This window comes from Dactylosporangium sp. McL0621 (genome assembly GCF_049995355.1).
Classification (GTDB): Bacteria; Actinomycetota; Actinomycetes; order Mycobacteriales; family Micromonosporaceae; genus Dactylosporangium.
Genome location: NZ_CP188259.1, coordinates 8,805,583 through 8,861,156, shown reverse-complemented (window position 1 = coordinate 8,861,156; position 55,574 = coordinate 8,805,583). Strand labels below are relative to the sequence as shown.

Below are 55,574 nucleotides of genomic sequence, written 5' to 3'. Positions count from 1 at the left end.
GGTCGAACGGCTTGACCGCACCGTCGGGCAGCTCGGCGCTGGTGGCCACGGTGCGCCAGGTGCCCGCGTTCGGGCGCAGCTGCGGCGGCGGCCCGGGGCGCTGGGTGAGCTCGTTCTGCACGGTGGCCCCGACGGCCGCGCCGGCCGCCGCGGTGGCCGCCGCCGCGGAGGTCCACAGCACCAGCCGGCGGCGGGTCGGCCGCGGGGCCGGCGCCGCCGGCGCGTCGTCGAGCTCGGCGGCGAGGCGCCGGCGCAGCCCGGTGACGAACTCCTCGCTCGGCGTCCCGCTGCCCGGCCGGGCGGCGCGCAGCGTGATCGCCGCGCGCAGCATCCCGGCGTCCTCCTCCTCGGCGCGGAAGGCGGTGGGCCGCTTCCCGGCCAGCAGGGCGTTGATGTACCGCCGCAGTCGCCGGGTGCTCATCTCGTCGTCCTCTCGTTGGCCGCCGCCTGCCGCAGCGCCCGGAACTGCAGCACCTTCGCGTTGGCGACGCTGATCCCCATCCGCGCGGCCGCCTCCTTGATCGGGCACGCCTCAAGGAACCGCAGCTCGAGAATGCGACGGTACCGATCCGGCAGCCCGGCGAGAATCCGGTCCGCCCGGGCCGTCGCCTCGTGGTTCTCCGGGGCGGCCACCAGCAGGTCGGCCACCTGCTCCGGGTCCAGCTCGGTGATCTCCCGGCCCAGGGTACGCATCCAGTGCCGGGCGAGCGCGGTGCGCGCGGTGGCCAGCAGGTACGCCCGCACCTCGCCGACGCTCGCCGAGGTGCGCAGCGGGCCGAGCGCCGCCAGGAACACCTCGGTCGTCAGGTCCTCGGCGTCCGGGCGGTTGCCGACCTTCGCGAACATCATCCGGTACACCCGGTGCACGTTGTCCCGGTAGATGGCCTCCCAGTCGGGGTACCGGTCGTCGGCGACCAGCCGCAGCCGCGGCGCCGGCCGCTCCTGCTCCGGCTGGTCCCGCGACGGCGGGTCCGCCGGCCGCCGGCGCCGGATCCAGGACGCTCGTCCCTCTGCCACTGCCGCACCACCCAGCTTCCGGCACACATCGTCGGATACGGATAGCGCTCCGGGTTACACCGGGCCGTGCTGTTGAAAGTTGCCAACCATCGGGGTTCAATAGGCGAAATATTTCGTCATCGACCCGTGTGGATGAAGGTGGCGCCATGTCCGTCCGTGCACCCCGCCTGCTCGCCGCGGCGGCCGCCCTTGCGCTCCTGACGGTCGTGCCGCTCGCCCCGGCGGCGCCGGCCGCCGCGGCGGCGGTTACCGGCTGCCCGGTCGATCCGGCCACGCCCAAGCACCAGATGCGCGCGATGTGGATCGCGAGCGTGGTCAACATCGACTGGCCCAGCGCGCCCGGCAGGAGCCAGGCCGAGCTGCAGGCCGAGTACGACGGCTGGCTGACGCTGGCCCGGTCGCTCAACTACAACGCGGTGATCGTGCAGGTCCGGCCGCACGCCGACGCGTTCTGGCCCTCGCCCTACGAGCCGTGGTCGCAGTATCTGACCGGCGTCGCCGGCCGGGACCCGGGCTGGGACCCCCTCGAGTACCTGGTCCGCCGCGCCCACGAGGAGAACCTCGAGTTCCACGCCTGGTTCAACCCGTACCGGGCCAGCATGCCGGCGCCGGGCGGGGCCGGGACCGACGTGGCGAAGCTGCCGGAGAACAGCCCGCTGCACGTGCACCCCGAGTGGGCGGTGCCGTATCCGGTGAACAACGCCGCCGGGCGGCTGTACCTCAACCCCGGCATACCCGAGGCCCGGCACTGGGTGGAGACGGCCGTCATGGACGCGGTCACGAAGTACGACATCGACGGCGTGCACTTCGACGACTACTTCTACCCGTACCCGGCCGCCGGGCAGGACTTCGGCGACGACGCGACCTTCGCGCAGTACGGCGGCGGCTTCGCGGGCAAGGCCGACTGGCGCCGCCACAACATCGACCTGCTCGTGCAGGAGATGGACGCCCGCGTGCACGCGGCCAAGCCCTGGGTGAAGTTCGGCGTCAGCCCGTTCGGCATCTGGCGCAACCGGGCGGCCGACCCGCTCGGCTCCGACACCAACGGCACGCAGTCCTACGACGCCAACTTCGCCGACACCCGCAAGTGGGTGAAGGAGGGCTGGATCGACTACATCGTGCCCCAGGTGTACTGGAACATCGGCTTCACCGTCGCGGACTACGCCAAGCTCGTGCCGTGGTGGGCCGACGTCGTCGCCGGGACCGGCGTGCAGCTCTACATCGGCCAGGCCGACTACAAGGTCGCGGCGGCCGGGCAGCCCGCGGCCTGGTTCGACCCGCGGGAGCTGTCGCAGCACCTCACGTTCAACCGGGACTACCCGCAGGTGCTCGGCGACGTACACTTCAGCGCCGTGCAGGTGCGGGCGAACCGGCTCGACGCCGAGACGATCCTCGCCGCCGAGCACCACAGCCGCCCGGCGTTCCCGCCGTCGTGGGGCCCGGCCAAGCCGTTGCTCTTCCCCGTCATCACCGCGGCCCGCCGTACCGATGCCGGAAACGCACTGCGCTGGCGCCCGACCGCGAGCGGCACCGGCCCGTTCGGCGCGGTGGTGTCCTACGGCGTCTACCGCTTCGACGGTGTCACCGCGCCCGCGGCCTGCGACCTGGCCGACGCCGCCCACCTGGTGGCCACGGTCCGCGGGACCGAGTGGACCGACGCGGCCGCCGAGCCCGGCCACCACTACACCTACGTGGTGACCGCGCTGGACCGGTTGTGGCACGAGAGCCCGGCCGGCCCGCCGCGCTGGGTGTGACGCCGTCAGTCGCCGGGACCTGCCCGCCCGGCCGGCGGCTGGACGGCAAGGCCCGGGCGGCGGACGAACGCCACGGCGCTGGGTTCGTCCGGGAGCGGTGACCCGAGGGGCCGGTGCCGTGGCACCGGCCCCCGGGCGGTGCGATCTCAGCCCGTGAAGGTGGCCGTGATCTGGGTGAACTGCCAGTTGTTCTGGGCGATGCCGGAGCAGTTGGACACGACGCCGCCGCCGGGGCAGGGGCGGTCCCGGTTCACCGACCAGAAGGCCAGGCGGGCCAGGTGGTTGTTCTGCGCGTAGTCGCGGATCTGCTGCCACTGCGCGGGCGAGGTGTTCTCCTGCTGGTCGGACAGGCCGTTCATGCCGGAGATGCCCATGTGCCGGTAGGCGGTGGCGTCGTCCCAGCCGAAGGCGGGCTTGAGCATGTTCTTGAGGCCCTCGGAGGCCGAGACCGTGCTCTGGTACATGTTGGCGCCGCCGCCGAAGTCGAACGGCATGATCGTGAAGATGTCGATGCCGGCGCCGGTCGAGGCGGCGCGGCTGATGAGCTGCTGCGCGTAGTAGCCGGGGCCCGTGGTCGCCGTGCCGAAGGTGACGATGACCTTCAGCGAGGGGTTGTTCTGCTTGACGATCTTCAGGGCGTCGACGATGCGGTTGCGGACCGTGTCGTTCTCGAACTCGTCGGTGTTCTCGATGTCGATGTCGATCGCCTTCAGGCCGTAGGCGTTGATCACGGTCTGGTAGGCGCCGGCCAGGGCCTGCGGGGTGGAGCAGTTCGGGCCGAGCTTGTTGCCCTGCCAGCCGCCGAACGACGGGATCACGTCGCCGCCGCCCGCGCGGATCTGGCTGATCGCGGTCGCGTCGGCGCTGCCGCTGAGCGGGCGGCTGCCGTCCCAGGCGGGGGTGCAGCCGCCGCTGGAGAGGACGAACGCCATCGTGAACCACTTGATGCCGGTGGCCGACTGGACCGTCTGCGGGTTCGGCGGGTCGCCCCAGCCCTCGTAGATGTAGGGCGCCGCGCCCATGGCGCCGGACGGGGGCGGGGTGGTGCCGCCGGTCGTGGTGCCGGTGGCGCTGTTCGACGCCCCCGACTCACCCTGGGCGTTGTACGCCTTCACCGTGTACGTGTGCGTCGTGCCGGCGGTGAGGCCGGAGACCGTGGTGCTCGTGGCGGTGACCGTGGCGCGCACGGTCGAGCCCTCGTACACCCGGTAGCCGGTCACGGTGCCGGTGGAGGCGTTCCACGCGAGCGCGATGCTGGTGTTGGCGGTGCTGGTGACCCGCAGGTTGCCCGGCGCGGACGGCACTCCGGACGGGGTGGTCGGCGGGGGCGTGGTCGGGCCGCCGCCACCGGTGCAGGTGCCGAGGTCCTTCCACAGCGCCGGCGTGGTGGACGGGGTCCAGCCGGCCCCCGGGTAGGCGGTGTGCGTCTGCAGGGCCTGGTACGTGTGGCCCTGGTAGGTGACCTGGGTGCCGACCGTGTAGGTGTTGCCCTCGGCCCAGGTCGGGGCGGTACAGGCGGCCTGGATGGCGGTCGTGGCGGCCTGGGCGTTGAGCATGGGCACGAGGATCATGCCCGTCACGATGGTCAGCGCCGCGCCCGCTGCCAGGGCCAATGTGCGACGACGAGATCTCATGGGACTCCTCACCATCGATGGATCGATGGTGAGGAAGGCTATCAGTTAACATTATTAATTGTAAGAGTCGACAACCTTAAAGGATCGCGGCCGACTCCCCGGGCAGGGTCAGCAGGCCGGACTGCAGCAGCACGGCGTCGTCGGTGGCGAACAGGACGCACTCCGAGCGCAGCGGGACCGTCCGGGGGTCCGCGGTCAGGTTCGCCGCCACGGTGTGCTCGCCGCGGCGGATGTGCAGGACCCCGTCGTCGTGGACCACGTGGACGCGGTCCAGGCGCGGGTCGGCCAGGCCGGGCAGCTTCTTGCGCAGCGCGATCAGCCGGCGGTACACCCCCAGCATCTCCTGGTCGAGGCCCGCCCAGTCGAGGTGGGAGCGCGCGAACGTGTCGGGGTCCTGCGGGTCGGGCACGTCGCCGGGCGGCCAGCCGTGCGCGGCGAACTCCTCGCGGCGGCCCTTGGCCACGGCCGCGGCCAGGTCCGGCTCCGGGTGGCTGGTGAAGAACTGCCACGGGGTGCGGGCCGCGAACTCCTCGCCCATGAACAGCATAGGGGTGAACGGCGAGGTCAGCAGCAGCGTGGCGCCGACGCGCAGCAGCCCGGGGGAGAGGGTCGCGGTGAGCCGGTCCCCGGTCGCCCGGTTGCCCACCTGGTCGTGGTTCTGCAGACAGACCACGAAGCGGTACCCCGGGATACGCTCCCGGTCCACCGCCCGCCCGTGCACCCGCCGGCGGAACGAGGACCAGGTGCCGGCGTGGAAGAACGCCGACTCCCACACCGTCCGGAAGCACTCGGGGCTGCCGAAGTCGCCGTAGTACCCCTGCCGCTCCCCGGTCAGCAGGGCGTGCAGCGAGTGGTGGACGTCGTCGTCCCACTGGGCGTGCAGCCCGTAGCCGCCGCCCTCCCGCGCGGTGATCAGGCGGGGGTCGTTGAGGTCGGACTCGGCGATGAGCGTCAGCGGGCGGCCGAGCTCGGCCGACAGGGCGTCGACCTCGGCCGCGAGCTCCTCCAGCAGGTGGGTGGCGCCGCGGTCGACGAGCGCGTGCACGGCGTCGAGGCGCAGCCCGTCGGCGTGGTAGTCGCGCAGCCACTGCACGGCGCTGTCGATGATGAACCGGCGGACCTCGCCGCTGTCGGCCTCGTCGAGGTTGAGCGAGCGGCCCCACGTGTTCGCGCCCGCGGACAGGTACGGGCCGAACTGCGGGGTGTACGCCCCGGACGGGCCGAAGTGGTTGTAGACGGCGTCGACGAGCACGCCGATCCCGGCCCGGTGGGCGGCGTCGACGAACCGCTTGAGCCCGTCGGGCCCGCCGTAGCTCTCCTGCACCGCGTACCAGCCGACGCCGTCGTACCCCCAGTTGTGCTCGCCGTTGAAGGCGTTCACCGGCAGCAGCTCGACCAGGTCGATGCCCAGCTCCTTGAGGTACGGCAGCCGCTCGATCGCCCCGTCGAAGGTCCCCGACGGCGTGAACGTGCCCACGTGCAGCTCGTAGATGACGCTCCCGGCCAGCTGCCGGCCGGTCCAGGCGCCGTCGCCCCAGTCGAACCGGCCGTGGTCGTAGACGCGGCTGCGCTCGTGCACCCCGGCGGGCTGCCGGCGCGAGCGCGGGTCGGGCAGTACCCGCTCGTCGTCGTCGAGCGCGAAGCCGTAGTCGGTGCCGTCGCCGGCGGAAGGGTCCTGCGCCGTCCACCACTGGCCGTCGGCGGTCATGGATATGGCGGCGGTACCGCTGTGCAGGGTGACGCGGCGCGCGGACGGCGCCCAGACGCGGAACTCCATGGCAGTCGTTCAGTCCTTCACCAGCAGCGCGACGGGGTAGGAGGCCAGCAGGCCGGCCAGGGCCGGGGAGGTGGCCCGGCGCCCGGTGAGGGCGTCGGTCCACTCGCCGGCCGGCAGCTCGAGCGCGGTGTCGTCCCAGCCGCCGGCGGCCTCGAGGCCGACCGGGAGCCGGGTCGCGACGCTCAGCGCCCCGCCCCGGTCGAACGCGACGACGTGCCCGGCGGCGGCGCCGGTGGCGGCGACCGGCCGGTAGCCGGTGAACAGCCCGGGCCGGTCGCGGCGCAGCCGCAGCGCGCGGCTGACGACGAGCAGCTTGGCCGCGCCGGAGACGTCGACCGGCGGCAGCGGGTGCCCGCCGGCCACGGCGGCGTCGAGCGCGGCGAGCAGGTCGAGACGCTCGGCGAAGTCGACCGGGCGGCGGTTGTCGGGGTCGACGAGGGAGTTCTCCCACAGTTCGGTGCCCTGGTACACGTCCGGGACGCCCGGCATCGTCAGCTGGACGAGCTTCTGGCCCAGCGCGTTGCTCCAGCCGTACGGGGTGATCCGGGACGCGAAGTCGTGCACCGAGTCGCGCAGGTCGCCGTCGGCGAGGACCCGGGCCAGGCTCGCCCCGACCGCGGCCTCGAAGGCCTCGTCCGGCTCGTCCCACGAGGTCGAGCGGTTCGCCTCGCGGGCGGCCTTCGTGAAGTACAGCCGCAGCCGTTCTTCCTCGATCGGCCAGGCGCCCACGATGGTCTGCCAGAAGAGGGCCTCGAACGACGGGTCGTCGAACGTCACGGCCCCGCGCCACGACCCGACGGCGGCGGCCCACTCGCCGGGCACCTCGCTGAGGACCGCGATGCGGGCCCGCACGTCCTCGCCGCGCTTGGTGTCGTGCGTCGACAGGGTGGTCATGGTGTCCGGCCACTCGCGGAGCCGGCGCTCCTGGGCCGCGTGGAACTCCGCGGGCCCGACGCCGGCGCGGCTCGGGTCGCCGCCGACCTCGTTGAGGGCGACGAGGCGGTTCCAGCGGTACATGGCCGTGTCCTCGACGCCCTTGGCCATCACGGCCCCGGTGAGCTGCTGGAAGCGCTGGGCCAGCTCGTCGTCCGGGTCGTGCAGCCGGGGGATCCGGATGTTCGTGCGCTGCTCGGCGGCTTCGAGGTGCTCGACGCCGTACGGCAGATATGTCCGGTACACCGCGAAGTTCGCGGCGAGTTCCGCCAGATCCGCCTTGTCGCCGCCGAGGCGGGCGAGGCGGTTGAGCTCGGCGCCGAACAGCCGCCTGGTCACGTCCCGCTTCTGCGCGAGGGCCTCGTCGGCCCAGGAGGATTCCGGCTCATCGGAAAAGCCGGGATCGATGAACAGCCCGCCCACCTCGGCCAGGGCCTCGTAGCCCGTGGTGCCGTCGACCGGCCAGGGCGGCAGCGGCTCGCCCCGCTCCAGGATCTTCTCGACCAGCAGCCAGGCGTCCGGCGCGTGCTCGCGCAGGCGGGTCAGGTACCCGCCCGGGTCGCGCAGGCCGTCGGGGTGGTCGACGCGGATGCCGTCGGCGAGCCCCTCGCGGACCCAGCGCAGGATCTCCGTGTGCGTGGCCGCGAACACGGCCGGGTCCTCGACCCGCAGCCCGGCCAGCTCGGTGACGGCGAAGAACCGGCGGTAGTTGAGCCGCTCGTTGCCCTCCCGCCAGTACACGAGCCGGTAGTGCTGCCGCTCGTGCACCTCCTGCGGGGTGCCGTCGCCGGTGCCCGCGGCGATCGGGAAGCGGTGCTCGTAGTACCGCAGCTCGCCTTCCTCGACCTTCAGGTCGTCCAGCGACGGCGACCCGAGCACGGGCACGACGAGCGGCCCGGCGTCCCAGTCGATGTCGAACCAGTCCGCGTACTCGCTGCCGCGCCCCTTGGCCAGCACGTCCCACCACATCGGGTTGGCCGCCGGCTGGAACAGGCCCATGTGGTTGGGCACGATGTCGACCACGAGCCCGAGGCCCTGCGCGCGCAGGGCCGCGACCAGCCGGTCGAGGGCCGCGGCCCCGCCGAGCTCGGGGTTCACGACGCGGGGGTCGACGACGTCGTACCCGTGCGGCGAGCCCGGCGTCGCGGCCAGCAGCGGCGCCGAGTAGAAGTGGCTCACGCCGAGCGCGCGCAGGTACCCGGCGAGCCCGGCCGCCGCGTCCAGCCCGAATTCCGGGCGCACCTGAACCCGGTAGGTCCCCGTGGGCGTGCTCATACCGTGCGGTCCAGCACGACGAGCGAGCGGTCCGGGACCGTGATCGTGCCGCCGGCGGTGTAGCTGACCCCGTCGCGGGCCGGGCCCGGCGCCGTCGCGATCACCAGCTCCCACTCCTTGCCGTACTCCTGCGGCGGTATGACGAACTCGATCGGTTCGTAGTGCGCGTTGAAGCACAGCAGGAACGAGTCGTCGACGTGGCGCTCCCCGTGCGAGCCGCGCTCGGTGATGCTCTCGCCGTTGACGAAGAGCATCAGCGCCTTGCCGAAGTGGTTGTCCCAGTCCTCCTCGGACATCGCCCGCCCGTCGGTGGCGAACCAGGCGACGTCCGCGATCGGGGTGCCCTCGGTGCGGGCGACCGGCCGGCCGGTGAAGAAGCGCCGGCGGCGGAACACCCGGTGCCGCTCGCGGAACAGCGCCAGGCCGCGCGTGAACGCCAGCAGCTGCTCGTCGACGTCGGTCCAGTCGATCCAGCTGATCTCGTTGTCCTGGCAGTACGCGTTGTTGTTGCCGCCCTGGGTGCGCCCGAGCTCGTCGCCCGCGCAGATCATCGGCACGCCCTGCGACAGCATCAGCGTGGTGAGGAAGTTGCGCCGCTGCTTGGCCCGCAGCGAGTTGATCGCCGGGTCGTCGCTGGGCCCCTCGGTGCCGCAGTTCCACGAGCGGTTGTGGCTCTCGCCGTCGCGGTTGTCCTCGGTGTTGGCCGCGTTGTGCTTGTCGTTGTACGAGACGAGGTCGTTGAGCGTGAAGCCGTCGTGGCAGGTGACGAAGTTGATGCTGGCGAAGGGCCGCCGCCCGTCGTCCTGGTAGAGGTCGGCCGAGCCGGTGATCCGCGAGGCGAACTCGCCGAGCGTCGCGGGCTCGCCGCGCCAGAAGTCGCGCACGGTGTCGCGGAAGCGGCCGTTCCACTCCGTCCACAGCGGCGGGAAGTTGCCGACCTGGTAGCCGCCCGGCCCGACGTCCCACGGCTCGGCGATCAGCTTCACCTGGTTGACCACCGGGTCCTGCTGCACGACCTCGAAGAAGGTCGACAGGCGGTCGACGTCGTAGAACTCGCGGGCCAGGGTCGAGGCGAGGTCGAAGCGGAACCCGTCGACGCGCATCTCCGTCACCCAGTACCGCAGCGAGTCCATGATGAGCTGCAGGGTGTGCGGGTTGCGCACGTTGAGGCTGTTGCCGGTACCCGTGTAGTCGGTGTAGTACCGGTTGTCCTCGTCCTCGAGCTTGTAGTAATGCCCGTTGTCGAGGCCCTTGAACGACAGCGTCGGCCCGAGGTGGTTGCCCTCGGCGGTGTGGTTGTAGACGACGTCGAGGATGACCTCGATGCCGGCCGCGTGCAGCGCCTTGACCATCCCGCGGAACTCCTGCACCTGCTGGCCGCGGTGCCGGCGGGCGTAGCCGTGGTACGGGGCGAAGAACCCGATCGTGTTGTAGCCCCAGTAGTTCGACAGCCCCAGCTCGACCAGGCGCTGGTCGTGCACGAAGTGGTGCACCGGCAGCAGCTCCAGCGCGGTGATACCCAGCCGCTTGAGGTGCTCGATGATGGCCGGGTGGCCGATGCCGGCGTACGTGCCGCGCAGCTCGTCGGGCACGTCCGGGTGGCGCATCGTCAGGCCGCGCACGTGGGCCTCGTAGACCACGGTGTGGTGGTACGGCACCCGCGGGGCGGAGTCGTTGCCCCAGTCGAAGTACGGGTTGACCACGACCGCCTTGGGCATGAACGGCGCCGAGTCGGTCTCCGACATCGACTCCGGGTCGTTGAAGTCGTACCCGTACACCGCCGGGTCCCACGCGATGTCGCCGTCGATCGCCTTCGCGTACGGGTCCAGCAGCAGCTTGTTCGGGTTGCAGCGCACCCCCCGGGCCGGGTCGTACGGCCCGTCGACCCGGAAGCCGTAGCGCTGCCCCGGCTCCACCCCCGGCAGGTAGGCGTGCCACACGAACGCGTCGACCTCGACCAGCTTGATGCGCTCCTCGGCGTTGTGATCGTCGAAGAGGCACAGCTCGACGGACCGGGCCACCTCGCTGAATATGGCGAAGTTCGTGCCCTGCCCGTCGTAGGTCGCGCCCAACGGGTACCGGTTGCCCGGCCAGACCTGCATACTCGCTCCTGGTTTATTGCTCGGCACCGCTGTTCAACGGCGCCCTCGTTGCCACAGTGTTACGTGCGCCGAAAGTTCACGCACGGGTACGCGCGAAGCTGGCTGCCATATGCCCCGTGGGCCCAATAATGAATCGTGCTCGGCGACACGTCGGATTTCCGACACGGTCGCGGGATGAATCTCCGGCAAATTCAGCCGTGGCGTGCGTTTGAAACAAGGGGGAACGGATCATAGTTGGGCACATGCCCCCCGGTTCGGTGATGACCTTCGGCCCGCATGCCTGTGCCACCCCGGCGGGATTCGAGGCGGAGTGGCTGGTCACCGACGGACTCGGGGGATACGCGACCGGCACCATCGCGGGTCTGCGCACCCGGCGGTACCACGCGCTCCTCGTCACCCCCGAACGCCGCGTCGCCCTCGCCGCCCTCGACCCGGTCCTGCGCCTGACCGGCGGGGCCGAGCACCGCCTCGCCGTGCACGAGTGGGGCTCCGGCGCGATCGACCCGTCGGGCCATCACCTCCTCGAGTCCTTCGAGCTCGTCGACGGCGTACCCCGGTGGCGCTGGCGGATCGGCGAGTACGTCCTCGAGCGCGAGGTCGCCATGGTGTACGGCCGCAACGCCGTCGCCGTCGTCCACCGCCTGGTCGCCGCCCCGCCCGGGGCGCGGGTCCGGCTCACGCTCAGCGCCCTGTGCACGTGGCGCGACGCCGACACCGAGCGCTGCTGCACCGGCGAGCCGCCGGCCGTCGCCGCCGCCGGCACCGGGTTCGCCGTCGAGGACGCCTACCGGGTCGACGGGCCCGGCTTCGTACCGGCCGGGGCGTGGTACCTCGACGCGTACTACCGCGAGGAGACCGCCCGCGGCCTCAACCCGGTGGAGGACCTCTGGGCCGCCGGGACGTTCGCGGCCGACCTGCGCGCCGGCGAGACCCTGACCGTCACCGCCCGCTCCGGCCTCGCCGACCCGGCCCCGCTGCCCGACGGCCCCGCCGTGGTCGAGGCGGCCCGCCGCCGCGCCCGCAAGCTCGTGCGCCAGGCCGGCGTGCGCACCGGCGCCGAGCGCCTGCTCACTCTCGCCGCCGACCAGTGCATCGTCGAGCGCGACGGGGTGCCCGACGTGATCGCCGGGTACCCGTGGTTCGGCAGCTACCTGCGCGACACCATGACCGCCTACGAGGGGCTGTTCCTGCACACCGGCCGCGCCGCCGAGGGCCGCCGGCTGCTGCGGTCCCACGCCGGCCTCGGCGCCCGCATGCGGGCCGAGGAGCTGGGCGAGGCCGACGGGCCGCTGTGGTACGTCCACGCCGTCGAACGGCACGTCACCCGCACCGGCGACGAGGAGCTCGCCGCGGAGCTGCTGCCGGCGGTGGAGGCGGTCGTCGCGGCGTACACCAAGGGCACCCGCGACGGCGTGACCGTCGACCCCCTCGACGGGCTGCTCGCCCTCGACGCCGAGCACGCCGGCCGGACCTGGATGAACACCCGGCTGCCGCGCGGCCCGGTGACCCCGCGCGACGGCAAGCCGGTCGAGCTCAACGCCTTGTGGGCCAACGCCCTCGGTGCCATCGCCGCGCTGCGGGAACGCTGCGGCCGCGACGCGTCGGTCGTGCACACCCGCCGCGACGCCGTGCGCGCCCAGTTCGTGAAGCGCTTCCGGGCCCCGGACGGCTGGCTGCACGACATCGTCGACGCCGGCCCCGCGCCGTACCCGAAGGGCGGCTCCGGCGTCCACGACGACTCGGTGCTGCGCCCCAACCAGCTGCTCGCCTTCAGCCTGCCGTACGCGCCCGGAGCCGACGAGCCGCGCCTGCGCGACGACGTGCTGCGCGCCGTGGGGGAGAGCCTGCTCACGCCGCTGGGACTACGCACGCTCGGGCCCGGGGAGTACGGGTACGTCGGGGCCCACCGGGGTGGTGTCGTCGCCCGGGACACGGCATATCACCAGGGAACGGTGTGGCCGTGGTGGCTCGGGCCGTACGTCGACGCGATGTGTGCCGCCGGCCGGCCGGTGGACGCGCTACCCGCCGCCATTGAGGGACATTTGGGTGAGTGCGGTCTCGGCTCGGTCAGCGAGATCGCGGAGGGTGACGCTCCGTACCGCCCGACCGGGGCGCCGTTCTCCGCCCGTTCGGTCGCGGCATTGCTGCACGCCCGCGCGGTGATCAGGCAAAACTGCAACTTGCAAGGTGCACGCCCGGCCGCTCCGGGAAAAGCAAAATTGACCCGCGAAGCCGGTCCGCGGAAGCGTCGGAACACGCTACGGTGACAGTCGGCGACGAGAGGTATCCGCTATGCGCGTATTGATGATCGCCTGGGACTTCCCTTCTAGTGACGGACGGACCGGTGCGCTCTCGGCCGCGCTGGCCGCCGCCGGCCACGATGTCACGGTCGTCGCGCGCCACCAGCCCGGCGCCCCGTCGGCCGCGGGCGCCGTCCGCGTGGTCCGCGCCGCCGCCGCCGGGCCGCTGACCGACGACTCCGAGCTCAACGACACAGGCCTCGTCGGTGCAGACGGCGCCGGCCTGCGCCACCTCGCCCACACCATGGCCGTCAACCACCTGCTGGCCGAGGCCGCCGTGCGCACCGCGCCCGAGGCCGGCTACGACGTGATCCACGCCCACGGCTGGCTCGTCACCCACGCCGCCGTCACGCTCAAGGAGCACTTCGGCATCCCGTTCGTCGCCTCCCTGCAGGCCACCGAGGCCGGTCGTCACCAGGGTTACCTCGAGGGTGAGCAGAGCCGGTCCGTGCACTCCGTCGAGTGGTGGCTGGGCTCCGAGGCCTGCCGGGTGATCGTGCCGACCGAGTACCTGCGCTGGGAGGTCCAGCACCTCTTCGACGTCCCCGCCGAGCGGGTCGACGTCGTGCCCAGCGGCATCGACCCCGGCATCTGGACCGCCGAGCCCCGCGCCGTGCTGCAGGCCCGGCTCCGGTTCGCCGGCGAGGGCCCGCTGCTCGTCTACGCCGGCCGCCTCATCGCCGAGAAGGGCGTGCAGGACCTGCTGGCCGCGATGCCCGCGATCCGCGAGCGCCACCCCGGCACCCGCGCGGTCGTGGTCGGCGACGGCTCCTACCGCGGCGCCCTGATCGAGGAGGCGCGCCGCCTCAAGCTGCACCGCGCCGTCTCCTTCCCCGGCACCCTGGACCAGCCGACCCTGGCCGCGGTCCTCGCCGCCGCGGACGCGTTCGTCATGCCCAGCCGCTACGAGCCGACCGGCACCGTCGCCCTGGAGGCCGCGGCCTCGGGCGCCGCCCTGGTCGTCGCCTCGACCGGCGGCCTCGCCGCGATCGTCGAGCACGGCGTCACCGGCATCCGCTTCCCGGCCGGCGACCCCGACGGGCTCGCCGACGCCGTCGGCGCCCTGCTGCAGGACCCGATGTTCGCCCAGACCCTCGCCACCCGCGCCCGCGCCATGGCCCGGGAGCGGCACTCGTGGCACGCGATCGCGGCCCGCACCGCGGCCGTCTACGGCGCGGCGGTCGACGAGGCCCCGGCCTTCGAGGCCCGCCGGCGCGCCACCGTCCTCGGCAGCGGCCTGCCCGTCGTCTTCGTCCCGCCCGGCAACCTCCTCGCCGACCCGCCGAGCGTGCCGGTGGGCGAGCGGCCGTCGAGCCTCGTCCGCGCGGCCGCCGAGGAGGCCGCCTGGCAGGCCGGCGCCGACGCGGCGCGGGCGGCGCTGGCCGCGGAGGGCCGGCGGTGGTCGGAGCCGGGGGCGCGTGAGGCGGCCGACCGTGACGCCGCCGCCCGGGCGGCCGCGGCGTCGTTCGACGTGCTGATGGCGGCGGTCGAGCGCCGCTGACGCCCAGCCCTGGCTAGGTGTGGGTGGCCAGCCATTCCTGCAGTGGCTGGCAGCCGCGCAGGAACGTCTCGACGTGCCCGCGGGCCTTGGCGGTGCCCAGCCACGGCTTCAGCGGGAACTGGTGCCAGGCGATGAGCCCCTTGTGGCGCAACAGCTCCGCCCGCGGGTGCTCCTTGTCGAAGCCGCGCGGCACCGTCTTGAGCTGCTCGTGCGACGTCACCGACCAGCCGCGCCCCTCCAGCTCCGCCACGATGGCGGCGAGCCGCAGCCCGCTGGCGTCGGCGGCGACGGCCTGGCGGTACCGGGCCAGCCGCGCCGGTTCCATCATGTACGCCCCGGCGCCGGCGGCCAGCCCCGCGGCCGTGAGCTGGAGGTAGCCGCCGCGCTCGAAGGAGGCGGCGCACGACGTCTTGTACGGGGACTTGTCGGCGCTGAAGCGCACGTCCCGGTACGGCCGGAAGATCTTCGCCGGTCCGAACTCCGGCTCGAGCTCCGCGAGCAGCTCGGTCATCGGGCCGCGCACCTGGTCGTCGTACGTGCTCTTGTGCGCGGTCCAGTATGTCTTGGAGTTGTCCGCCTCGAGGCCGTCGTAGAACTCGAGCGCCTCGGCGGGCCAGCCACGGAACGTCACGCCCTGGAGCTTACGACGAGACCACGAGGTGCCGGTTGGCGCGCAGGTACTCCACGATCCCGGGCGGCGCCGAGGCGGGGGAGCCGGCGGCGAAGGGCGGGCGCGGGTCGTACTCGATCGCGAGCTGGATCGCCTGCGCGACCTGGGGTCCGGCGATCCGCCCGGCGAGGGTGAGGGCCAGGTCGATGCCGGCGGAGACGCCGGCCGCGGTGGCGTACCTGCCGTCGATGACCACCCGTTCGGGCGAGGGCGTCGCACCGTACTCCCGCAGCTTGTCGGTGACGAGCCAGTGGGAGGTGGCGGCGCGCCCGCGCAGCAGCCCGGCGGCGGCGAGGATCAGCGAGCCGGTGCACACCGACGCCATCCACGTCGCGGTGCCGTCGACCGTGCGCAGCCACTCGTGCAGCTCCTCGTCGCCGACCTGGGCGGCGATGTCGGGGCCGCCGGGGACGACGACGAGGTCGGGGTCGGAGACCTCGGAGAAGTCGCACGTCACGCCCAGGCTGAGCCGGCCGGTGTCCGTCGTGACCGTGCCCCGGCCCGAGCCGGTGAACACGATCTCGGCGCCGGGCAGGCGGGACAGGACCTCGTAGGGTCCGACGATGTCCAGGGCGGTCATCCGGGGGTACAACACCAGTGCGGTTCGCATGTCAGAATCGCTCCCGATAGTCGGCCGGGCCGACGCCCAGCTCGCGGACGAAGGCGCGGCGCAGCGCCTCCGGTGTGCCGTATCCGCACTCCTTGGCCACCTCTTCGACGCCGTGGTGGCCCTCTTCGAGCAGCCGGCGGGCGGCCTCGAGGCGCACCCGGTCGACGTAGCGCCCCGGCGGCGTGCCGACCTCGGCCGCGAAGGCGCGGCTGAACTGGCGCGGCGACAGGTTGGCCCGGCGGGCGAGCGCGGGCACGGACAGGTCGGCGCCGGGGTGCTCGGCCGCGTACCGCTGGATCTCCCGCAGCGGGTCCCGCGCGGCGACCTGGGCCGCGAGCTGGACGCTGAACTGCCGCTGCCCGCCCGGCCGGCGCAGGAACATGACGAGGTGCCGGGCGATGCCGAGCGCGACGTCGCGGCCGAGGTCGGCCTCGACCAGGGCGAGGGCCAGGTCGATGCCGGCGGTGACCCCGGCCGAGGTCCAGATCGCCCCGTCGCGCACGAAGATCGGCTCCGCGTCGACGGTGACCTGCGGGAAGCGCCGCGCCAGCGACGCGCATTTGTCCCAGTGCGTGGTGGCCCGCCGCCCGTCGAGGAGCCCGGCCTCGGCCAGCAGGAACGCGCCGGTGCAGACCGACATCAGCCGCGGCGCGCGCGGGCCGTGCTCGCGCAGCCAGGCGACGAGCCGCGGGTCGTTCGTGCGGGTGCCGTCGCCGCCGGGCACGACGAGCAGGTCGGCGTTCTCGGCCGCGGCGAGTGTGACGTCGGGCAGCAGCCGCAGGCCGCTGGAGGTGCGCACGGGGAGTCCGTCGAGGCCGGCGATCCGGGTTTCGTACCGCCCACCCGCCGCGCTGGCCCCGGTGAAGACCTCGAGGGGGCCGGTGACGTCGAGGCTCTGGACCCCGTCGAAGACCACGATCACGACTTGCTGCGCCGCCGGCATGCTTTCGATCCTGGCGGTTCGTCCGGCACGTCAGCAACGACGTGCTTCCCACCTTTTCGGCCATGCCCCGGTTTTTGTCGTACCCCTGTTCTAAGTTGGAGGCATGTTCAGGGCACTGCTCCACCGTGGGGTCTCGGCCGCCGGCGCGTCGGCGTCGGCTCCGACCCGTTGGTGGGGGCGGTCGGCCCGCGCGTCAGCGGCGCGGCTCCGTTGGTGGGGCCGGTCAGCCCGCGCGTCGGCGGCGCGGTTCCGTGGGTGGGGCCGGTCGGCCCGCGCTTCGGCGGCGCGGCTTCGTTGGTGGGGCCGGTCAGCCGGCGCGGCGGCGGGCGCGGCGCATCGCCAGTTCGTCGCCGCCGGTGAACGCCTCGCCGGCGCTGCCGGTCGCGGGGGGCGCGGGCAGTTCCTCGCCGGTGGTCGCGGCCTCGGCCGGCAGGTGCGACAGGGTGCCCTCGATCTCCTTGAACGCCCCGGATATGGCGATGCCGAAGACGCCCTGCCCGCCCTGGAGGAGGTCGACGACCTCTTCGGGGGACCGGCACTCGTAGACGGTGGTCCCGTCGGAGATGAGGGTGATCCCGGCGAGGTCCCCGACTCCGCGCGAGCGCAGCGTGTCGATGGCCTTGCGGATGTTCTGCAGGGAGACCCCGGCGTCGAGGAGGCGCTTGACGACCTTGAGCACGACGATGTCGCGGAAGGAGTAGAGGCGCTGGCTGCCGGAGCCGCTCGCGTCGCGCACGGAGGGCACGACGAGCCCGGTGCGGGCCCAGTAGTCGAGCTGGCGGTAGCTGATGCCGGCGGCGTGGCAGGCGGTGGGCCCGCGGTATCCGACGTCGTCGGCGTCCGCGATCCCGGGCGTGCGGCCGTTTTCGAGGCCCGGGCCGGACCCGGTGCTGGAACCCGCCTCAAAGGCGTCCACGTCGCCTCCGATGCTGCTGCTGTGGTGGTGGCCCGGGTGGGCGGTGCCGGCGCCCGGGTGGGGACGGTGGTCGAGCTGCGGACCGGCGGCGTACGCGGGGCCGGCCGTGCGGTGATCCATGGTCGGGGTCACCTGGGCGTGCTCAGTGGCATGGCCGGGTATCCCGGGATCGGGCGGCTGTTGCATTGCGACCCACCTCCAGCGTCAACACCCGCAACCCTATAGCGCACCTTGAGGGTCTGCGGGGAGGTAACGCCGCGACACGCCGCGTGCCGGTGCGGGAAACCTTGCGCGCGTCCACCCGCGCCGGCGGCAAACCGTCGGTGACGGCACCCCGACGCTGCGGTTGACCCAGGCTCGACGCTACCTGTCCGGCCCCGGAAGACAAGCACCTTCACCGAACTGCGCAGCCGAATCCGCCCACGTCACACGGCCGTGTGCCCGTTTTGTTACCCGCGGCCGCCACCCCGCCGGCTCGGCCCACCCGCGCTCACCCCCGGACGGCGGCCGGCGCGCGCCCGGACCGGCACCGGGGAATCACCCGGCCGGTGGTTGAGGTGCTTCGCCCGCGCTCACCCGGGCCGGCGTACGTGGTTTCCGCATTCACCCGCGGCGTTCACCTGCACGCCCGGGCGCGTCGCGCCGGGATCACGGCTCAGGCCCTGTCCTGCCGATCATGCCGGCCTGCGCCGGGCCCAGACCCTCGCCCGGGCCGGCCCGGCGCGCTGCGCCAAGCCGGCCCGCCCGAGGCGCTGCGCGCGCCCCGCGAAGGCCGGGTCACAACCCCGGTAGCCAGTCCTCCGCGGGGCACACGCAGGCATGATCGGTAGCAGGACAGGGCCTGGCCGACCGCCTTCGCTTTCGGCTCGGCCGGTTTGGGTTCGGCCCGGCCGCTTCGCGTTTCAGTGACCGGTGGATGCGGTGCGCCGGCGGTGTTCGGCCGGGGCGGGCGGTGGTCTGCGCTGCCGGCGGGTCGACTGCCTGTCCGCGGGGTGGTTGCGGCGTGTCTGTGGCGTTCGGCCGGGGCCGGCGGGCCGGGCGGGTCGACGCCTGTCCGCGGGTGGATGCGGCGTGTGTGTGTTCGACCGGGGCCGGCGGGCTGGGCGGGTCGACGCCTGTCCGCGGGTGGATGCGGCGTGTGTGTGTTCGACCGGGGCCGGCGGGCCGGGCGGGTCGACGCCTGTCCGCGGGTGGTTGCGGCGTGTCTGTGGCGTTCGGCCGGGGCCGGCGGGCCGGGCGGGCCGACGCCTCGGTGGCCATCCGCAACGAGGTCGGCGCGGGCCCTGGATCTGGATGGCGTCCGCCCGCCGCTGGTCCGCTGTCTGCCTGCGTGTCGGTCGTGTGCGTGGCTCGCGGGATGCCGGCCTGCGAGCGCGCGAACGCGGCGGGCTCGGCCCGGGTCGACGATCCCGGCGGTCATCGGCCGGGTTGCCAATCCGTCCGCTCGGGCGCGGCGTTCTCGGCTTTCTGAAATCGCTGGGCGCCGCCGGAAAACGGTCCGGCCGATGTCAGCCGGCGAAATCCTCCGGGCGGACCTGCTCCAGGAACTCGCGGAACTTCTCGACCTCGTCCTCCTGCTCGTCGGGAATGACGATGGCGGCCTCGGTCAGGACCTGGTCGGCGCAGCGGATCGGGGCGCCCACGCGCAGGGCGAGCGCGATCGAGTCGCTGGGACGGGCGGAGACCCGGACGTTGTCGCCGATGACGAGCTCCGCGTAGAAGATGTTGTCGCGCATCTCCACGATCTCGACGGCGTGCAGCGGGGCCTTCAGGGCCGCGAGCATGTCGCGCATCAGATCGTGGGTCAGGGGTCGGGCCGGCTTCACGCCCTGCTGCTCGTAAGCGATCGCGGTGGCCTCTACCGCGCCGATCCAGATCGGCAGGTAACGGTCCCCGTCGACCTCCTTGAGCAACACGATGGGCTGATTGGTAGGCAGCTCCACGCGAACTCCGACCACATTCAGCTCTCGCACTGCCGCCTCCGTGTCGACTTGCCTCTCCCTGCACGTTACACGGACTCCACCGCAGTCGTGCCACCCGCGATGCCGGTGTGATGTGCCGAGTGGTGAAGATCGCCCAGGAACGGGGGCTGCGCGAAAGGTCCCGTTCACCCAGGTTTCTCCCGGAAGGGGGAGAACGTCCCTCCCGGGGAGGACGCCGTGGGACGTCCTGGGCCGTGGAGGAACGCCGTGAGGACGTCCCGGGCGGCAGAGAAGGCGGTGGGGACGTCCCGTTCGTGGCTGAGGAACGACGGAGACGGGAGCCGGCCTACTTGCCGAGGATCTCGCGCAGGCCCGCGCGCACCAGGGCGGCATGCACGCGCTGGGTCAGGGCCGCCAGCTCGTGGACCGTGTCCGCCGCCCGGGCGCGCCCCGCCGGGCCGTTCTGCCGGGTCAGCGGCGTGACGAGCTGGCTGAACAGGCCGATCTCGCGGTCCGCGGCGGCCCGGTACGCGCGCAGGTGCCTCGGCTCCACGCCGAACTCGGCCAGGCGTGCGGCGGCCGTGGCCACCTCGAGCGCGTCGGCGTCGTAGCCGGCGCCCGGGCGGGACTTGAGCAGGCCGTGGTCCTCCAGGGCCTGCAGCGCGGCGTCGGTGAGACCGGCCTTGTCGAGGAGCTCGGCGCGGGTGAGGCGGGTCTCCGCGGGTGCCTCGGCGGGTACCGAATCGGACACCTCGGTCAGGGGCTCGCGCATGGTCGCGAGGTGCTCGCGGATGACCCTCAGCGGCAGGTACTGGTCGCGCTGCGCGGTCAGCACGTAGCGCAGCCGGGCCACGTCCGTCCAGGTGTACTTGCGGTAGCCGGCCGGCGTGCGGCGCGGCTCGACGAGTCCCTCGGTCTCCAGGAAGCGCAGCTTGGAGATGGTGACGTCGGGGAAGTCGCCGCGCAGGTGCGCGAGGACCTCGCCGATGCTCATGAGACGCTCACCCCGGGTGATGTCCTCACCCGGGGTGGGGTTGTTCCAGGCGGCCGCCGACGCCGTCATCGCCTCAGCTCTCGTCGGGGCGCGGTCCTGCCACGAAGACGAGGCGGAACTTGCCGATCTGGACCTCGTCGCCATTGCTCAGCGTGGCCGCCTCGACCCGCTCGCGGTTGACGTAGGTGCCGTTGAGGCTGCCGACGTCGCGCACGGTGAAGGTGCCGCCCTCGCGGTGGAACTCGGCGTGGCGGCGCGAGACCGTCACGTCGTCGAGGAAGATGTCGCTGTCCGGGTGCCGGCCGCTCGTGGTCACGTCGTGGTCGAGCAGGAAGCGCGCGCCGGCGTTCGGGCCGCGGCGCACCGCCAGCAGGGCCGTGCCCGGCGGTAGTGAACCCGACATGCGGGTGGGCACCATGTCGTTGTCCGGCCCCTCGATGGCATCCTCAATGGCGCCAAGGTTGAGCGTGGACGTGACGTCGAGCGGGGGAAACTCGTCGTCTGGGCGCGTCATCGAACCACCTCACGGTCGTATGTCGGGATCAGCCGGATGCATCGGAAGCCGATTCACGCATACGGTTGACTGAGCGAGCCTAGTCACGCGCGAAATCACGGGTCAACCGGACGCGCGGCACGTGCGTACTACAAAAAACACGTGCGTCCTGAAAAATGAACGTTCAGCCGGCGGTGAGCGCCTCGTACGCCTTGGCGTCGAGCAGCCCGTCGACGGCCGCCGGGTCGGTGACCTTGAGCTCGACGAGCCAGCCCTCGCCGTATGGGTCGGAGTTGATGAGCTCCGGCGCGCCCTCCAGGGCGGGGTTGACCGCGACCACCTCACCGGCGACGGGCGCGTAGATCTCCGAGACGCTCTTGGTGGACTCGACCTCGCCGAGCGACCCGCCGGGCTCGAAGGCGGCCCCGACCTCGGGCAGCTGGACGAAGACGATGTCGCCCAGCGAGTCCTGCGCGTAGTGCGTGATGCCGACCTTGAAATTGCCCTCCCCGGCGGGGGCGAGCCATTCGTGTTCGGCGGTGTACCGCAGATCGTCGGGAATCACGTCAAGTCCTTCTTCGGTCGGCTGGCTATTGAGCGGGCTTGGCGTACTGCAGCGCACCGGCATTGTGCAACGCGTTGACGTGCACCGGGTCCATTTCGCGCACGGAAACCGTACCGCCGTGCTGGCGGACACTGTCCACGACCCCTCCCGGGATGTTCAGCGCCGTCCGCATGGTGTCCGGTCCTCCGATGACCGTGATCGTATACGGCGCGGTCACCGTCGTCCCGTCGACCACGAGGCGGCCCGCCTGCGGGGCGTCCACGAAGTACGTCGACGCCACGATGCGCACCGCGGGCCCGCCGGCCCCGGCGATCTGCAGGGCCTCGGCCCCGGCCCCGCGCAGCTCCTCGATGGCGTCGAGCACGGTTTCGGATTTTATTGCCTCGGTACCCGCCGTGAGGTCGATCTGCAAACCCGGCCCCTCGGCGGGGAGGGTCCCGGCCAGGATTCCGAGCTCGTCGGCGCGCTTGCGGGCCTCGGCCAGAGCAGCGTCGCGCCCCTGGGCGCCGGAGTCGAGCTGGCGCTGGGTGTCCTCGAGGTCGCCGATCTCGCCGCGGAGCCGGTCCTGCTGCGCATCGAGGTCGGAGAGGATGCGCACGAGGTCCTCGGGCCGGGCGGAGGACAGCTCGGCGTCGCTGCCGCCGGCCTTGAACTGCACCGCGACGGCGAAGCCGAGCAGGGCCAGCAGCACGGCGATGACGAGGTTGGCGGATCGGCCCACGGCTCAGGCCCGGAACAGGTGCCGGCGGATGGCCGCCACGTTGCCGAAGATCCGCACGCCGAGCACGACGACGACCCCGGTGGACAGCTGCCCGCCGACGCCGAGCTTGTCGCCCAGGTACACGATCAGCGCCGCGACCAGCACGTTGGACACGAACGACACGACGAACTGCTTGTCGTCGAAGATGCCGTCGAGCTTGGCCCGCAGCGCGCCGAAGACGGCGTCGAGGGCGGCGACGACGGCGATCGGCAGGTACGGCTGCAGCCCGAGCGGTACCGACGGCTCGAGGAAGACGCCGGCCGCAACCCCGATGGCCAGGGCGATCACGGCGATCATCGGGTGGGACCTCCAGAGGGAGAGGGTGTCCGGGCGTACTTCAACGGCGGCTCGCCGGAGCCGGCGAGCGTCAGGTTCGTGCGTTTCTTCACGCTGAACTGCATCCGATACTCCTCGACGTACCGCTTGAACCGCTTCGCCGTGCCCGAGGCGCCGAACGTGTCGGCGATGTCCGGCGGCCCGATCGCGGTGACCTCGTAGGGGCTGGTCACCGGCCGGAAGTCGACGAGGATGACGCCGCCCGCGGCCCGGATCGTGCCGGTCGCGGTGAGCCGCTGGCCGTTGACCGCGACCGCCTCCGCGCCGGCCTGCCACAGCCCGTTGGCGATGTCCTGCAGGTCGCGGTCGAGCACGACGCCGAGGTTCTCCTGGGTGGTGCGGCCGGTGACCGGGTCGACCTGCGGCGGCGCGTCGGCGATGCGGACCGCCACCCCGTCCCCGGTGACCTTGCCGGTGCCGGTGCCGGCGGCGAGGTCGCGCAGCCGGGCGGCGCTGTCGCCGTCGGCGAGGGCGTCGTCGCGGGCCCGGTCCACCTGGGCCCGCAGGTCGGCGGCGCGCCGCTGCAGGTCGTCGGCGGTCTGCTGGCGGGAGCGCACGTCGGCGACGAGGTCGTCGCGGGCCTTGGAGGTGCCCGGGGCGGCCTGCACCACCTGGTGGTACGCCACCGCGAACAGCAGCCCGATGGCCAGCATCGCCGCGGCCGTCAGCCACCGGCCCGACTTCGGCGGGGGCGCGTCCCCGCGGCGGGCGGCCGCGGCCGCGTACCCGGGGTCGAGCGGGTTGCGGAACAGCTCGCCGAGCAGGTCGTCGCGGCGCGGCGAGGTCACGACACGCCGGCGGCCGCGGCCCGCCCCGCGCGGACGTGCACCGTGGCCTGGATGGCGTAGAAGACGGCGGCGACCCAGTACAGGACAATGCCCCACCACAGCAGCGCCCACCCGCTGGGCTGCGCCCACGAGCGCGCGGAGTCGGAGAAGTGCGCGAGCAGCATCATTGGGAAGCCCATGAGCAGCACCGCGGTGGCGGTCTTGCCCACGTAGTGCACCGGCGGCGGGCCGTGGCCGAGGACCCGCAGCACCACCAGGACCAGCACCATCACGGCCTCGCGGGCCAGCAGCGCGATCGTGAACCACCAGGGCACGACGTCCTTGAACGTCAGCGCGAACAGGGTGGCGAGGATGTACAGCCGGTCGGCGAGCGGGTCCAGCAGCTCACCGAGGCGGCTGACCTGCTTCAGGCGGCGCGCCGCGAACCCGTCGACCCAGTCGCTGAGCCCGCCGATGACGAGCACGGCGACGGCCCAGCCGGTCGCGTCGGTGGCGAGGAACAGATACAGGAACAATGGCACGCCGAGCAGGCGCGTAAAACTGATGAGGTTCGGGACGGTGAGCACCGGCCCGAGACCCTGCCGGTCTGCCACGCCCGGAATGTTAACAGCCCGCACGGGTGACCTTGTGGAGGCGCTCGCGCCCCGGCCGGGTAGCGTCGCGCCCCATGAGGCGGACGATCGCCGTTGTTCTGGCATTGGTACTGCAGGGCTGCTCGCACTCCGCGACCCGGCCCCCGGCCCCGCCGCCTTCGGCGGAGGCGTCGGCCCTCCCGGCCGCCGAAGGCGCGCTCGGGGCCGCGCCGGCGTCCGCGTCCGCGTCGCCCGCCAAGGCCGGCCCGTGCACCATCTTCCCGGCCGACAACGTCTGGCACGCCGACGTCTCCAAGCTCCCGGTACACCGGGACTCGGCCTCCTGGGTCGCGAGCATCGGCGCCGCCGCGCACGCCCACCCCGACTTCGGCACCACGTTCGGCATCCCGGTGACGAGCGTCCCGGCGGGCCAGGCCGGGGTGAAGGTCACCTTCGAGTACGCCGGCGAGAGCGACCCCGGCCCCTACCCGATCCCGCGCAACGCCCGCGTCGAGGGCGGCGCCGGCGCCGGCGGCGACCGGCACGTGATCGTCCAGGACACCGCGGCCTGCAAGGCGTACGAGCTCTACAACGCCACCGCGCAGGGCGACGGCAGCTGGAAGGCGGGCTCCGGCGCGGTGTACGACCTGCGCGGCAACGCCCTGCGCAAGAGCGGCTGGACCTCGGCCGACGCCGCGGGCCTGCCGATCCTGCCCGGCCTGCCCCGGGCCGACGAGGCCGCCGCGGGGAGGATCGACCACGCGATCCGGTTCACGGCGCCGAAGACCCGCAAGGCCTTCGTCTGGCCGGCCCGCCACGCCGCGTCCGACGCCACCGACGCGGCCCTGCCGCCGATGGGCGCCCGGTTCCGGCTCAAGGCGTCGGTCGACATCTCGAAGTACCCGCCGCAGGCCCGGGCGGTGGCGCAGGCGCTGAAGACGTACGGCGCGATCCTGGCCGACAACGGCTCCCCGTGGTACTTCACCGGCACCGAGGACGCGAAGTGGAGCAACACCCAGCTCGACGCGCTCAAGGCGCTCAAGGGCTCCGACTTCGAGGCCGTCGACTCGTCGCTGCTGATGGTCGACCCCAACTCGGCCCGCTGCCGCCCGTGACGGGCTGAGTCCACCGTGTGACCCGCAAGGCTTCCTGCACCGCTCGGAGTCGCTCGCGGCCGCGCACCCACCTCGGCTGGGCGCCACCGCTCCAAGCCCCGACGGCGCCGACCGATGCCCGCGCCGCGGACATGACCGCCGTTAACCGATCGGACGCCGCCGTAAACGCGGTCCTTCTGCATGCTGCCCGCCGCCACAACGCGGCTGGCGTGTTCGCCCGGGTGTTCAGCCTGGGCGATGACACGGACGCGGTCGCCCGGAAGGCACGGGCTAGTGGATCAGGGCGATCGTGAAGTCGGCGCCCTGGGGGTGGTAGGCGTGGTCGATCCGCCAGCGGTCGGTCAGGGCGGCGGCGAAGCGGCCCAGGACCGACGGGTCGGCGTACAGCTCGTCCTCGGCCCGGGCGGCGTCCGGGCGCTGGGCGCTGAGGAAGTTCGCGGCCACGGCCCGCCAGGAAATGTCGTACGCCTGTTCTAAAGTGTCGAGGTAGTAGAGCGGGTCGTCCGGGTCGGCGAACTGGAAGATGCCGCTGGCGAACACGTAGTCGTGGCGGCCCGGGGGCGGGGCGCCCAGGGGCAGCCGGGAGACGTTGGGGACGCCGCGGGCGGCGGCGCGCTCCACCATGCGGGGGTCCAGGTCGACGCCGGTGTACTGGAACGGGAGGTTCATGCGGCGGAGGTGGAAGTACAGGTCGCCGGGGCCGCAGCCCCAGTCGAGCACGGTGCCGCCCGCGTAGCCGGCGGCGCGGGTGAGGGCCTCGAAGCGGACGCGCTGGAGTGCCTCGCTGCCCCAGCCGGCCACCCGCCACGGGGGGCCGTCCAGCCCGGCGTGGAAGGCGGCGATGCGGTGGGCGCGGTCCTGCGGGGGCTCAGTCATGGAACGGCCGCGCCCGGGCGAGGATCGCGTCGACGGTCTCGGGCGGCGACTGGTCGGACGTGTCCAGCCACAGGCCGATGCGCGGGGTGCGCTCGCGCAGCTCGGCGTCCAGGGACTCGACGGTCCAGCCGTGCTGGTCGTAGGCGGACTTCGGGCGGTCCGACTCGCGGTCCGGCTCGTGGGCGGGCGCGACGGTCCGGCCGTGCGGGTCGTAGGCGAACTTCGGGCGGTCCGACTCGCGGCCCGGATCGTGGGCCGGCGCGGCGGTCCAGCCGTGCGGGTCGTAGGCGGACTTCGCGCGGCCCGATTCGCGGGCCGCCACGGCGGAGGGGGTGGGGGCGAGCACGACGACGAACAGGGGGCGGGCCCGGATCGCGGCGACCATGGCCGGCAGGTGGGCCCCGAGGACCACGTCCTGCGCGACCACCGTGAAGCCGGCCTCGTGGTAGGGGTCGGCGGCGCCCGCGGTCAGGCGGTGGCGCAGGGCGAGCTGGGCGGCGGCCTCGGCGCTCGGGGCCGGCGTCATGTCGGCGCGGCCGTTGACGACCATGCGGCGGAAGGCGTCGCCGCGCAGGTGCACCGAGCGGGGGAGGCGCTCGGCCAGCGCCTGGGCGACCGTCGACTTGCCCGATGCCGGGATGCCCGTGATCAGGTACACGGCCGGGGCCGCCGTCATCGGGACAGCCGGGTGCGGATCAGCAGGTCGTTCAGGGCCGGGGCGGCCGACGGTGCCGCGGGGAGCTTCGACGCGTCCCGGGCCGCCTCCAGCTCCGCGGTCAGCCTCGCCACGTCCGCGGCCAGGCGGGCCGGGGACACCAGGGACTCGGGCAGGGCGTGGTGCTCGCCGGCCTTCTTGGCCTCGATGAGGTCCGGGACGTACGGCAGGGTGTTGAGCACCCGCAGGTCGGCCTCGACCTCGCCGGTGCGCATGAGGTGGATGCCGGTGTGCAGGACGCGCAGCGTGTAGAGGGCCGGCTTCAGCTCGCCCGTCTTCGAGTACAGCAGCCACTGGCCCGAGGCGAAGCCCAGGTAGTGGCGGGCGTGCTCCGGGGTCAGGCAGTGCGGGGCCAGGGCCTTGAGCTGCTCGTGCAGCGGCGACGTGCGCACGAGCAGCGGGGAGAGCAGCTGCTCGAGGACGTAGCCGTTCGGGCGCAGCAGCAGGCGGATGAACTTCGCCAGCTCCTGGCTCACCACGTCGAGCTCCATGCCCTCCCGCACGCCGCCCGACTCGACCGTGTCGGGGCCGGTCTCCAGGCCTACCACCTCGTCCAGCGGCAGGATGTGGCACGCGCGCAGGTCGAGGTCCGAGTCGACGGACGCGAAGCCGTACAGGTGGGCGCCGCTCACGGTGGCGAACGCGAGCGGGTAGGGGTGCTCGTCGGCCACCTCGCCGGCCCAGGCCGGGATGCCGTCCGGGATCGGGGGAGGAGCGGCCGGGGCGGGCTCCCGCGGTACCGCCGCCGGGGCCCGCAAGGCGAGCAGGAAGCGCTCCACGGCGGCGCGGTCCGGCTCCTCCGGCAGCTTCGACTCCGACTCCGCGTAGGCGAGGTCGGCGGACAGGGCGGCCGCCAGGGCCTGGAACTCCTCCCAGCTCAGCTCGCCCCGGCGGATCGCCAGGAGCTCGTCGCGCCGGGCGGACACGTCGACCAGGACCTCGCCGGTGCGCAGCACGTGGGCGCCCGCGCGCAGCAGGCGGGCCATGTGCATCGCCTGCTTCCAGCGCACCTCGCCGGTGCGAGCGCGGACCGACGTGAGCTTGTTGAGCTGGTCGCGGGCGTAGTCGCCGTAGGTGTGGGCCGCGCGGCGGGACAGGAACGCCGGGCGCAGGTCCAGCAGCGCCCGGCCGGCGTCGGTGACGTGCTCGACCAGGGGCGAGGACAGGCACTCCCACACCGTCGGGTTCGCGGCCAGGGCCAGGGTGCAGGCCCGCTCGACCTCCCACGAGAACTCCTCCGGCCGCGGGCCCTCCACGTGCGTGGGCGGCTTGTCGAGGGACCAGAAGGCGTCGGTGGGCGCCTGGAACACGCCCCGGCGGTCGGTGTCGGAGGCCGGGCCGTCGAGCCCGTACGCCCGGGAGCCGACGACCGCCGAGTAGATCGTGTGCTTCGCCACGATGGTCAAGTCCTGCACAGTTGGTAGGGTAGGCGTGCCGGCAATACCCGCGTGGGAGAGACCGCTGAGCACGTCAGCGGCGCCGAAGGGGCAAATCCTCCCCGGAACCTCTCAGGCAAAAGGACCGCTGCGGGTTGGCACCTCTGGAGTCTTCGACAGAGGGGGAGGAGCGCGTCCGCCCCTGCCCCGAGACCCAGAGAGTGCGCCCATGACCAGTTTTGCCGCGCGGCACATCGGCCCGAGCGCCGATGAGCAGGCCCGCATGCTCAAGACCGTCGGGTACGAGACGGTCGAGGACCTCATGACCGCCGCCATCCCGGGCTCGATCCGCTGGCACCAGCCGCTCGACCTGCCGCTCGCCGCGTCCGAGGCCGAGGTCCTGGCCGAGCTGCGGGCGCTCGCGGCGGCGAACCGGCCGCTCGTGTCGATGATCGGCCTCGGGTACTACGGCACGCACACGCCGCCGGTGATCCTGCGCAACGTGCTCGAGGACCCGTCGTGGTACACGGCCTACACGCCGTACCAGCCGGAGATCTCCCAGGGGCGGCTCGAGGCACTGCTGAACTTCCAGACGGTCGTCGCCGACCTGACCGGGCTGCCCGTCGCCGGGGCGTCGCTGCTCGACGAGGCGACCGCGGCCGCGGAGGGTATGACGCTCGCCCGGCGCTCCTCCAAGGTCAAATCTGAGGTGTACGTCGTCGACGCCGACGTGCTGCCGCAGACCCTCGCCGTCATCCGGACCCGCGCCGAACCGCTCGGCATCGAGGTGCGCGTGCTCGACCTGGCCGCCGAGGAGCTGCCCGAGGCGTTCTTCGGGCTGCACCTGCAGTACCCCGGCGCCTCCGGAGCCGTGCGCGACCACGAGGCCCTGATCGCGCTCGCCCACGAGCGGGGCGCGATCGTCACCGTCGCCGCCGACCTGCTCGCCCTGTGCGTGCTGCGCGAGCCCGGCGCGATCGGGGCCGACGTCGCCGTCGGCAGCGCCCAGCGCCTCGGCGTGCCGATGGGCTTCGGCGGCCCGCACGCCGGCTACATCTCGGTCCGCCAGGGCCTCGAGCGCACCCTGCCCGGCCGTCTGGTCGGCGTGTCCCGCGACGCCGCCGGCGCCCCCGCTTACCGCCTCGCGCTGCAGACCCGCGAGCAGCACATCCGCCGCGAGAAGGCGACCAGCAACATCTGCACCGCGCAGGTGCTGCTCGCCGTGACCTCCAGCATGTACGCCGTCTACCACGGCCCCGACGGGCTGCGTGAGATCGCGGCGCGGACCCACGACATGGCGGTGCGCCTCGCCGCGGGGCTGCGGGCGGGCGGGGTGGCCACCGAGCACGGGGCCTTCTTCGACACGGTGACCGCGGTGGTACCCGGCCAGGCCGGACCGATCGTCGAGGCGGCCGCGGCCCGCGGGATCAACCTGCGCCGCGTCGACGCCGACCGGGTCGGCATCGCCTGCGACGAGACCACGACCTTCGGGCACCTGCGCGACGTGCTCGCCGCCTTCGGCCTGTCCCACGTCGACGTCACCGAGCTCGACACGACCGACGCGGTCCCGGCCGGCCTGCGCCGGGCGTCGGCCTACCTCACGCACCCGGTGTTCGGCACGCACCGCTCCGAGACGGCGATGCTGCGGTACCTGCGCCGGCTCTCCGACAAGGACTACGCGCTCGACCGCGGCATGATCCCGCTGGGCTCCTGCACCATGAAGCTCAACGGGACCACCGAGATGGAGCCGATCACCTGGCCCGAGTTCGCCAACGTCCACCCGTTCGCGCCCGTCTCGCAGACCCAGGGGTACCGCCGGCTGATCGGCGACCTCGAGCGCTGGCTCGGCGAGGTCACCGGCTACGACGCGGTGAGCCTGCAGCCCAACGCCGGGTCGCAGGGCGAGCTCGCGGGGCTGCTGGCGATCCGGGCGTACCACCGCGACCGGGGCGACACCGGCCGCGACATGTGCCTGATCCCGTCCAGCGCGCACGGCACCAACGCGGCCAGCGCGGTCATGGCCGGCATGCGCGTCGCGGTCGTGGCCTGCGACGAGCTCGGCAACGTCGACCTCGCCGACCTGGACCGCAAGATCGAGCAGCACCGGGACCGCCTGGCCGCCATCATGGTCACGTACCCGTCGACGCACGGGGTGTACGAGACCGGCATCTCCGAGCTGTGCGGGAAGGTCCACGAGGCCGGCGGGCAGGTCTACGTCGACGGCGCGAACCTCAACGCGCTGCTCGGCTTCGCCAAGCCCGGCAAGTTCGGCGCCGACGTGTCGCACCTCAACCTGCACAAGACCTTCTGCATCCCGCACGGCGGCGGCGGCCCCGGCGTCGGCCCGGTCGCGGTCCGCGCCCACCTGGCCAAGTTCCTGCCCTCGCACCCGTTCCTGGGCGCCGACGCGCCGGTCGGCCCGGTGTCGGCGGCGCCGTTCGGCTCGGCCGGCATCCTGCCGATCCCGTGGGCGTACCTGCGGCTGATGGGCCCCGACGGCCTGGCGAAGGCGACGGCGGTCGCGGTGCTGGCGGCCAACTACGTGGCGGCCCGGCTGCGCGAGCACTACCCGGTGCTGTACAGCGGGGCGGAGCACCTCGTGGCGCACGAGTGCATCCTCGACCTGCGGGGGATCACGCGGGCCAGCGGCGTGACGGTCGCCGACGTGGCGAAGCGGCTCATCGACTACGGCTTCCACGCCCCGACGATGTCGTTCCCGGTGACCGGGACGCTCATGGTCGAGCCGACCGAGAGCGAGGACCTGGGGGAGCTGGACCGGTTCTGCGACGCGATGATCGCGATCAAGGGGGAGATCGACCGGGTGGCGGCGGGCGAATGGCCGGCCGGCGACAACCCGCTCGTGCACGCCCCGCACACGGCGGAGGTGGTCACGGCCGACGAGTGGTCGCACGCCTACTCGCGGTCGGTGGCGGCGTATCCGAGCGCCGCGGCGCGCGAGGCGAAGTACTGGCCGCCGGTGCGCAGGATCGACGACAGCTACGGCGACCGGAACCTCGTCTGCGCGTGTCCCCCGGCCTCCGCTTACGAAGAGTAATCTCCCCGTAGCTACGGACTGTTACCGCGGCGCGGCGCCCACGAGGGTGTGCGGCGCCCAGCCGCGGTGCGGCTCGATCACGGAGCAATCGGGCAGAAGCTCGCCGGTGTCCTCGAAGACGATCACGCCGTTGCAGAGGAGGCTCCAGCCCTGTTCGGGGTGGCTCGCGGCGACGCGGGCGGCTTCGCGGTCGATGTCTTCGGCGGTGGGACAGGAGGGCTGGTGCTGGCAGAGCATCGGGGGTCTCCGATTTGAGAGGTTCAGTTGAGGCCTGTGTGGTTCTTCACATGACCAGTGATGCACGCTACTACGGCCAACGACACTATTCCGAACATGTGACGGCACAACTTGGGGATAATCCACCCTTCGTATGAGCACACTAGGACCGGTTGTCCGGTACGCGCCCGGGACTGTGGATCTTCATCCGCCCGGGCTACCCGACGCGTGTCGGGGGCGCAACTGGGAGCGCTCCCGGGTTGAATGGTACGCGCGGGACGGTGGAGACCCACTTCAATTACTTACCGAGTTCGCCGCGTTGCACGGCGTAAATGTCGCCGACATTTCGGCGTCACCCACCGTCACCGATGCGTTCACCTGTGGGATTTCGGTCCTCCTGTCGCCACCCTCGGTAACACCCTCGCCGACACCCTCCGTGCCGGATCTTGTGGCGATCGCGTACTCCCACGGCCCGCGGCGCTCACCCCGGGCCGGGAGCGCGGCGCGATCTGTCGGCTTTCCGTCACCTGGCTCCGTGAACGTTCCACCGCCGGGTCGTCCGGGTTCGAGGGCCTTGGCCGGATTTGCGACTTCTTCCGGCGGGCGCGACTCGGCGACCGCCCCGCCTTCGGGGATCGGCCCCTGGGCGCCGAGCTGGACCGAGGCGGAGCACGCCGCCGCCGTCGACGGCGTCCGCGCGGCCATCGCCCGCGGCGACGTGTACGTCGTCAACCTCGTCGGCCACGCGAGCGCCCCGTTCCCCGGCGACCCGGGCCCGGCCCTGGCCCGCGTCGCCGCCCTGCCGGGCGCCCGCTACGGCGGAGTACTGCGCGGCGACCGCTGGTGGCTCGCCTCGGCCAGCCCGGAGACCCTGGTCGCGGTGGCCGGCGGCCGCGCGGTGACCCGCCCCATCAAGGGCACCCGCCCGGCCACGCCGGAGGGCCGGGCCGACCTGCTCGCCTCGGCCAAGGAACGCGCCGAGCACGTGATGATCGTCGACCTCGAACGCAACGACCTGGGCCGCGTCGCCGAGGTCGGCTCCGTGCGGGTCGACGAGCTGTTCGCCCTGCGCCGCTGGTCCGGGCTGTGGCAGGCCGAGTCGACGGTGAGCGCCCGGCCGGCAGCGGGCGTCGGCCTGGCCGAGCTGCTGGCCGCGGTCTGGCCGGGCGGCTCCGTGACGGGCGCGCCGAAGCGGGCCGCGATCGAGGTCGCGACGCGCCTGGAGCCGGTCGGCCGCGGCCCGAGCATGGGCGCCTGCGGCTGGATCGGCCACGGCGCGCCGGGCCCGGGGGCACCGTACGGCCGCGTCGAGATCGACCTCGGCCTCACGATCCGGACCGTGGCGGTCGCGGACGGTCGCGCGCACCTGTGGGCCGGCGGCGGCATCGTCTGGGACAGCGACCCGGCCGCCGAGGTCGCCGAGGCCGCGGCGAAGGCGGCCCCCATCAAACGGGCCCTTCGCGGTTCCTGAGCTCTTACGCCGCCGCCAGGGCCACGTCTTCGGCCGCGACCCGGCGGCGTGTCGAGCTTTACGCCGTGGCCAGGGCCACGTCTTCGGCCGCGGCCCGGCGGCGTGTCGAGCTTTACGCCGTGGCCAGGGCCACGTCTTCGGCCGCGGCCCGGCGGCGTGTCGAGCTTTACGCCGTGGCCAGGGCCACGTCTTCGGCCGCGACCCGGCGGCGTGTCGAGCTTTACGCCGTGGCCAGGGCCACGTCTTCGGCCGCGGCCCGGCGGCGTGTCGAGCTTTACGCCGTGGCCAGGGCCACGTCTTCGGCCGCGGCCCGGCGGCGTGTCGAGCTTTACGCCGTGGCCAGGGCCACGTCCTCGGCCGCGACCCTCCGGCGCGTCGTGCGGCGGTACCGGTAGACCTGGACGGCGCCGACGGTCCACAGCAGGTACTGCACCGCGAACGCCCACCGGAACGCGCCAAGCGACGGGTGCTCGGCCCCAGGCGCGGTCTGCACGTCCAGCAGCACCCCGATCGAGACGATGAGCACGATCGACGCCGCGAAGCTGCCCACGTTCACGATCCCGGTCGCCCCGCCGATGCGGTCGGCCGGGTTGAACGAGCGCGCGTAGTCGAAGCCGATCATCGAGCCGGGCCCGTTGATCGTCAGCACCAGCACGAGCACCGTCAGCAGCCACAGCGGCGCCCGCCCCGGCCACACCAGCACCGCGGTCCAGGCCAGCGCGGACGAGCCGACGATCGCCAGCACGAGGGTCGAGCGGTGGTACGGCAGCCGCCCGCAGAAGTGCCCGACCACCGGCCCGAGCACGATGCCGCCGACGGTGAGCAGGGACAGCAGGACCGCCGCGACGCCGGGGTCCAGGCCCTCGCCCTGGGTCAGGAACGGGTACCCCCACAGCAGCGCGAACACCGAACCCGAGAACCCGGTCACGAAGTGCGTCCACAGCCCCAGCCGCGTGCCCGGGTGCTCCCACGAGTGCTTCAGCCCCAGCTCGCGCCGCGGCGCCTCCCGCTCCTCGGCGCGCACCGGCTGGTCCCGCAGCGCGGTCACGACCAGCAGCACGGCCGCGGCCCCGAGCCCGGCCGCGCCGAGGAACGTCGCCGTCCAGCCGGCGTGGTGCAGCAGGAGCACCAGCGGTACCGCCGAGGAAAGCGCCCCCAGCTGGCCGACCATGCCGGTCAGCTGCACCATCAGCGGGTTGCGGCGCGGCGGGAACCACATCGCCACGATCCGCAGCACACTGATGAAGGTCATCGCATCACCGATGCCGATGAGCACCCGCGCCGCGATGGCCGTGCCGATGTCCCCGGCGAAGGCGAAGACGAGCTGCCCGGCGAGCATGAGCGCACCGCCGGCGGCGAGCAGGCGGCGGGAGCCGAACCGGTCCAGCAGCACGCCGACCGGGATCTGCATGCCCGCGTACACCGCCAGCTGGGCCACGGAGAGCATCGACAGCAGCGCAGTCCCGACGCCGAGACGCTGGGCGGCCTCGACCCCGGCGACGCCGAGCGAGGAGCGGTGGAAGACGGCAACGATGTACGCGAGGAGCCCGACGCTCCACATGAGGTAGCGGCGCATAACGCTGTCGACGCTATCGGTCCGCGGACGGAATCCGGGGTGACTGTGACGGCCCTCAACTGTGGGTTTGCAGACACCGCCTACGCTGTCGGGGTCTGCTTTGCCGTTTTGAGGACAGTCATGACCGAACTGACCGCCCTGACCGAGCGACCGATCGCGTGGGAGCACTCGGGCGACGGCGAGTTCCCGTACCACGCCGAGGTCGACGGCCGCACCCTGACCGTGCGGGTCAACGACTTCCCGGCGGAGCCGGTCTACACCCTCATCGTCGACGGCGCCGAGCTCGCCGACCTCGACGACTGGCCGCGGTCGTGGCGGCGGCCGCCGGTACCGAACCATCTGCTCGATCTGGTGGCCCGGCCCGTGACCACCGACCTGCTGGGCACGTGGGCCCGCCGCATCTGCGGCGTGACGACGGAGCACGCGGCGGAGGTGGCGGCGCTGCTGGGCCTGCCCGCCCCGACCCAGGACGACCTGGGCCGCCTCTTCGTCCAGCCGAGCCCGCCGGGCACCGCGTGGCTGCAGCTGTTCATGAACGACCGGGCTGGCCTGGCCACGGTGGAGATGCGCTTCGCGACGCCGTCACTGACGCGTGCGGACCTGGACTCGTGCTTCGGCCGCAGCGAGAACCTGCCGCGCGTCCACTGGGACTCCCCGCACGTGACCGCGCACCGCGTGACGACGCCGGACGCCCCGTTGTCGTGCACGCTGTTCGCGTACTTCCACGAGGACCCGACCCCGTCCTCGAGCACCTTCAAAATCTCCTTGCGCCGCGACCATCACTGAACGCGGTCGCGGGTGGCACGCAGCGCATCGGGGGCCAAGGTCGATTAGGCGGCGGGGCGTAGAATTAGGTTTGAATCGATGGACCGCCCGACCGACTCGTATGCCGTTCCGCAACTCCTGTCTCGACTCGCCTGAACGCATCGCCATCGACGGAACTCGCCGTCTTTCGGGGCGCGCGGGCGTCGGGCTGGTTGGACGCTCGGCCTCGGTTGGATCGCGCTCGTGGATTGTCTTGGATGTGCGGGCGGGGTCGGGGCCGTTCGCGGTGGAGTGGTGGACCGCCGGTGATCGCCACACCGGGATGCGGTGGTGTCGGGTCGCCTGTTGCGCGGAGGACGGCGCTGGGTCGCCTGCGGCGCGGGGCGCGGTCGGCCGGGTCGCCCGGGTTCGGGTTGTACGCGGTGCCGGGGTGGCACTGGGTCACCCCCCGGCGCGGGGCGCGGTGGGTCGGGTCGCCCGGGTTCGGGTTGTCCGCGGTTCCGAAGTAGTGCCGGATCACCTGCGGCGCGGTGCTGGGGTGGCGCCGGGTCACCCGAGGCGCTGGGGGCGGTGGTGCCGGGTCACCCGGGTCCGGGTTGCCGCGGTGCCGGGGTGGCGCTGGGTCACCGGCGGCGCGGCGCACGGTGGTGCCGGGTCGGCCGCCGTGCTCGGGACAGCGCTGGGCTCACCCGCGCGGCGTGCGATCCGGAGCTGTGGAGTCAGACGGTGTGAACCCGGCGCGGGGAGCAGCCCGAGTCCCACCGCACGTCGGACGGTTCGAAGCCATCCGCGCCGCAGGACGTGGCGGCGACGGATCACCCCGGCGCGCACGACGCGGCCAGCCTCGTCCCGGCACACCTTTTCGCGACCCGGGTGCGCTGGCGAAGATTTTGAGGGGGTTTGGGTGGAGCGAAGCTCCCCCAACGCGAGCGCAGCGAGCTAGGGAGACAGCCTGCGCCACAGGAATTCGAAGGCCAAGGACCATTTGAAGGCCATTTGGGAGTTGTCCGCTGCGCCGCCGTGGCCGCCCTCTATGTTTTCGTAGTACGTGACGTCCTTGGCGCGGTCTCGTAGCAGGGCCACCATTTTGCGCGCGTGGCCTGGGTGTACGCGGTCGTCTCGGGTTGACGTCGTTATCAGCGTCGGTGGGTACGGCACTGCGTCGCGTACGTTGTGGTACGGCGAGAACAGCGACAAGTATGCCCAGTCGTCGGGATTGTCCGGGTCGCCGTACTCGGCCATCCAGGACGCGCCGGCCAGGAGCAGGTGGTAGCGGCGCATGTCCAACAGGGGGACCGCGCACACGATCGCGCCGAACAGCTCCGGGTACCGGGTCAGCATCACGCCCATGAGCAGGCCGCCGTTCGAGCCGCCCTCGGCGCCCAGCTGTGCCCGCGTGGTGATGCCCCGCTCGACCAGGTCCGTCGCCACCGCGGCGAAGTCCTCGTAGGCGCGTGGGCGCTGCTCGCGCAGGGCGGCCCGGTGCCAGGCCGGGCCGTACTCGCCGCCGCCGCGGATGTTCGCCACCACGTAGGTGCCGCCCCGGGCCAGCCAGCCGCGGCCGATGATCGCGTTGTACGCCGGGACGCGCGACACCTCGAAGCCGCCGTAGCCGGACAGCAGGGTGGGGCCGGGGCCGGCGTCCGGGCGGCCGACCACGAAGTACGGGACCTGGGTGCCGTCGGCCGACGTGGCGAAGTACTGCCGGGTCTCGATGCCCTCGGCCGCGAAGTACGCCGGGCCCTGCTTGAGGATCGTGGGGGCCTGGGCCGAGCCGAGCACGCCGTGGCGCAGGGTCGGCGGGAGGGTGAAGCCCGAGGACAGCAGCAGGTACTGCTCGTCGGCGTCCGCGTTGGTCTGCCACACGTCGCTCTGGCCGAGGTCGTGGCCCAGGACGGAGCGCTGCCACTGGCCGCCGTCGAAGGTCAGCAGCTCCAGGCGGCTGCGCACGTCGGCCAGCAGTACCAGGATCAGGCCCGTCCGCGTCCACTCGGCGTAGCTCAGCGAGGTGTGCGGGTCGGGGCTGAACAGCGGCGTCAGGGTGCGCTCGCCGGCCAGGTAGGCGTCGAGGCGCGTCACCAGCAGCGTGCCCGCCGGGTGCGTCGCGCCCGCGACCGACCAGTCGGTGCGCACCCGCACGAGCAGCCACTCGCGGTGGATGTCGACCCCGGCGTCCTGCGGCACGTCCAGCTCGGTGAGCTCGCCGTCGATCAGGAGGTACCGCCGCGCGTTGAAAAAATCCGTCGCCTGCCGGATGAGCGCCCGGCGCCCGTCGACCGACGCGTCGGAGGTGGCCCGGACCGACACGTCGTCGGGGGAGCCCTCGAACACCACCGGGGCGTCGCCGACGGGCGTGCCGCGCCGCCACGCGCGCACCTGGCGCGGATAGCCCGACGACGTCATGGATCCGGGACCGGTGTCGGTACCGACGAACAGCGCGTCGGCGTCGATCCAGCTCACGCTGCTCTTCGCCTCGGGCAGCTCGAACCCGTCCTTGACGAACTCCAGCGAGTCGAGGTCGAACTCGCGCACTACCGACGCGTCGGCGCCGCCGCGCGACAGGGCGACCAGGCAGCGGTGCTCGCCGGCGAGCGGGCCGGTGCGCAGGTAGGTGGCGCCCTGCCAGACCCAGTTCTCGCCCTCGGCCTCGGCCAGCGCGTCCAGGTCGAGCACCGTCTGCCAGTCCGGGCGGTCGGTGCGGTACGACTCGAGGGTGGTGCGCCGCCACAGGCCGCGCTTGTTGGTGGCGTCCTTCCACAGGTTGTACACGCGCTCGCCGTGCCAGGCGATCATCGGGATGCGGTCGTCGGCGTCGAGCACCGCACGGATGCCCGCGTCGAGCTCGGTGAAGCGCTCACCGCCGGTCAGCGCGGCGACGGTCTCGGCGTTGCGCTGCCGTACCCAGGCCAGCGCCTCCGCGCCCTCGACGTCCTCGAGCCACAGGTACACATCGTCGTCTTCCGGCATCCGATCAGTCTGACCGAACCGCCACCGGTTCGCCCACCCGTTCCCGCGCCCGGAGGTTCTCGGCGAACGCGATCGCCGGCACGGCCTTGCCCCACAGCCAGCCCTGCGCGAGCGGTACCTTCAGCGCCGCCAGCACGTCGCGCTGGGCGTGGTCTCGACCCCCTCGGCGACCAAGGCGAGGTTGAGCGCGCTGCTCATCGCGACCACGGCCCGCACGATCTCCTCGTCCTCGAGGACGGCGCCGAGCCCGCCGACGAACGAGCGGTCGATCTTCACGCCGGTGACCGGGTGGCGGCGCAGGTACCCCAGCGCCGAGAAGCCGGTGCCGAAGTCGTCCACGGAGATGCGTACCCCGAGCTCGCGCAGGCGCAGCAGCAGCCGCTCGGTGACCTCGCCGCCCTCGACCATCACCGACTCGGTGATCATGGTGAAGCCGAGCTGGAACGGCAGGTCGAGCAGCGCCGGCCCGGTGACGCGGCCCTGGCGGTCGATGATGGCGTACCCGAGGTCGCCCGCGAAGATCGCCAGCATCATGGCGCCGAGGAACATGAACGACGGCTGGCGGATCGCGGTGGTGAACGCCAGGTTCACCCCGAGCAGGCCGATGACCACGTCGAGCAGCGGGTACAGCCCGGCCAGCACGCTCACGAGCAGCGGCCGGCCCGGGATCGCGGTCGCGGGCAGCACGAACAGCAGCGCGGAGGCGATCGCGGCGCCGATGCACCCGATCGACCCGTCGAGCAGGGCGTGGCGGTTGATGCCCCACCGGCTCAGGAACGTGGCCATGCCGGCGATCAGGCAGGCGAACCCGCACACGGCGAAGGCGTCGCCGAGCTGCGCGAGCGGGTACGGCCGGTCGGTCAGCAGGGCCCGGACGACCACGCCGACGAGGAAGAGCAGCGCGGCCGCGGTGAGCAGGCGCCAGGGCCGGCGGGGGCGCAGGTCGTGCAGGCGCGGGCCGAACGCCCAGGCCAGCGCGGACAGCCCGCCGACGAGCGGGAACGCCAGCCCGGGCCGGACATCGAAGGCCCACAGCGCGGTGGCCGCGGACCCGATCCCGAGCAGGCCGATCCACAGCCGGTCCCGCACCATGAGTCTTTGATCGGCGGTACCGGCGCGAAGCTGAGCTTAATTTATTGCGCGTTACGAAACCTTGCGGGTCACGCACTTTTTGCTACGCTGGGGGACATGGAACCGGGCGGCCTGCGCGAGCGCAAGAAGCAGGCGACGCGGCAGGCGCTGGCGCTGGCCGCGCTGCGCCTGAGCGTGGAGCGCGGCTTCGACGGCGTGCTCGTGGAGGACATCGCCGCCGAGGTCGGGGTGTCGCCGCGCACCTTCAACAACTACTTCTCGTCCAAGGCCGAGGCGATCTGTGGCCTGGCCGTGGACCGCGCCCACCGGGCCGGGGCGGCGCTGCGGGCCCGGCCCCCGGGCGAGCCGCTGCGCGCGGCGATCGAGGCGACGATGGTGGCCGAGTTCGCGGGCGGGGCGGTGCCGGAGCACGTGCCGGACCGCGTCTGGTTCGCCGGGCTGCGGATGGTGCTCGCGACGCCGGCGATGCAGGGCGAGTACCTGCGGGTGCGGGCGGCGATGCAGGAGGCGCTGTCGACGGCGATCGCGGACCGGCTGGGGCTGCCGCCGGCGTCGCTGCTGCCGGAGGTGGTGGGCGGCGCGGTGGCGGCCGCGTGCGATGCGGCGACGCATCGCTGGCTGCACGCGGATCCGCCGGTGCCCTTGCCGCCGCTGGTGGAGGAGGCCCTGCGCCACCTCGCGGAGTACTGATTCGCGGGGGTTTTCCACGAAAAGTCGGGCGCTCCGCGCCGCGACTTTTCGGACTTATGCCCTGCCGGGCGAAAAATGCGAAAAGTCCGATCACGAAGTGTCGGACTTTTCGTTCAGCGGTTCGGCACGCGGTCGGGCCGGCCCGCATAGGTCCGATCTAGGCCGTGGTGCCCGGCGGTCCGACGAGGGTCCGGCGGCTTGGTCGGGGCCTGCTGTTCGTCGGTCCGGCGGCAAGTGTCGGGGCTGTTGCTCGTCGGTCCGGCGCCAAGTGTCGGGGCTTGTTGCTCGTCGGTCGGCGGCAGGCATCGGGGCTTGTTGCTCGTCGGTCGGCGGCAGGAGTCGGGGCTTGTTGCTCGGCGGTCCTGCATACGGTCTGGCGGCGGTCTCCGGGCTTGCTGTTCGACAGGCCGGCGGACGTGTCGGGCGGCTTTCTGTTCAACGATCCTACGATCAAGGAGGACGGCATGACTCTGCACGTCGAGGTATCCGGGAGCGGACCGGCGCTCCTGCTCATCCCGGGCGGCGCCGGGGACGCGGCCACGTTCGGGCGGCTCGGGCCGGAGCTGTGCGGGGAGCGGACGATCGTGGCGTACGACCGGCGGGGGTTCAGCCGCAGCGGCGCACCGGCCCGCGAGCGGCGCTTCGACGTCGACGTCGACGACGCCGCCCGGCTCATCGATCTGCACGGCGGAGGGCGGGCCGACGTGTTCGGCAGCAGCTCCGGGGCGATCGTCGCGCTCGGGCTGGCCGAGCGGTTCCCGGGCAAGGTGCGGCGGGTCGTCGCGCACGAGCCGCCGCTGACCGTGATGGTCGGCGACGAGGCCGATCTGCGGGCCGGGTTCGACGACGTCGTCGCGGTGTTCCGGCGGTCGGGGGCCGGGGCCGGGATGCGCCGGTTCGGGGAGGTCACCGGGCTCGGGTACCGGGAGCCGCCGCGGGCCGCGTTGCCGCCCGCGGTGGCCGAGGTGCTGGACCGGATCGCCGGCAACGTGCCGTTCTGGATGGAGGAGGAGCTGCGGCAGTACACCGCGATCGTCCCCGGCCCCGCCGCCGTAGACGTGGTGGTGGCCGTCGGCGAGGCGTGGGAGCCGTTCCCGGCCCGGGCGGCCCGCGGGCTGGCCGCACGGCTGGGAACGGCGGCGGTGGTCTTCCCGGGCGGCCACGACGGCTACATCGAGCGGCCGGCCGAGTTCGCCGCCCGGCTCCTGGAGGTTCTGACCTAGTTTCCTAGGATGCGAAGCGGACGTGAGCTCGCTGGCAGTGCGGCAGCGAGGACGACGATCGCCGGCGGGGCCAGGCCTACCGCAACCGCACAGGCCGGGGTGGTCAGAGCACCGGACGGTCGCCGCCGCGCGCGAGCTGCCACACCGTCGCCGCCGCGGTCAGGGACGGGGTCAGGGCGGCCGTCCAGAGACGGGCCGCAGTCTGCACCAAAGACCAGAGGCGGGCCGTGGTCCGTACCCAAGGACCAGAGGCGGGCCGTGGTCCGTACCCAAGGACCAGAGGCGGGCCGCCGGAGTCGCCCCGGTCGCGCCGTCAGCCCAGGGTCGACAGGCGTTCGCCCAGGTCGGTGTGGCGGTAGTTCAGGCGGCGGCCCGCCCGCGCGGCCACGATCAGGCCCGCGTCCCGCAGCGCCGTCAGGTGGTGCGACGCCGTCGCCGGGGCCAGGCCCAGGCGCTCGGCCACGTCGCCGGTGCTCGCGGGCTCGGTCAGCAGGGTCAGCACCGCGGCCCGCGTCGAGCCCAGCAGGGCGGCCAGCGGCTCCGGCGGTGCGGCCGGGGCCGCGAACAGGGCGCCCAGCGCGCGCGGCGGGTACCACAGGGCGCGGCCCGCGACCGAGTCCATGATCCAGGCCTTGGTGCCGGTGAAGGCGGTCGGGAGCAGGAAGAGGGGGTGGCCGTCCAGGCTCCAGGACGGGTACTCGGTGTCCTTGAGGTAGTCCAGCTGCAGCGCGTCGGGGTTCCAGCGCATGCGCGGGTGCAGGTTCTCCAGCAGGCGGTGCGGGCCGGGGAAGGCGGCGGTGGTCGTGCGGTGGGCGATCTCGTTGTCGGCGGTCGCGCGCAGGCGGGGCCACAGGTCGGCGAGGGCCAGCCGGAAGTACCGCCGGATCTGGGTGATCAGCGGCGGCAGGAGGGCCGCGGGGTCGTCGAACGGGACGCCGCAGCCGGTGAGCTCGGCGGCTACGCGTTCGGGGTCGGTCGCGGCGATGGCCTCGAGCTCGGATTCGAGGGTGGGGCGGGCGGTGCGCGGTACCGGCGTCAGGAAGTCGGGGATGCCGCCCGCGGGTGTGGCGACGACGCGCCAGAAGACGTCGAGATCGTCGGTTCTGGTGCCCAGGCGGCTGCGCCAGCGGCTGTACGGCCAGGAGCCGTCGCGCACGGCGAGCGCGCTGGTCACGACCTCGGCCATCGGGGAGTGGGCGAAGCGCAGCCGGGTCAGGTCGTCGGGGGTGAGCTCGAGGCGCTTCACGCTGTCCATTCGAGCACGGTCGAACGGCTTCGGCCCAGGGTGGCGGCGGTCATAGCGTCGTGGCATGCGGTACACGAACCTGGGGCGCTCGGGACTGAAGGTGTCGCGGCTGGGCCTCGGCACCATGAACTTCGGCTGGCAGCTGGGTGAGGACGACAGCCACGCGATCCTCGACCGGGCGTTGGCCGAGGGCATCAACTTCGTCGACACGGCGGACATGTACGGGGCGCGTGACTACGAGGGGACCTCCGAGGCCTACATCGGCTCGTGGTTCGCGCGGACGGGGCGACGCGACGAGGTGGTGCTGGCGACGAAGGTGTACCAGCCGATGGGCGACGGCCCCAACGACCGGGGTTTGTCGGCGCGGCACATCGTGGCGGCGTGTGAGGCGTCGCTGCGGCGGCTGGGCACGGATCGCATCGACCTGTACCAGATGCACCACGTCGACCGGGGTACGCCGTGGGAGGAGATCTGGCAGGCGATGGACGTGCTGGTCGCGCAGGGGAAGGTGTTGTACGTCGGCAGCTCGAACTTCGCGGGCTGGCATCTGGCGGGCGCGCAGGCGGCGGCGATCCGGCGGCATTCGCTGGGGCTGGTGTCGGAGCAGCTGAAGTACAGCCTGATGACGCGGCATGTGGAGCTGGAGGTGGTGCCGGCGGCGCAGGCGCTGGGGATCGGGCTGCTGCCGTGGTCGCCGCTGGCGCAGGGGGTGCTGTCGGGGGCGCTGCGCAAGCACCGGGAGGGGGCGGCGGGGCGGACGACGAGCCACACGGCGGCGCGGGTGCTGGAGCACCGGGAGCTGCTGGAGCGGTACGAGGGGCTGTGTGACGATCTGGGGCTGCACCCGGCGGTGGTGGCGCTGGCGTGGCTGCTGGGGCGGCCGGGGGTGACGGCGCCGATCGTCGGGCCGCGTACGCCGGACCAGCTGGACCTGGCGCTGGTGGCGCTGGAGACGACGCTCGGCGATGACGCCGAGTCGCGGCTGAACGAGCTCTTCCCGCCGGTCGGCAACGGGGGACCAGGGCCGGAGGCTTGGGCCTGGTAGTTGTCATACCTTTGTTTTCGCAGCTCACCAGGGGTACGACCGGCTTTGGAAATCCTGTGGTACTAGGGGTGTGATCCGGCGCCGTGCTCGGCGAGCACGGCGTCGGACAGGACGGGCCAGACCTCGGCGGCCCAGGTGTCGAAGTCGCGGTCGGTGAGGCAGGCGAGGGCGAGGTTCGCGGCGGGGTCGACCCACAGGAACGTGCCGGTCTTGCCGAAGTGCCCGAAGGTGCGCTCGGAGTTGCCGGTGCCGGTCCAGTGCGGTGACTTGTGGTCGCGCAGCTCGAAGCCGAGGCCCCAGTCGTTGGGGTCCTGGCGGCCGAAGCCGGGCAGGACGCCGGTGACGCCGGGGTACTGCACGGTGACCGCCTCGGGCATGAGGTCGGCGGCGAGGGTCGGGTCGAGCAGTTCCTGGCCGAGCAGGGCGAGGTCGGACACGGGGCCGACGGCGCCGGCGGCGGGGGAGCCTTCGAGGCGGGTGCCGCCCATGCCGAGCGGCCGGAGCACGGATTCGGTCATGAGCTCGGCGAAGGTGCCGCCGGTGCGGGTGAGGACGAAGTCGGCGAGCAGTTCGAAGCCGCGGTTGGAGTAGATGCGTTTGCGGCCGGGCTGGGCGAGGATCTGGTGTTCGTCGAAGGCGACGCCGGAGGTGTGGGCGAGCAGGTGGCGGACGGTGGCGCCCTCGGGGCCGGCGGGCTCGTCGAGCAGGATGTCGCCGCGGTCGACGGCGACGAGGACGGTGAGGGCGGTGAGCAGTTTCGTCACCGATGCCCAGGGCAGGGCGGTGTCCGGGCCGTGGCGGTCGCGGATCCCTTCGGGGTCCACGACCGCCACGGCGGCGGTCGGTACGGGCCAGCTGGTCACCAGGTCGAGTGCGCTCACCCGTTGCAAACTACGGCAAAGCGTTGAGGAACGGGCGCTGGGCGTTCTGGAACTCCCAGTTGTAGTACCGGTCCCAGTTGATCGACCAGGTCATGAGGCCGCGGAACGCGGGTGAGGGGCCGCCGCGCAGGGTGTAGCCGCCGCAGCCGGTGCCGGAGACGAGGCAGGTGACGGCGGCCTGGACGACGGCGGGGGCGACGTAGCCGTTGCCGGCGCTGACGGCGGCGGGTACGCCGATGCCGATCTGGTCGGGGCGCAGGCCGGGGAAGGTCTGGCCGGTGTTGGCGACGGGGAAGCCGGCCTTGAGCATGTCGGTCATGGCGATGTGGAAGTCGGCCCCGCCCATCTGGTGGTACTGGTTGTCGAGGCCCCAGATCGGGCCGGAGTTGTAGTCCTGGACGTGCAGGATGGTCAGGAAGTCCCGCACGGCGTGGATGACGGGCAGGTAGGAGCCGGCGCGGTTGTCGCCGGCGCTGGTGCCGCCGTAGAACTGGTAGCCGAGCTGCACGAAGAACGTCTCGGGGGCCATGGTGAGCACGAACTTGGTGCCGTACTTGGCTTTGAGGGACTTCAGGGCGCTGATGAGGTTGACCACGACGGGGGTGGTCGGGTTGCGGAAGTCGCTGTCGCCGGCGTTGAGGTAGAGGGAGTGGCCCTCGAAGTCGATGTCGAGCCCGTCGAGGCCCCACCGGTCGATGATGGCGCTGACGGAGCTGACGAACGTGTCGCGGGCGGCGGTGCTGGTCAGCTGGACCTGGCCGTTCTGGCCGCCGATGGAGATGAGGACCTTCTTGCCCTGGGCCTGTTTGGCCTTGATGGCGGCGAGGAACTCGGCGTCGGACTCGACGCCTGCGCATTCGGCGGCGGAGCAGCGGTTGAAGCGGATGTCGCCGGAGGTGACGCTCGTGGGTTCGCCGAAGGCGAGGTCGATGACGTCCCAGGCGGCGGGGATGTCGGTCATGCGGATGTAGCCGGAGCCGTTGGCGAAGCTGGCGTGGTCGTAGCCGATGAGGGCGTGCCTGGGCAGGCCGGTGACCGGGGTGGTCGGGCTCGTGGACGGGCTCGTGGACGGGCTCCGGCTCGGGCTGGGGCTCGCCGACGGGCTCTTCGACGGCGACGACGAGGTGGGCGGCGTCGTCGTCGGCGGGGTGCCGGGGCCGTCGAGGGCGATGTCGTCGGCGTTGTAGGCGCCGGTGCCGTACCAGCCGTGCAGGTACACCTGGATCGAGGTCTGGCCGGCGGTCGTGGTGAACGGGACGGTGAGCTTGGTGTAGGCGGTGGCCGCGGGCGTCCACGTGGAGGCCCCGCCGGTCACGCCGATGTAGACGTAGCTGCCGCGGACCCAGCCGGAGAGGGTGTATGCGGTGTTCGGCTGGACGGTGACGGTCTGGGTGCACTGGGCGGTGTCGGACGTGGTGGCGTTGCCGTTGAGGGCGTACGTGCCGGTGTGCACGGGTGTGGTGACCGCGGCGGAGCCGGAGCCGGTGCAGGACCAGCCCGACAGGTTGCCGCTCTCGAAGCCGGGGTTGGACAGCAGGTTGGCCGCGTACGCGTTGGTGGCCACGAACAGTCCCGTGACCAGCAGGGTGGCGGCGCCGAGGATGAGCGCGGCGCGCTTCGTCGGCTTCATGGGCGACCTCCATCGACGGTGGTCGCCATTATTAGGTTTGTTAACTGTTCATGTCCAGCGTTCTTAACCCGGCCTTCATCATCGCGACCATCCGGGCCCGGGCCTGCGGGTCGGGGCCGGCCTGCTCCCGGGCGACGCAGCCGACGACGAGGGCCTTGACGTCGGCCAGGGTGACGTCGGCCCGGACCGTTCCGGCCCGCTGGGCGGCGTGCAGCAGGGCCGTCTCGGCCCCGTCGAGGTCGAGGCCGGTGCGGGCGGCCGCGGCGCCGACGTCGAACCCGGCCCCGGCGAGGGCCTCGGCGAGCCCGCGGTGCTCGGCGGCGACGGTGACGAGGTGCTCGAGGTAGGCGAGGAGGTCCAGCTGCCCGGCCCGGGCGACGAGGGCCTCGACCTGTTCCAGGACGATCGCCTCGTACAGCGCCTCCTTGGTCGGGAAGTGCCGGCTCACCGTGCCGGTGCCGACCCCGGCCCGGCGGGCGATCTCGGCCACCGGCACCGACAGCCCCTCGGCCGCGAACACCGCCTTGGCCGTGTCGAGCACCTTGCGCCGGTTGCGCACGCCGTCGGCCCGCATGGTCGCCTCCAGTTGTAAACGGGATGGTCGTCCCGTATATTCGGCAACCGGGACTTCCATCCCGATTCTAGGGGGCGGCGGCATGTGGAGCATCGGCGACATCGGCGAGCAGACCGGGCGGGTCGCGCTCGTGACCGGCGCGCGCGGCGGCATCGGGCTGGAGGTGGCGCGGGCGCTGGCCGGGCGCGGGGCCACGGTGGTGACGCCGGGCCGGGCCGAGCTCGACCTGGGCGACCTCGCCTCGGTGCGGGCGTTCGCCGGCGGCTTCCCGCACGAGCGGCTCGACCTGCTCGTCAACAACGCCGGGGTGATGATCCCGCCGTTCGGGCTGACCGCGGACGGCTTCGAGACCCAGATCGGGGTCAACCACCTCGGGCACTTCGCGCTCACCGGCCTGCTGCTGGACCGGCTCCTGGCGACGCCCGGGTCGCGGGTGGTGACGGTGAGCAGCAACGCCCACAAGCGCGGCGCGATCGACCTCGCCGACCTGCACTTCGCCGGCCGCCGGTACGTGCCGATGACCGGCTACGCCCAGTCGAAGCTCGCCAACCTGCTCTTCGCCGCCGGGCTGCAGCGGCGCCTGGCCGCGGCCGGCGCGCCGGTGCGGTCCGTCGCCGCGCACCCGGGCGCGGCCCGCACCGGGCTCATGCGGCACAGCCCGCTGCACTTCCGCATCGTGGTGCACCGGCGCACGAAGTGGCTGTTCTCCTGGCTGATCCAGGACCCGCTCCCGGCGGCGCTGCCGATCCTGCGGGCGGCCACCGACCCGGATCCCGCCTTCTACTACGGGCCGGGCGGCTGGGGCGAGTTCACCGGCCGGCCCGTGCCCGTGCGCCCGGCGCCGGCGGTCCCGGACCCGGCCGCGCAGGACGCGCTGTGGGCCGAGTCCGAGCGCCTGACCGGCGTCGTGTTCCCGGCACGCGTACCGGAGCCTCGTGGGCCGGCTGGTGCGTGAGGTGCCGGCACAGCCGGCCTCCTCACACGATCACCGCGCCTCACCCGCCTGATCGGCCTGTCCGGCCCGCCCCGGAGCCCCGTCGGCGGCCAGGCCGGCCCGGACCTGCGCCACCAGCGCGTCGGCGTCCCCGGCCGTGGCCCGCGGGTTGACCACGCACGCCCGCAGCGCGAACACGCCGTCCACCGTCGTGCCGGCCAGGAACGCGCCCCCGCCGAGCTGGACCGCGCGCAGCACCCGCCGGTTCAGCTCGTCCAGCTCCTCCCCGTCGGGGCCGCCGGGCGGCCGGCACCGGAAGCAGACCACGCTCAGCCCCCGGGCCAGCAGCTGCAGCTCCGGCGCCGCGGCCACGGCGGCGGCGATCCGGTCGGCGACGGCGAGGTCGTGCTCGATCAGCTCCCGGTAGCCGCGCACCCCCAGATGCTTGAGCAGCATCCAGACCTTCAGCGCCCGGAACGGCCGGGTCTGCTCGAACCCGTACTCGCTGAACCACACCGGCCCGCCGACCCCCGCCGGGTCGTCGTCGGTGCGCAGGTACGGCGGCACGAGACTGAACGCGTCCCGGGCCGGCGCCCCGTCGCGGAACAGCACCAGCCCGGCGTCCACCGGCGCGTACAGCCACTTGTGCGGGTCCAGGGCCACGCTGTCGGCCCGCCCGAGCGCGGCCCGCACCGCCGCGAACCGCGGCAGCAGCAGCACCGCCGGCCCGCCGTAGGCGGCGTCGACGTGCAGCCACACCCCGAACTCGGCGCACACGTCCCCGATCGCCGCGAGGTCGTCGACCGCCCCGGTGTTGACCGTCCCCGCGCTGGCCAGCACCGCCACCGGGACGTGCCCGGCCCGCACGTCCGCGGCGATCGCGTCGCGCAGCGCGGGCACCCGGATGCGGTGCCCGTCGTCGGACCCGACCACCCGCACGTTGCCGGACCCGATCCCGAGCAGCTCGGCGGCCTTGCGCGCCGACCCGTGCCCCTCGGTCCCCTGGTACACCACGAACCGCGCCGCCGCCGGCCCGCCGGCCCCGGCCTGCACGCCGTCCTCGCGCACCGGCCGCCCGGCCCGCAGCGCCGCCCGGTGCCGGGCCACGGCCAGGCCCGTCAGCGTCGCCGCCGACCCGCCCGACACCAGCAGCCCGTGCGCCGTCCCCGGCAGCCCGGCGAGCTCCGCGAACCATCGCACGACCTGCCGCTCCACGTGCACCGCGGCGTGGTTGCCGCCGGCCACGCTGGGGTTCATGGCCGCCACGAGCAGCTCGGCGAACACCCCGAGGGGGTGCGGCGGCGGGTTGACCCAGCCGTAGAAGCGGGGATGGCCGTTGCCGAACGGCCACGGCTCCACCCGCGCGGCGAACTCGCCGAGGACCGCATCGACCGGGGCCCCGTCCTGCGGTACCGCCTCCGTCTCGAACCCCCGCACCACCGTCTGCGGCACGGGCCGGAACACCGGCTCGTCCCGGAGGCCGGTCAGGTGCTCCACCACGAGGTCGACGACCTGGTGCCCGACCGTGCGCAGCTCCTCGGCCGTCCACTCGAACCGTGACTCGCCGCCGTTCATGACCGGCTCCCTACTGGCTAGGTTGGAACGATGAGAGTGGCTGTACTCGCCGATGTCCACGCCAACCTGCCCGCGCTCGAGGCGGTGCTGCACGACGTCGACGCGCGCGGCGTAGACCGGATCGTGCTGCTCGGCGACATCGCCGGCGGCCCGCTGCCGGCCGAGACCCTCGACCGCCTCGCCACCCTCGGCGAGCGGGCCGTGTGGGTCCACGGCAACGGCGAACGCGAGCTCGTCGACGCGTTCGACGGCAAGCCCGGCAAGGACCGTAACGCGGCCGACGCCGCCGTGTGCGCCGCCCTGATCGGGCAGGGCCACCGCGACCGCCTGGCCGGGCTGCCGATGACGGTCACGCTCGACGTCGACGGCCTCGGCCCGGTGCTGTTCTGCCACGCGACGCCGCGCCGCGACGACGAGTTCGTCCTCGTCGACTCGCCGGTCGCGCGGTGGCGGGCGGTCCTGGACGGGGTCGCGGAGGGGCTCGTCGTGTGCGGGCACACCCACATGCCGTTCGACCGGCTCGCCGGCGGGCGGCGGGTGGTGAACCCGGGCAGTGTCGGCATGAACTACGGGCCGGCCGGGGCGTACTGGGCGCTGCTCGGCGACGGCGCCGTGCAGCTGCGCCGCACCGCGTACGACGCGCGGGCGGCGGCCGCGCGGATCGAAGCCGGCCCGCACCCGCAGGCGGCCTGGTGGGCCGAGCAGTACGTGACGAAGCCGTACGGCGACGCCGACGCCCTGGAGGCCTTCACCGAGCTCGCCCGGGACTGAAGGTCGTCAGAGGGCCGCGCGCACGGCGGACTCCAGGGCGGGCGGGCAGGCGCCGCCGTGCAGATGGTCCAGGGCCAGCAGCGCCGCACCCGCCACCGGCGGCGAGGACAGCACGGTCACCGTGGCGCCGGGGGACAGGGCGTGCAGGCGGGCCAGCAGGTCGTCGTGCAGCATGGGCCGGCGGGCCGTCAGCACGCCGCCGCCCAGCACGATGGTGTACGGCTCGCGGAGCAGGCCCAGCCGGGTGGCCGAGACCCGGACCAGGGACTCGATCTCGTCGGCCAGGCGCCGCACGACCCGCGAGGCCAGGTCGTCGCCGGCGGCGGCCACCTCGAACACCACCTCGCAGAGCTCCTCCAGGCGGGCGGCCGGCAGCTCGCCCAGGTGCAGGGCGACCGCCACCGCCTCCACCGTCGGGCGGCCGAAGTGGGCGCGGACCGCCGGCTCCAGGGCGGTCGCCGGGCCGCGGCCGTCCTCGGCGCGCACGGCGTGGTACAGGGCCAGGGCGGCCAGGTGGTGCCCGCCGCCCCAGTCGCCGGAGAGCTGGCCCAGGGCCGGGAAGCGGGAGGTGGCGCCGTCGGCGCGGCGGCCCGCGGCGTTGATGCCCGCGCCGCAGACGACACCGACCGCGTCGGGGGTGGCCGAGCCGGCCCGCAGCAGCGCGAACAGGTCGTTGTCGACGGTCGTCGTCGCGGCCAGGGCCAGCGCCGACACCCCGGCGTTGAGGCGGTCGACCTCGACCGGGAGGTCGGCGCCGGCGGTGTAGACGGCCAGGTGGGAGAGCTCGATCGCGGCCGGCAGGGCGGCCTCGGCCCGGGCCCGGGCGACCAGCGCCGACAGCCCGGCCAGGGCGCCGTCGAAGGTCAGCACGTGCGGGGAGATCGTCGGGCCGGTGACCCGGGCCAGGACGCGGCCGTCGGAGTCGCCGACGACGACGTCGGTCTTGGAGTTGCCGCCGTCGGCCGCGGCGTAGAGGCGGGCGGTCATGCCGGCCGTCGTGCGAGCCACGGCAGGTGGGCGCGGTTCGCGGCCAGCAGGTCGCCGGTGAGGCGCTCGGCCTTGTCGTGCTGGCCGACCAGCGGGTGGGCCAGCAGCGCCCGGTACACGCGGTCCCGCCCGCCGTGCACGGCGGCCGCGACGGCCAGCTCCTCGTACGCCGAGACGCCGGCCACCAGGCCCGCCAGCGCCGGGTCCAGCGGGGGCGCCGGGACCGGGACGGCGCCGGCCGCGCCGACGCGGCAGGTCGCCTCGATGACGGCGTCGTCGGCCAGGAACGGCAGGAAGCCGCGGTTGCGCACGTTGACCGCGTGGTGGGCGCCGTCGTCGTGGTGCAGGGACGCGATCAGGCCCACCGCCGCCTCCGAGTAGAAGGCGCCGCCGCGCTGGCCCAGCAGGTCGGGCTTCACGGACAGGGCCGGGTCGGCGTACAGGCCCAGCAGCTCCCGCTCGATCTCGGCCACCCGCTCGCCCCGCGTCGGCTCGGTGCGCTCCTGCGCGACGACCTCGTCGTGGCAGTAGAAGTACCGCAGGTAGTACGACGGCACGCAGCCCAGGGCGCGCACCACCGCGGCCGGGATCTGCACGCCCGCGGCGATCTCGTCCAGCGACGCGTCCAGCAGGCCCGGGAGGCGGTCGACGCCGTCGACGTACGCGGCGCGCTCCCACGTCAGGTGGTTCAGGCCCACGTGGTCCAGGGTCACCGCCGACGGGTCCACGCCCAGGGCCGCGGCCCAGCGGCGCTGGAAGCCGATCGCCACGTTGCACAGGCCGGCCGCGCGGTGGCCGTCGTCGAGCAGGGCGCGGGTCACGATGCCGACCGGGTTGGTGAAGTTCACGATCCAGGCGCCCGGGTCGGCGCGGCGGGCGATGTCCAGCACCACGGGCACCGTGCGCAGGGCCTTCGCGAAGCCGCCGGCACCCGTGGTCTCCTGCCCGACGCAGTCGCAGGCCAGCGGGAACGTCTCGTCGCTGATGCGGGCCTGCTGCCCGCCCACGCGCAGCTGGATGACCACCGTCGCCGCGCCGGCCAGGGCGTCGTCCACATCGGACGTCCAGCGCAGCGTGGCCCGGGAGCCGTGGGCCTGCAGGATGCGCCGCGCGAACGCGCCCACGACGGCGAGGCGCTCGGCCGCCGGGTCGAGCAGCACGATCTCGGAGGCGAACGGGGCCAGGCGGGCGAAGCCGTCGACGAGCTCCGGGGTGTACGTGGACCCGCCACCCACAACGGCGATCTTCACGAGCCAGCCCTCCAGTCCTACTAATAGGAAGACTAACTAACCGTCTCGGCGGACCAATGTCAACGTCGCTCGCGCCACTGGGCGACGACGGCGTCGGCGTCCAGCGGGCGCAGCAGGGTCGGCGGGCCCTCGATCAGGCCGCGCCGGGCGCGCTCGATGCGCGCGTTGAGATCGGCGACCGCCCGCCGCAGCGACTCCTCGGTGCGGAACCGCCCCAGCTCCCCGGGCAGGTCCTCGACCTCGCGGCGCAGGCGCAGCGTCGGCGGGATGCCGCCGGGCAGGCTCTCGCGGCGGGCCAGGTCCCTGACCCACCAGTCCTCGTCGTAGAGCTCGCCGTGGTCGGGCAGCGGCCGGCCCGCGCCGGGCAGGTCGTCGAACTCGCCGCGCTCCTGCGCCTCGCGGATCTGCCGGTCGATGTGCGATTCATACCAGCTGGCCATTGCCCCCGAGTGTACCCGTGGCAGGATCTTGATCGATGGAGCAGTTCGAGCGGTACGGGTACCCGGCGCTGGCGATCCTGGTGTTGCTCGAGGGCGTGGGCATCCCGACGCCGGCCGTCACCGCCGTGGTCGCCCTGTCCGCCGCCGCGGCCGCGCACGGGTCGGGCGGCCTGACCGCGGTCGCCCTGGTCACCTTCCTGGCCGCGGTCGCCGGCGACAACCTCGGCTACCTGCTCGGCCGGCGCGCCGGGCGGCCCGCGGTGCTGCGCTTCGGCCGGCGCGTGCGGCTGACCGAGGAGCGCCTCGAGCGGGCCGAGCGCTTCATCGCCACGCGCGGCCGCAACATCATCGTGGTCGCGCGGTTCATCGACGGGCTGCGCCAGACCAACGGCATCATCGCCGGCGCCACCGCGCTGCCCTGGCGCCAGTACGCCCCGCGGGACGCGGCCGGCGGTCTGCTGTGGACGGTGCTGTGGGTCGGCGTCGGGGCCGTGGCGGGCGACAACATCGAGCAGCTGCGGCGGTACCAGGCGTGGATCCTCGGCGCCGCCGGGCTGGTCGCGCTCGGGATCCTGCTGCGGTACCTGTACCGCCGCCGCCGGCATTCATAAGTCCCGGATTCAGCTACGTTATGTCACCGCACGGGTGCATCGCGCGACCAGCGGCCCGAACTTCGGCATCGGCAACGGCAACCAGTCGTCGTTCACGTTCCAGGCCCTCGTCGGCTTCGCTTCGAGCTGCTGAACCGCCTGACGTAGCGGGGCACCGCCTGCCCCGCCGACGTGGAGCGTTGACCGATGCCCGCGGGAAGCAGCCCCTTCCCGCGGTACATCGGTCAACGCTCTCGGCATGTTCAGGCGATCGCGACGGCGCGGCCGGTGACCCGCACCCCCGACGCCGGGTCGGCGTCGAGCTCCACGAGCAGCCGGCTCGGGCGGCCCATGTCGTCGCCCTGGTGCACCGTCAGGGCGGCCGGCACCGCGACCAGGCCGAGCTCGCGCAGGTAGCCGCCGAACGCCCCGGCCGCCGCCCCCGTCGCCGGGTCCTCGTAGACCCCGCCGGGCGGGAACGGGTTGCGGGCGTGGAACACCGTCGCCGACTCCCGCCACACCACATCGACGGTCGTCCAGCCCTGCTCGGCCATGAGTGCGGCCAGCGCCGGCTCGTCGTAGCCGAGCCCGGCCAGCCGTTCGCGGCGGCGCAGGGCCACGACCGGATGCCAGGCACCGGCGAACGCGGCCCGCAGCGGCAGCTCCGGGTCGAGATCCTCCGAGGTGTACCGCAACGCCTCCAGCAGCCGCGCCCCGACCTCGGCCGGGATCGCGCGGGTCGCCGGGGCCACCGTGCGCAGGGTGGCGCGGCCGTCGCCGGTGTCGACCGCGATCTCGCCCACGGGCGCGGCGAGCCGGATCGGTCCCGGCCCGAAACGCTCGGCGTAGGCGACCGCGGACGCGATCGTCGCGTGGCCGCAGAACGGCACCTCGGCCCGCGGGCTGAAGTACCGCACGGCCGCCGCCCGCTCCCCGGCGGGCGTCAGGAACGCGGTCTCGGAGTAGCCGACCTCGGCCGCGATCCGCTGCATCTGCGCGTCGTCGAGGCCGGTGGCGTCGAGCACGACCCCGGCCGGGTTGCCGCCGGACGGGACGTCGGTGAACGCGGCGTACCGCAGGATCTCCATGCCTGCACCGTAGGCCGGGGTCGGCCCGGCCGCGGATGCCAATCGGCCGGCGGTGGCATGACGCCCCCGCCGGCCGGCCGGTGTGCTCTACGCGAGGACCTACTTGTCGGCCACGCCGAGCTGGCCCTCGCCGCTGTGGAGCTCGGTGCCCTCGGCGAACGCGCCGTCGAAACGCTGCTGCAGCGCGTCGAGCTCGCCGAACTCCGCCTGGTGCGAGTCCTGGGCGCCCTCGGCCGCGAACACGTGGTCGTCGACCGACGCGTCGTGCGAGTAGTTGGTGAAGTCGTCCGACTCGGCGTGCACGACGCCCGGCTGGTCGAACTCCTGGTGGTGGCCCTGCGCGAAGTCGGTCGACGTGTCCTGGTGGTGGTCGTTCTCGTACACGCCGAACTGGCTGTGCGCGTCGTTCTCCGAGCCGTGGGCCTGGTGCAGCTGGTCGAGGGCGTCGTGCTCCTGACCCGCCTCATAGTGGCCGAAGTCGACGTCGCTCCCGCCGTCGTAGCCGGTGTCGTCGCTCATGGAGATTTCCCCCTCGTTGCTGTCAGACTGCGATAGGACCGACGCTACGGACTGTCGCACGTTCCGGAATCCCCCGAACGTGCCACGGGTCACATCCTGTCAGCCGTCCGGTGGGGGGACAGTCGGCCTCACGTGCTGGTATTCATGTCCGGCAGTCTCCGGGCCGGTGCCGCCCGGGCGAACACACCGTGTGCGCCAGGTGACGGCCCGCCGCGCCCGAAACACGTTCGCCGCCCCGGCCGGGCTCTGCGAGGATCGGCCCATGGTGCAGGCATCGGGGGTACGCATCGGCTGGGACGACCTGCCCGGCGGCGTCCGCGCGGCCGTCGAGGACATCCTCGGCGAGCCCGTCGCGGCGGCCGTGTCACAGGCCGGCGGCTTCTCACCCGGCACCGCCGACCGGGTCGTCACCCCGAGCGGGCGCCGCGCCTTCGTCAAGGCCGTCGGCACCCCCCTCAACCCCGACAGCCCGGCCATGCACCGCGCCGAGGCCCGGGCCGTCGCCGCGCTCCCGCCGGGCCTGCCGATGCCCGCGCTGCTGGGCGTCCACGACGACGGCGACTGGGTCGCGCTCGTCTTCGCCGACGTCAACGGCCGCCACCCGCACACCCCGTGGCGGGCCCACGAGGCCGAGGCCGTCCTCGTGGCGCTGCGAGCCTTGGCGGTACCGGTCCGGGGCCTGCCGAGCCTGCAGGCGGAGACGACCGGGGACTTCGCCGGGTGGCGCAACCTCGCCGCCGACCCGACCCCCGCCCTCGACCCGTGGGCCGCCGCGCGCCTCGCCGAGCTCGCCGCCCTCGCCGAACGCGGCCACCGGGCCCTCGCCGGCGACGCCCTCGTGCACGGCGACCTGCGCGCCGACAACCTGCTCATCCGCCCCGACGGCGGCGTGGTCGTCGTCGACTGGCCGTTCGCCTGCGCCGGGCCGCCCTGGTTCGACGCGCTCAGCCTCGTGCTCAACGTCCGGCTCTTCGGCGGGCACCTGCCCGACGACGTCATCGACGGCGACCCGGACGACATCACCGGGTGCGTGGCCGGGCTGGCC

The 55,574-nt window shown here is 73.4% G+C and carries 50 protein-coding genes, 1 pseudogene and 1 riboswitch (2 of these 52 only partly in view); of the genes and pseudogenes, 14 read left to right on the top strand and 37 right to left on the bottom strand.

Annotated features, from left to right (window positions below; all coding sequences use genetic code 11):
- Both ACPPVO_RS42020 and ACPPVO_RS42015 read right to left on the bottom strand, forming a co-directional pair.
- A protein-coding gene (locus tag ACPPVO_RS42020) for a ubiquinol-cytochrome c reductase iron-sulfur subunit (protein WP_426504154.1) crosses the window boundary here: on the bottom strand, positions 1 to 421 show its 5' portion. 251 nt of this gene lie to the left of the window's left edge; only the first 421 of its 672 coding nucleotides appear in the window; its start codon is at positions 419 to 421; its stop codon lies beyond the left edge, outside the window.
- On the bottom strand, positions 418 to 1,017 hold the full coding sequence (locus ACPPVO_RS42015) for an RNA polymerase sigma factor (RefSeq protein ID WP_426504153.1): 600 nt from the start codon (positions 1,015 to 1,017) through the stop codon (positions 418 to 420). The genes ACPPVO_RS42020 and ACPPVO_RS42015 overlap by 4 nt, the downstream gene beginning before the upstream one ends.
- 146 nt (positions 1,018 to 1,163) lie before the next feature.
- Here ACPPVO_RS42015 and ACPPVO_RS42010 point away from each other — a divergent pair, with 146 nt between their 5' ends.
- Entirely contained in the window at positions 1,164 to 2,771 is a 1,608-nt protein-coding gene (locus ACPPVO_RS42010) for a glycoside hydrolase family 10 protein (protein WP_426504152.1), read from the top strand.
- Between the two features lie 146 nt (positions 2,772 to 2,917).
- Here ACPPVO_RS42010 and ACPPVO_RS42005 read toward each other — a convergent pair whose 3' ends face one another.
- From ACPPVO_RS42005 to glgX, 4 genes are all read right to left on the bottom strand, one after another.
- Positions 2,918 to 4,405 carry a carbohydrate-binding protein gene (locus tag ACPPVO_RS42005; RefSeq protein WP_426504151.1) on the bottom strand — a complete coding sequence of 496 codons (1,488 nt, stop codon included), beginning with the start codon at positions 4,403 to 4,405 and terminating at the stop codon, positions 2,918 to 2,920.
- 76 nt (positions 4,406 to 4,481) lie between these two features.
- Positions 4,482 to 6,182, bottom strand: coding sequence for a malto-oligosyltrehalose trehalohydrolase (gene treZ / locus ACPPVO_RS42000; protein ID WP_426504150.1), 1,701 nt, complete (start codon positions 6,180 to 6,182; stop codon positions 4,482 to 4,484).
- 9 nt (positions 6,183 to 6,191) lie between these two features.
- Entirely contained in the window at positions 6,192 to 8,390 is a 2,199-nt protein-coding gene (gene treY / locus ACPPVO_RS41995; protein WP_426504149.1) for a malto-oligosyltrehalose synthase, read from the bottom strand.
- Complete coding sequence (gene glgX / locus ACPPVO_RS41990; protein ID WP_426504148.1) at positions 8,387 to 10,492, bottom strand: glycogen debranching protein GlgX; 2,106 nt, start codon at positions 10,490 to 10,492, stop codon at positions 8,387 to 8,389. The genes treY and glgX overlap by 4 nt, the downstream gene beginning before the upstream one ends.
- A gap of 242 nt (positions 10,493 to 10,734) precedes the next feature.
- On the opposite strand from glgX, the gene ACPPVO_RS41985 reads away from it, so the two are divergent.
- Positions 10,735 to 12,759: an amylo-alpha-1,6-glucosidase gene (locus ACPPVO_RS41985; RefSeq protein WP_426504147.1), complete on the top strand. Its 2,025-nt coding sequence runs from the start codon at positions 10,735 to 10,737 to the stop codon at positions 12,757 to 12,759.
- A gap of 25 nt (positions 12,760 to 12,784) precedes the next feature.
- The gene (locus tag ACPPVO_RS41980) at positions 12,785 to 14,293 is read left to right on the top strand and encodes a glycosyltransferase family 4 protein (RefSeq protein ID WP_426504146.1); all 1,509 of its coding nucleotides are present in this window, start codon (positions 12,785 to 12,787) and stop codon (positions 14,291 to 14,293) included.
- Between the two features lie 13 nt (positions 14,294 to 14,306).
- Here the strand turns inward: ACPPVO_RS41980 and ACPPVO_RS41975 are convergent, their stop codons facing one another.
- The 12 genes from ACPPVO_RS41975 to ACPPVO_RS41920 all read right to left on the bottom strand — a co-directional run bounded on the left by ACPPVO_RS41975 (position 14,307) and on the right by ACPPVO_RS41920 (position 23,883).
- Positions 14,307 to 14,924 carry a DUF2461 domain-containing protein gene (locus ACPPVO_RS41975; RefSeq protein WP_426504145.1) on the bottom strand — a complete coding sequence of 206 codons (618 nt, stop codon included), beginning with the start codon at positions 14,922 to 14,924 and terminating at the stop codon, positions 14,307 to 14,309.
- 10 nt (positions 14,925 to 14,934) lie between these two features.
- Positions 14,935 to 15,573, bottom strand: a complete 639-nt coding sequence (locus ACPPVO_RS41970) for a DJ-1/PfpI family protein (protein ID WP_426504144.1) — start codon at positions 15,571 to 15,573, stop codon at positions 14,935 to 14,937.
- 1 nt (position 15,574) lies between these two features.
- Positions 15,575 to 16,516, bottom strand: coding sequence for a GlxA family transcriptional regulator (locus tag ACPPVO_RS41965; RefSeq protein ID WP_426504143.1), 942 nt, complete (start codon positions 16,514 to 16,516; stop codon positions 15,575 to 15,577).
- A 307-nt stretch (positions 16,517 to 16,823) separates the two neighbouring features.
- Positions 16,824 to 17,552 (bottom strand): MerR family transcriptional regulator, encoded by a 729-nt coding sequence (locus tag ACPPVO_RS41960; protein WP_426504142.1) that lies wholly within the window; start codon positions 17,550 to 17,552, stop codon positions 16,824 to 16,826.
- A gap of 1,388 nt (positions 17,553 to 18,940) precedes the next feature.
- Positions 18,941 to 19,405: a bifunctional nuclease family protein gene (locus ACPPVO_RS41955; protein WP_223093836.1), complete on the bottom strand. Its 465-nt coding sequence runs from the start codon at positions 19,403 to 19,405 to the stop codon at positions 18,941 to 18,943.
- A gap of 295 nt (positions 19,406 to 19,700) precedes the next feature.
- On the bottom strand, positions 19,701 to 20,348 hold the full coding sequence (locus tag ACPPVO_RS41950) for a MerR family transcriptional regulator (RefSeq protein ID WP_426514789.1): 648 nt from the start codon (positions 20,346 to 20,348) through the stop codon (positions 19,701 to 19,703).
- Between the two features lie 73 nt (positions 20,349 to 20,421).
- Positions 20,422 to 20,862 (bottom strand): oxoglutarate dehydrogenase inhibitor Odhl, encoded by a 441-nt coding sequence (odhI, locus tag ACPPVO_RS41945; protein WP_350613525.1) that lies wholly within the window; start codon positions 20,860 to 20,862, stop codon positions 20,422 to 20,424.
- Positions 20,863 to 21,025: 163 nt separating this feature from the next.
- Positions 21,026 to 21,406 carry a glycine cleavage system protein GcvH gene (gene gcvH / locus ACPPVO_RS41940; protein ID WP_426504141.1) on the bottom strand — a complete coding sequence of 127 codons (381 nt, stop codon included), beginning with the start codon at positions 21,404 to 21,406 and terminating at the stop codon, positions 21,026 to 21,028.
- Between the two features lie 25 nt (positions 21,407 to 21,431).
- Complete coding sequence (locus ACPPVO_RS41935; protein WP_426504140.1) at positions 21,432 to 22,127, bottom strand: DUF881 domain-containing protein; 696 nt, start codon at positions 22,125 to 22,127, stop codon at positions 21,432 to 21,434.
- A 3-nt stretch (positions 22,128 to 22,130) separates the two neighbouring features.
- A complete protein-coding gene (locus tag ACPPVO_RS41930; RefSeq protein ID WP_350613529.1) occupies positions 22,131 to 22,463 on the bottom strand; it encodes a small basic family protein in 333 nt (110 codons plus the stop codon).
- Positions 22,460 to 23,290, bottom strand: coding sequence for a DUF881 domain-containing protein (locus ACPPVO_RS41925; protein WP_360388282.1), 831 nt, complete (start codon positions 23,288 to 23,290; stop codon positions 22,460 to 22,462). The genes ACPPVO_RS41930 and ACPPVO_RS41925 overlap by 4 nt, the downstream gene beginning before the upstream one ends.
- Complete coding sequence (locus ACPPVO_RS41920) at positions 23,287 to 23,883, bottom strand: CDP-alcohol phosphatidyltransferase family protein (protein WP_426504139.1); 597 nt, start codon at positions 23,881 to 23,883, stop codon at positions 23,287 to 23,289. Before ACPPVO_RS41920 ends, ACPPVO_RS41925 begins: the two co-directional genes overlap by 4 nt.
- A gap of 74 nt (positions 23,884 to 23,957) precedes the next feature.
- On the opposite strand from ACPPVO_RS41920, the gene ACPPVO_RS41915 reads away from it, so the two are divergent.
- A complete protein-coding gene (locus tag ACPPVO_RS41915; RefSeq protein ID WP_426504138.1) occupies positions 23,958 to 24,977 on the top strand; it encodes a hypothetical protein in 1,020 nt (339 codons plus the stop codon).
- Positions 24,978 to 25,247: 270 nt separating this feature from the next.
- Here the strand turns inward: ACPPVO_RS41915 and ACPPVO_RS41910 are convergent, their stop codons facing one another.
- The 4 genes and pseudogenes from ACPPVO_RS41910 to ACPPVO_RS41895 form a co-directional block, all read right to left on the bottom strand.
- Positions 25,248 to 25,853, bottom strand: coding sequence for a class I SAM-dependent methyltransferase (locus ACPPVO_RS41910; protein ID WP_426504137.1), 606 nt, complete (start codon positions 25,851 to 25,853; stop codon positions 25,248 to 25,250).
- Complete coding sequence (locus ACPPVO_RS41905) at positions 25,846 to 26,529, bottom strand: AAA family ATPase (protein ID WP_426504136.1); 684 nt, start codon at positions 26,527 to 26,529, stop codon at positions 25,846 to 25,848. Before ACPPVO_RS41905 ends, ACPPVO_RS41910 begins: the two co-directional genes overlap by 8 nt.
- On the bottom strand, positions 26,526 to 27,272 hold the full coding sequence (locus tag ACPPVO_RS41900) for a nucleotidyltransferase domain-containing protein (RefSeq protein ID WP_426514788.1): 747 nt from the start codon (positions 27,270 to 27,272) through the stop codon (positions 26,526 to 26,528). The genes ACPPVO_RS41905 and ACPPVO_RS41900 overlap by 4 nt, the downstream gene beginning before the upstream one ends.
- A 48-nt stretch (positions 27,273 to 27,320) precedes the next feature.
- Positions 27,321 to 27,974, bottom strand: a pseudogene (locus tag ACPPVO_RS41895) (nucleotidyltransferase domain-containing protein); the annotation flags it as partial.
- A gap of 34 nt (positions 27,975 to 28,008) precedes the next feature.
- Positions 28,009 to 28,102, top strand: a riboswitch (glycine riboswitch).
- Between the two features lie 71 nt (positions 28,103 to 28,173).
- On the opposite strand from ACPPVO_RS41895, the gene gcvP reads away from it, so the two are divergent.
- Positions 28,174 to 30,999: an aminomethyl-transferring glycine dehydrogenase gene (gene gcvP / locus ACPPVO_RS41890; protein ID WP_426504135.1), complete on the top strand. Its 2,826-nt coding sequence runs from the start codon at positions 28,174 to 28,176 to the stop codon at positions 30,997 to 30,999.
- Between the two features lie 21 nt (positions 31,000 to 31,020).
- On the opposite strand, the gene ACPPVO_RS41885 is transcribed toward gcvP, so the two are convergent.
- Entirely contained in the window at positions 31,021 to 31,236 is a 216-nt protein-coding gene (locus ACPPVO_RS41885) for a DUF5999 family protein (protein WP_360388301.1), read from the bottom strand.
- Positions 31,237 to 31,369: 133 nt separating this feature from the next.
- On the opposite strand from ACPPVO_RS41885, the gene ACPPVO_RS41880 reads away from it, so the two are divergent.
- Positions 31,370 to 32,686 (top strand): chorismate-binding protein, encoded by a 1,317-nt coding sequence (locus ACPPVO_RS41880; RefSeq protein ID WP_426504134.1) that lies wholly within the window; start codon positions 31,370 to 31,372, stop codon positions 32,684 to 32,686.
- Between the two features lie 328 nt (positions 32,687 to 33,014).
- On the opposite strand, the gene ACPPVO_RS41875 is transcribed toward ACPPVO_RS41880, so the two are convergent.
- Entirely contained in the window at positions 33,015 to 34,262 is a 1,248-nt protein-coding gene (locus tag ACPPVO_RS41875; RefSeq protein ID WP_426504133.1) for an MFS transporter, read from the bottom strand.
- Between the two features lie 120 nt (positions 34,263 to 34,382).
- Between ACPPVO_RS41875 and ACPPVO_RS41870 the strand changes: the two genes are divergently transcribed.
- Positions 34,383 to 35,048 carry a hypothetical protein gene (locus ACPPVO_RS41870; protein WP_426504132.1) on the top strand — a complete coding sequence of 222 codons (666 nt, stop codon included), beginning with the start codon at positions 34,383 to 34,385 and terminating at the stop codon, positions 35,046 to 35,048.
- 918 nt (positions 35,049 to 35,966) lie between these two features.
- Here ACPPVO_RS41870 and ACPPVO_RS41865 read toward each other — a convergent pair.
- The 3 genes from ACPPVO_RS41865 to ACPPVO_RS41855 are packed head-to-tail and all read right to left on the bottom strand — an operon-like array spanning position 35,967 to position 39,086.
- On the bottom strand, positions 35,967 to 37,994 hold the full coding sequence (locus tag ACPPVO_RS41865) for a prolyl oligopeptidase family serine peptidase (RefSeq protein ID WP_426504131.1): 2,028 nt from the start codon (positions 37,992 to 37,994) through the stop codon (positions 35,967 to 35,969).
- Positions 37,995 to 37,998: 4 nt separating this feature from the next.
- The gene (locus tag ACPPVO_RS41860) at positions 37,999 to 38,130 is read right to left on the bottom strand and encodes a hypothetical protein (RefSeq protein WP_426504130.1); all 132 of its coding nucleotides are present in this window, start codon (positions 38,128 to 38,130) and stop codon (positions 37,999 to 38,001) included.
- Entirely contained in the window at positions 38,115 to 39,086 is a 972-nt protein-coding gene (locus ACPPVO_RS41855; RefSeq protein WP_426504129.1) for an EAL domain-containing protein, read from the bottom strand. The genes ACPPVO_RS41860 and ACPPVO_RS41855 overlap by 16 nt, the downstream gene beginning before the upstream one ends.
- A 96-nt stretch (positions 39,087 to 39,182) precedes the next feature.
- Here ACPPVO_RS41855 and ACPPVO_RS41850 point away from each other — a divergent pair, with 96 nt between their 5' ends.
- Entirely contained in the window at positions 39,183 to 39,776 is a 594-nt protein-coding gene (locus ACPPVO_RS41850) for a TetR family transcriptional regulator (RefSeq protein ID WP_426504128.1), read from the top strand.
- A gap of 464 nt (positions 39,777 to 40,240) precedes the next feature.
- Positions 40,241 to 40,999: an alpha/beta fold hydrolase gene (locus ACPPVO_RS41845; RefSeq protein ID WP_426504127.1), complete on the top strand. Its 759-nt coding sequence runs from the start codon at positions 40,241 to 40,243 to the stop codon at positions 40,997 to 40,999.
- A 313-nt stretch (positions 41,000 to 41,312) separates the two neighbouring features.
- Here the strand turns inward: ACPPVO_RS41845 and ACPPVO_RS41840 are convergent, their stop codons facing one another.
- Complete coding sequence (locus tag ACPPVO_RS41840) at positions 41,313 to 42,254, bottom strand: ArsR/SmtB family transcription factor (RefSeq protein WP_426504126.1); 942 nt, start codon at positions 42,252 to 42,254, stop codon at positions 41,313 to 41,315.
- Between the two features lie 55 nt (positions 42,255 to 42,309).
- On the opposite strand from ACPPVO_RS41840, the gene ACPPVO_RS41835 reads away from it, so the two are divergent.
- Positions 42,310 to 43,290: an aldo/keto reductase gene (locus ACPPVO_RS41835; protein ID WP_426504125.1), complete on the top strand. Its 981-nt coding sequence runs from the start codon at positions 42,310 to 42,312 to the stop codon at positions 43,288 to 43,290.
- A gap of 62 nt (positions 43,291 to 43,352) precedes the next feature.
- Here ACPPVO_RS41835 and ACPPVO_RS41830 read toward each other — a convergent pair whose 3' ends face one another.
- The 3 genes from ACPPVO_RS41830 to ACPPVO_RS41820 are packed head-to-tail and all read right to left on the bottom strand — an operon-like array spanning position 43,353 to position 46,375.
- The gene (locus tag ACPPVO_RS41830; protein ID WP_426504124.1) at positions 43,353 to 44,171 is read right to left on the bottom strand and encodes a serine hydrolase domain-containing protein; all 819 of its coding nucleotides are present in this window, start codon (positions 44,169 to 44,171) and stop codon (positions 43,353 to 43,355) included.
- A gap of 10 nt (positions 44,172 to 44,181) precedes the next feature.
- On the bottom strand, positions 44,182 to 45,801 hold the full coding sequence (locus ACPPVO_RS41825; RefSeq protein ID WP_426504123.1) for a chitinase: 1,620 nt from the start codon (positions 45,799 to 45,801) through the stop codon (positions 44,182 to 44,184).
- 40 nt (positions 45,802 to 45,841) lie between these two features.
- A complete protein-coding gene (locus ACPPVO_RS41820) occupies positions 45,842 to 46,375 on the bottom strand; it encodes a helix-turn-helix domain-containing protein (protein WP_360388335.1) in 534 nt (177 codons plus the stop codon).
- A gap of 82 nt (positions 46,376 to 46,457) precedes the next feature.
- Between ACPPVO_RS41820 and ACPPVO_RS41815 the strand changes: the two genes are divergently transcribed.
- Positions 46,458 to 47,330, top strand: coding sequence for an SDR family NAD(P)-dependent oxidoreductase (locus ACPPVO_RS41815; protein WP_426504121.1), 873 nt, complete (start codon positions 46,458 to 46,460; stop codon positions 47,328 to 47,330).
- 30 nt (positions 47,331 to 47,360) lie between these two features.
- On the opposite strand, the gene ACPPVO_RS41810 is transcribed toward ACPPVO_RS41815, so the two are convergent.
- Complete coding sequence (locus tag ACPPVO_RS41810; RefSeq protein WP_426504120.1) at positions 47,361 to 48,884, bottom strand: pyridoxal phosphate-dependent decarboxylase family protein; 1,524 nt, start codon at positions 48,882 to 48,884, stop codon at positions 47,361 to 47,363.
- 30 nt (positions 48,885 to 48,914) lie between these two features.
- Between ACPPVO_RS41810 and ACPPVO_RS41805 the strand changes: the two genes are divergently transcribed.
- The gene (locus tag ACPPVO_RS41805) at positions 48,915 to 49,655 is read left to right on the top strand and encodes a metallophosphoesterase family protein (RefSeq protein ID WP_426504119.1); all 741 of its coding nucleotides are present in this window, start codon (positions 48,915 to 48,917) and stop codon (positions 49,653 to 49,655) included.
- 6 nt (positions 49,656 to 49,661) lie between these two features.
- Here ACPPVO_RS41805 and ACPPVO_RS41800 read toward each other — a convergent pair whose 3' ends face one another.
- From ACPPVO_RS41800 to ACPPVO_RS41790, 3 genes are read right to left on the bottom strand one after another with little or no spacing between them, the layout of a single operon-like run.
- Positions 49,662 to 50,642 carry an N-acetylglucosamine kinase gene (locus ACPPVO_RS41800; protein ID WP_426504118.1) on the bottom strand — a complete coding sequence of 327 codons (981 nt, stop codon included), beginning with the start codon at positions 50,640 to 50,642 and terminating at the stop codon, positions 49,662 to 49,664.
- The gene (locus tag ACPPVO_RS41795) at positions 50,639 to 51,892 is read right to left on the bottom strand and encodes a 6-phospho-beta-glucosidase (protein WP_426504117.1); all 1,254 of its coding nucleotides are present in this window, start codon (positions 51,890 to 51,892) and stop codon (positions 50,639 to 50,641) included. Before ACPPVO_RS41795 ends, ACPPVO_RS41800 begins: the two co-directional genes overlap by 4 nt.
- Before the next feature lie 59 nt (positions 51,893 to 51,951).
- Positions 51,952 to 52,332: a DUF1992 domain-containing protein gene (locus tag ACPPVO_RS41790; RefSeq protein ID WP_426504116.1), complete on the bottom strand. Its 381-nt coding sequence runs from the start codon at positions 52,330 to 52,332 to the stop codon at positions 51,952 to 51,954.
- A 35-nt stretch (positions 52,333 to 52,367) separates the two neighbouring features.
- Between ACPPVO_RS41790 and ACPPVO_RS41785 the strand changes: the two genes are divergently transcribed.
- Positions 52,368 to 52,943 (top strand): DedA family protein, encoded by a 576-nt coding sequence (locus ACPPVO_RS41785; protein ID WP_426504115.1) that lies wholly within the window; start codon positions 52,368 to 52,370, stop codon positions 52,941 to 52,943.
- A gap of 242 nt (positions 52,944 to 53,185) precedes the next feature.
- On the opposite strand, the gene ACPPVO_RS41780 is transcribed toward ACPPVO_RS41785, so the two are convergent.
- Together ACPPVO_RS41780 and ACPPVO_RS41775 are read right to left on the bottom strand one after the other, a co-directional pair.
- A complete protein-coding gene (locus ACPPVO_RS41780; protein ID WP_426504114.1) occupies positions 53,186 to 54,010 on the bottom strand; it encodes a PhzF family phenazine biosynthesis protein in 825 nt (274 codons plus the stop codon).
- A gap of 99 nt (positions 54,011 to 54,109) precedes the next feature.
- Positions 54,110 to 54,529 carry a hypothetical protein gene (locus ACPPVO_RS41775; RefSeq protein WP_426504113.1) on the bottom strand — a complete coding sequence of 140 codons (420 nt, stop codon included), beginning with the start codon at positions 54,527 to 54,529 and terminating at the stop codon, positions 54,110 to 54,112.
- A 262-nt stretch (positions 54,530 to 54,791) separates the two neighbouring features.
- Here ACPPVO_RS41775 and ACPPVO_RS41770 point away from each other — a divergent pair, with 262 nt between their 5' ends.
- Positions 54,792 to 55,574, top strand: partial view of a phosphotransferase family protein gene (locus ACPPVO_RS41770; RefSeq protein WP_426504112.1) — the 5' portion only. It continues 123 nt past the right edge of the window; 783 of the gene's 906 nt are visible here — the first part of the coding sequence; its start codon is at positions 54,792 to 54,794; its stop codon lies beyond the right edge, outside the window.

Coding starts and splice junctions, on each gene's coding strand:
- ACPPVO_RS42010 (WP_426504152.1), top strand. CDS start 1,164: ATGTCCGTCCGTGCACCCCGCCTGCTCGCCGCGGCGGCCGCCCTTGCG.
- ACPPVO_RS42005 (WP_426504151.1), bottom strand. CDS start 4,405: ATGAGATCTCGTCGTCGCACATTGGCCCTGGCAGCGGGCGCGGCGCTG.
- treZ (WP_426504150.1), bottom strand. CDS start 6,182: ATGGAGTTCCGCGTCTGGGCGCCGTCCGCGCGCCGCGTCACCCTGCAC.
- treY (WP_426504149.1), bottom strand. CDS start 8,390: ATGAGCACGCCCACGGGGACCTACCGGGTTCAGGTGCGCCCGGAATTC.
- glgX (WP_426504148.1), bottom strand. CDS start 10,492: ATGCAGGTCTGGCCGGGCAACCGGTACCCGTTGGGCGCGACCTACGAC.
- ACPPVO_RS41985 (WP_426504147.1), top strand. CDS start 10,735: ATGCCCCCCGGTTCGGTGATGACCTTCGGCCCGCATGCCTGTGCCACC.
- ACPPVO_RS41980 (WP_426504146.1), top strand. CDS start 12,785: ATGCGCGTATTGATGATCGCCTGGGACTTCCCTTCTAGTGACGGACGG.
- ACPPVO_RS41970 (WP_426504144.1), bottom strand. CDS start 15,573: ATGCGAACCGCACTGGTGTTGTACCCCCGGATGACCGCCCTGGACATC.
- ACPPVO_RS41965 (WP_426504143.1), bottom strand. CDS start 16,516: ATGCCGGCGGCGCAGCAAGTCGTGATCGTGGTCTTCGACGGGGTCCAG.
- ACPPVO_RS41960 (WP_426504142.1), bottom strand. CDS start 17,552: ATGGATCACCGCACGGCCGGCCCCGCGTACGCCGCCGGTCCGCAGCTC.
- ACPPVO_RS41950 (WP_426514789.1), bottom strand. CDS start 20,348: ATGAGCATCGGCGAGGTCCTCGCGCACCTGCGCGGCGACTTCCCCGAC.
- odhI (WP_350613525.1), bottom strand. CDS start 20,862: ATGACGCGCCCAGACGACGAGTTTCCCCCGCTCGACGTCACGTCCACG.
- ACPPVO_RS41930 (WP_350613529.1), bottom strand. CDS start 22,463: ATGATCGCCGTGATCGCCCTGGCCATCGGGGTTGCGGCCGGCGTCTTC.
- ACPPVO_RS41915 (WP_426504138.1), top strand. CDS start 23,958: ATGAGGCGGACGATCGCCGTTGTTCTGGCATTGGTACTGCAGGGCTGC.
- ACPPVO_RS41910 (WP_426504137.1), bottom strand. CDS start 25,853: ATGACTGAGCCCCCGCAGGACCGCGCCCACCGCATCGCCGCCTTCCAC.
- ACPPVO_RS41905 (WP_426504136.1), bottom strand. CDS start 26,529: ATGACGGCGGCCCCGGCCGTGTACCTGATCACGGGCATCCCGGCATCG.
- gcvP (WP_426504135.1), top strand. CDS start 28,174: ATGACCAGTTTTGCCGCGCGGCACATCGGCCCGAGCGCCGATGAGCAG.
- ACPPVO_RS41885 (WP_360388301.1), bottom strand. CDS start 31,236: ATGCTCTGCCAGCACCAGCCCTCCTGTCCCACCGCCGAAGACATCGAC.
- ACPPVO_RS41880 (WP_426504134.1), top strand. CDS start 31,370: ATGAGCACACTAGGACCGGTTGTCCGGTACGCGCCCGGGACTGTGGAT.
- ACPPVO_RS41875 (WP_426504133.1), bottom strand. CDS start 34,262: ATGCGCCGCTACCTCATGTGGAGCGTCGGGCTCCTCGCGTACATCGTT.
- ACPPVO_RS41870 (WP_426504132.1), top strand. CDS start 34,383: ATGACCGAACTGACCGCCCTGACCGAGCGACCGATCGCGTGGGAGCAC.
- ACPPVO_RS41865 (WP_426504131.1), bottom strand. CDS start 37,994: ATGCCGGAAGACGACGATGTGTACCTGTGGCTCGAGGACGTCGAGGGC.
- ACPPVO_RS41855 (WP_426504129.1), bottom strand. CDS start 39,086: ATGGTGCGGGACCGGCTGTGGATCGGCCTGCTCGGGATCGGGTCCGCG.
- ACPPVO_RS41850 (WP_426504128.1), top strand. CDS start 39,183: ATGGAACCGGGCGGCCTGCGCGAGCGCAAGAAGCAGGCGACGCGGCAG.
- ACPPVO_RS41845 (WP_426504127.1), top strand. CDS start 40,241: ATGACTCTGCACGTCGAGGTATCCGGGAGCGGACCGGCGCTCCTGCTC.
- ACPPVO_RS41840 (WP_426504126.1), bottom strand. CDS start 42,254: ATGGACAGCGTGAAGCGCCTCGAGCTCACCCCCGACGACCTGACCCGG.
- ACPPVO_RS41835 (WP_426504125.1), top strand. CDS start 42,310: ATGCGGTACACGAACCTGGGGCGCTCGGGACTGAAGGTGTCGCGGCTG.
- ACPPVO_RS41825 (WP_426504123.1), bottom strand. CDS start 45,801: ATGAAGCCGACGAAGCGCGCCGCGCTCATCCTCGGCGCCGCCACCCTG.
- ACPPVO_RS41820 (WP_360388335.1), bottom strand. CDS start 46,375: ATGCGGGCCGACGGCGTGCGCAACCGGCGCAAGGTGCTCGACACGGCC.
- ACPPVO_RS41815 (WP_426504121.1), top strand. CDS start 46,458: ATGTGGAGCATCGGCGACATCGGCGAGCAGACCGGGCGGGTCGCGCTC.
- ACPPVO_RS41810 (WP_426504120.1), bottom strand. CDS start 48,884: ATGAACGGCGGCGAGTCACGGTTCGAGTGGACGGCCGAGGAGCTGCGC.
- ACPPVO_RS41805 (WP_426504119.1), top strand. CDS start 48,915: ATGAGAGTGGCTGTACTCGCCGATGTCCACGCCAACCTGCCCGCGCTC.
- ACPPVO_RS41800 (WP_426504118.1), bottom strand. CDS start 50,642: ATGACCGCCCGCCTCTACGCCGCGGCCGACGGCGGCAACTCCAAGACC.
- ACPPVO_RS41790 (WP_426504116.1), bottom strand. CDS start 52,332: ATGGCCAGCTGGTATGAATCGCACATCGACCGGCAGATCCGCGAGGCG.
- ACPPVO_RS41785 (WP_426504115.1), top strand. CDS start 52,368: ATGGAGCAGTTCGAGCGGTACGGGTACCCGGCGCTGGCGATCCTGGTG.
- ACPPVO_RS41780 (WP_426504114.1), bottom strand. CDS start 54,010: ATGGAGATCCTGCGGTACGCCGCGTTCACCGACGTCCCGTCCGGCGGC.
- ACPPVO_RS41775 (WP_426504113.1), bottom strand. CDS start 54,529: ATGAGCGACGACACCGGCTACGACGGCGGGAGCGACGTCGACTTCGGC.